We start from the raw sequence: 49,538 nt of genomic DNA, 5'->3' as shown, positions 1-49,538 counted from the left end.
CCCGCGCCCGGACGGCGCCGGCGCGCGCCTCCGCGCGGACCCCGCCGTCGCGGGCCGACGCCCGGGCGCCGCGGGCCCCGCCCGGCCGACCGGTCGGTCGACGGGCGGGACGCTGACCACCCGGTGTGCGGCGCTGCTGCATCGTCACACCCCTCCCCCGAGGCTTCGTGTGTCAGGCCGAACGGTAGCGCGGGAAGGCGCCGGCGCCGGCGTACCGCGCCGCGTCGGCCAGCTCCTCCTCGATGCGCAGGAGCTGGTTGTACTTCGCGACCCGGTCGGAGCGGGCCGGGGCGCCGGTCTTGATCTGGCCGCAGCCGGTGGCGACGGCCAGGTCGGCGATGGTGGTGTCCTCGGTCTCGCCGGAGCGGTGGCTCATCATGCACTTGAAGCCGGCCCGGTGGGCCAGGTCCACCGCGTCGAGGGTCTCGGTCAGCGAACCGATCTGGTTGACCTTGACCAGCACCGCGTTGGCGGCCTTCTCGGTGATGCCACGGGCGATCCGCTGCGGGTTGGTGACGAACAGGTCGTCGCCGACGATCTGGATCCGGTCACCGAGGGCCGCGGTGAGGGTGGCCCAGCCGCTCCAGTCGTCCTCCGACAGCGGGTCCTCGATGGAGACGATCGGGTAGTCGCCGACGAGCTTGGTGTAGTAGTTGCTCATCTCCTCGGCGGACTTGGCGCTGCCCTCGAAGGTGTAGGTGCCGTTGTCGAAGAACTCGGTCGCGGCCACGTCGAGGGCGAAGACGATGTCGCTGCCGAGCCGGTAGCCGGCCTTCTCCACCGCCTCGGCGATCAGGTCCAGCGCGGCGGCGTTGCTCGGCAGGTTCGGGGCGAAGCCGCCCTCGTCACCCAGGCCGGTCGAGAGGTCCTTCTTCTTCAGCACCGACTTGAGCGCGTGGTAGACCTCGGCGCCGGAGCGGAGCGCCTCGCGGAAGCTGGGCGCGCCGATCGGCGCGATCATGAACTCCTGGACGTCGACGTTGGAGTCGGCGTGTGCCCCACCGTTGAGGATGTTCATCATCGGCACCGGCAGCAGGTGCGCGTTCGGGCCACCCAGGTAGCGGAAGAGGCTCAGCTCGGCGCTGCCCGCAGCGGCCTTCGCCACCGCCAGGGAGACGCCCAGGATGGCGTTGGCGCCCAGCTCGGCCTTGTTGTCGGTGCCGTCGAGGTCCAGCATCTTCTGGTCGATCAGCCGCTGCTCACTGGCCTCGTAGCCGATGAGCTGGTCGACGATCTTGTCCTCGATGTTGGTGACCGCGTTCTCGACGCCCTTGCCCTGGTAGCGGTCGGAGTCACCGTCGCGCAGCTCGATCGCCTCGAAGGCGCCGGTGGAGGCGCCGGAGGGCACCGCGGCGCGGGCGATCGTGCCGTCGTCGAGCCCTACCTCGACCTCGACCGTCGGGTTGCCCCGCGAGTCGAGAATTTCCCGGGCGACGATTCCCTCGATGGTTGCCACTGAGTCGCTCCTCGTTCGTGTGTGCGAATCCGGTATGGGCCGCGACGGTGCGGCTGGGGCAGGTGTTGAACGCAGCGTATCGGGCGGCGCCCGGTCGCACGTCTCCACCCGGTCGGAGTCCCCGACGGAGCCGGACCCGGACCATTCACCCGACGTCGGGTGACACGGGTCATTCCTGGATTCTCGGGCGTCAACCGGCAACCGGTTTGCGCCCGGTGGACACGATCCACCACGCTGGTCGCCATGCCCGCCGTCTCGACCACCCTCCGCGTGCTCGCCGTGCCGGTCATCGTGTCGCTCACCGTCACCGGCTGTCAGACCCTCGACGACACCGCACGGGCCCTGGGCCGGGCCGACCTGGTGAACGACCTCGCCGCCCGGATGGACCGGGCGCTGACCGAGACCTGGTCCGCCGAGTACCAGCTCCCCGGCGGTCGTACCGCCACCATCGCCCAGACGCAGGAACCGCTCCGCTCGTCGTACACCTGGCCGGACGGCAAGATCACCGCGACCCAGGATTCGGTCACCCGGTGCGAGACCACCGGCGGGCGTACCGTGTGCACGGTGCTGCCCCCGCTGGCGACCACCGGCCGGCCGTCGGTGGTCGTCTACCCCGAGGCGGAGAAGCGCGGGCTGGTCACCCCGCCGGCCGTGATCAGGCTGCTGACCGACGCCGCCCTCGACCCGCAGGCGGTCATCAGCCAGAGCGACACCACGGTGGCCGGGCACCACGCCACCTGCGTCGACGTCCGGCGCTCGACCGGCGACTTCACCACGTGCGTCACCACCGAGGGGGTGCTCGGCAGCTTCACCGGCGAGCTCGGGGGCAGGCCGACGGAGCTGGCCCTGCGCCGCTACACCGACACCGTCGGCGCCGCCGCCTTCGACGTGCCGTCCGGCGCCGGCGTGGTCGACCGCCGCCCGACCACCTCGTGACCGGCTTCCCCGCCGGGCCCACCGGGTCGGGCGTTCCCGACCGCGCCGGGTTCCTGCCGGGGGCCGACGGCGCCACCCCGCCGGCCCCGGGCGACCTGGCCCTGCCGGTCGCCGGCCGCCGGGTGCTGACCGGCCCCGACGGGCGGTTCCCCGGCGTCGGCGAGCTGCCCGCGGTCACCGACTGGGTGCCGGTCGGCACCCTGGACGGCAAGCCGGCCTGGGCGGCCGACCTGGACGAGGCCGACGCCGAGCGGCTGTCCGGCCGCTGGCGGAGCTGGCCCTCGCTCGCCGCCGAGCTGCCCGAACCGCTGGCCACCCTGGCCGGACGGGCGCTGGGTGTGGTCACCTGGCGGCGTACCCACCGGTGGTGCGGCGCGTGCCGGACCGAGCTGGCCGACGTGCCGGGCGAGACGGCCCGGCGCTGCCCCGGCTGCGACCTCTACCTGCCGATGCGGCTCTCCGCCGCCGTGCTGGTGGCGATCACCCGACCCGGTCCCGCCGGACGCCCCGACGAGCTGCTCCTGGTCCGCCACTCGTACGGCCCGACCGAGCTGTGGGCGCTGGTCGCCGGGTTCGTGGAGGCGGGCGAGACGCTGGAGGCGGCCGTGCACCGCGAGGTCGGCGAGGAGGTCGGTTTGGCCCTCGACCGGGTGGCCTACTTCGGCAGCCAGCCGTGGGCGATGTCCGGGCCGGCGACGCTGCTGACCGGGTTCACCGCCACCGCCGCCGACCCGTCGGCCGAGCCGGTCGTGGACGAGCGGGAGCTGGCGCAGGCGCGCTGGTTCCCGGTGGACGCGCTGCCGGCGGAGCTGCCGCCGGCGTACTCGATCTCCCGCTGGCTGATCGACGCGACGGCGACCGCCGGACGGCGCTGAGACCCGCGTCAGACGCCCAGCAGGGTGCGCAGGTGGCGCGGGGGCGGGCAGTCGTGCGCGAGCATCGCGTCGTGCCACTCGCGGACCGACACCCCGTCCGGCCGGGACGCGGCAATGTCGGCCATCTCGCTGTAGCCGACGAAGTAGGTCGAGAGCTGGGTGGAGGTGAGCAGCGCCCGCCGCCACTTGCCGGCCGCCTCGCCCTCCTCCTGGAATCCGCGTTCGGTCATCAACGCCATCGCCTCGGACTCGGGCAGCTCCTCGCAGTGCACCAGCTGGTCGAGCAGCGCGTTGATGGTCATCCGTAGCTGCATCTTGAGCTGCTGGAGCCGCACTGGCAGGCCACCGAAGCCGAGGCCGGCCATCAGCTCCTCGGTGTAGACCGCCCAACCCTCGATGAAGACGCCGGACTCGGTCAGCGCGCGGACCCGGGTGGGACCGGCGTACCGGCGGGCGTGGGCGAGCTGGAGGAAGTGACCGGGCATCGCCTCGTGCACGGTCAGGTTGCGGATCATGTGGTCGTTGTATTCCCGGTAGAACGACTCGACCCGGTGCGCCGGCCAGTCCGCCGGGGTGGGCGCGATGCAGTAGAACGTGGGCAGCGGGGCCGCCTCCAGCGGGCCCGGCGAGTCGCAGTAGGCGACGGCCACGCCCCGGGCGAACTCCGGCATCTCCTGGATCACGCACGGGTCGTCGACGAGGCTGACCAGGTCGTGGGCGCGGACGAAGTCGCTCGCCTCGTCGAGGGTGACCGAGGCGAGGTCGACGATGGTGTGGTCGTCCGGGTGCTCGGCGGCGAGCAGGTCCAGCGCCCGGCGTACCGTCGCGTCGTCGGCCGGACCACCGACCAGCTCGACGGCGGCCGCCCGGATCTCCTCGGTGACCCGGTCCAGGTTGGCCCAGGCGCGGCGCTGCACCTCGGCGGCGCCCAGTTCGGTGTCCAGGGTGTGCCAGAGCCGCGCCTCCCAGCGGCGGCGGCCCAGCCGGGGGTCCCGCCCCGGCGCGGCGTCGGCGGCCAGGCCGATCCGCAGCCAGGCGACGAACTCCTCGATCGCGGCGATCGCCTCGGCGGCGGCCGGGGCCACCCGGTCGTGCAGCGCGGGCGCCTCGGCGAGCAGGACGGGCATCTCGTCGCGGATCAGCGCCGCCGTGCCGGTGAACTGCCCCACCGCCGTCTCGGCGTGGATCCGCGGCATGTCGCGCAGCGTCGCGCGCGCGGTCGCCAGGGCGTCGGGTACGGCCGACAGCCGCCCGGCGAGGCTGGCCAGGCGCACGTCCGCCGGGGCGAACGGGCGGGCCAGGAGGGCGTGCAGCTGCGGCCCGGGGTTGTGCCGCAGCGGGTCCCACTCGTGGGCCCGGATCTCGGTCAGCTCGAACAGCTCCCGGTCGACCAGGGCGCTGAGCAGGGCGTGGTCGACCTGCTCCTCCACGTCGAGCGAGTCCGGGTCGAGTTCGGAGAGCGCGTCGGCGGCCTCCTTGAGCATCCCCTGGTCGGCCGCGACCGCGTCCGCGGACAGGTCCCGCAGCCGGTCGTCGTACCGGTGGTCACCGGCGGAGGTCGCCATCCCGGGCCGACTCTCCAGCACGGCCTCGACGATCCGCTCAGCCAGCGGCACGAACTCTTCCATGCCCCGACCCTACCGACCGCCACCCGTCACCGCGCCAGGAGCGTTGATCATGAGTGGACCGCGTTTCCGGGCTTCCGTCAGCTTTCCGCGGGGCGTTCGGCGGCGCGGACGGCGTCGGCGTAGGCGAGGGCGGCGCGGCGCAGCGCCGCCTCCGGGTCGATGCCCGCCTCCCGGGCCGCCGCCACGGCGCCGAGCAGGCTGGCGCCGAGCCGGGCCTCCGGGTCGACCTGGGTGTCGGCCAGCGGAGGCGGCACCGCGAGACCGATCCGGCCGGCCCGGTCGAGGATCTTGGCGGCCAGGGCGAGGGCCGGCTGGCTCAGCGCGATGCCGTCCAGCACCGAGGCGCGGGCCTTCTCGGCCCGCTTGATCCGCTCCCAGCTGGCCTCGATCTCCTCGAGACTGCCCGCCTGCTCGCCGGCGAAGACGTGCGGGTTACGGCGGACCATCTTGTCGACCAGCACCCCGGCCACGTCGTCGACGTTCCACCGTTCGCCCTCGGGCAGATCCTCGGCGAGCCGGGCGTGCAGCAGCACCTGGAGCAGCACGTCGCCCAGCTCCTCGCGGAGCGCGTCGGTGTCGTCGGCGCTGATCGCGTCGTACGCCTCGTAGCACTCCTCCAGCAGGAAACCCGCCAGGCTGCGGTGGGTCTGCGCCCGCTTCCACGGGTCCCCGCCCGGCGAGGCCAGCCGGTCCATCACCTCGACCGCGTCGAGCAGCCGAGCCCCCGGCGGATCCCAGGAGCCGTACATCAGCTCCAGCTCGGCGAGGCCCGGCTGCCGGGCCAGCCGCAGGCCCAGCTCCCGGGCCAGCGCCTCGTCGCCGGCCGGGCCGGCCAGCCAGACCGCCGAGCCGTGCGCGGCCACCGCGTCGAGCAACGCCTGCGTCGCCCCGCCGGCCACCACCGTCACCTCGACGCCCGCCGCCCGCACGGCGGCGGTCAGCCCGCTCTCCGCGCCGGCCAGCACCGGCGCGGCGCGTACGACGTCCCACGCGGCGGCGGTCAGCAGCCCGGCCGGCAGGCGGGGCGACGTGACCAGCAGGACGATCCGGGCGGTCAGGGCTGCACCGGGGCGGTCGGCTCGGCCGGGGTGACGACCGGCTCCGGGGTGGAGATGTCGGTCACCGGGCCGGTCGACTCGACGTACGGCAGGGCGTAGAAGATGACCTCCTGGCCCTTGCTCACCCAGGACGGGACGCCCAGCCGGTCGTAGCGCGGGTTGACGGTGAGGTCGACCTCCTCGGCCTCGGCCTGGAGGGCGACGCTGATCGCCGTGCCGGCCCGGACGAAGTCGGCCTGCCCGAACAGCTGGCGCACCTGCTGGACGGAGGCGTTGGGCTGGATCTCGCCGGTCCGCTCGATGGCGCGGTAGACCTTCATCAGCGACTCGTCGCTCAGCTCGGCCGGCGGCAGCTTCTGACCCAGGGCCAGGGACAGGTCGGCCCACTCGCCCCAGAGCTGGGCGTACTCGGCCTGCGGCGGCATCTTCAGCGACTCGGCGATCTGCTCCGGGGTGATCTGGTCGGAGACCTGGATGCCCTGCTCGGCCGCGATCCGCTTGCCCAGTTCGATGCTGACCAGCAGGTCCACCACGTCCTGCCGGGTCACCGCCGAGCGGAGCTCCTCCGGCTCCGGGGTGACCCCGGCCTGGGCCGCGCCCTGGCGCATCACCTCCGCGTACCTCGCCTGGGCCTCGTCGTAGACCGCGTCCACCCGGTCCAGGGAGTAGGTGCGGTCACCGACGTACGCGGCCACGTCCGGCGAGGACTTGCCGCAGGCGGCGAGGGAGAGGACACCGAGAGCCGCGACGCTGGCGGCGGCGATGAGACGGCGTGCACGCATGCCGGTCACTCTCTCATGCCCCACCCGGTGGTGTGACGCCGCCCACCACGAGCGCACCGGGCTCACGACCGCGCCCCGGCCAGCGCGGCCGGCTCGCCGTGTCACCTTCCGCTCGCCACTGCGGGGCGGGCAGAACCGGCCCGCTCCTCGGGCTCGCCCAGCACGTCGCTGAGGAGCTGCGCGCACCACTCCAGCAACGCCTGGTCGCGCAGCGGCTCGCCACCGACCCGGCGGGTGCTCGGCCGGGGCACGCTGACCTGGTCGAGCGCGGACTTGTAGACCGAGTCCGGGTGGTACCGCTTGAGCCGCAGCTGCTTCGAGTCGGGCAGCGGCAGCGGGCCGAACCGGATGTGCTTGCCCTGCATGGAGACGTCGGTCAGGCCGTACCGGCGGGCCAGCAGGCGGAACCGGGCCACCGCGACCAGGTTCTGCACCGGGGCCGGCGGCTCGCCGTACCGGTCGGTCATCTCGGCGACCACCTCGCCCAGTCGCTCCGCGTCCCGGGCCTCGGCGAGCTTGCGGTACATCTCCAGGCGCAGCCGCTCCACGCCGACGTAGTCGTGCGGCAGGTGCGCGTCGATCGGAAGGTCGATCTTGACGTCGACCTCCTCCTCGGTGCGCTCGCCCTTGAACGCCGACACCGCCTCGCCGACCATTCGGACGTACAGGTCGAAGCCGACGCCCTCGATGTGCCCGGACTGCTCGCCGCCGAGCAGGTTGCCGGCGCCCCGGATCTCCAGGTCCTTCATCGCCACGTACATGCCGGCGCCCAGCTCGGTGTGCTGGGCGATGGTGGCCAGCCGCTCGTGGGCGTGCTCGGTCAGCGGCTTCTCCGGCGGGTAGAGGAAGTACGCGTACGCCCGCTCCCGGCCCCGGCCGACCCGGCCGCGGATCTGGTGCAGCTGGGCCAGGCCGAGCAGGTCGGCCCGCTCCACGATCAGCGTGTTGGCGTTCGGGATGTCGATGCCGGACTCCACGATCGTGGTGCAGACCAGCACGTCGAACTCCTTCTCCCAGAAGCCGACCATCACCTTCTCTAGGGCCTCCTCGCCCATCTGGCCGTGCGCCACCGCCACCCGCGCCTCGGGCACCAGCTCCCGAATCCGGCGGGCCGCCCGGTCGATCGACTCGACCCGGTTGTGCAGGTAGAAGACCTGCCCGTCGCGGAGCAGCTCGCGGTGGATGGAGGCGGCCACCTGCCGGTCGTCGTACGCCCCGACGAAGGTGAGCACCGGGTGCCGCTCCTCCGGCGGGGTGGCGATGGTCGACATCTCCCGGATCCCGGTGATCGCCATCTCCAGGGTCCGCGGGATCGGGGTGGCCGACATGCTCAGCACGTCGACCGAGGCGCGCAGGCTCTTCAGGTGCTCCTTGTGCTCGACGCCGAAGCGCTGCTCCTCGTCGACGATGACCAGGCCGAGTTGCTTGAACCGGGTGGCCGTCTGGAGCAGCCGGTGGGTGCCGATGACGATGTCCACCGTCCCGTCGGCCACCATCTCCAGGGTCCGCTCGGACTCCTTCGGCGTCTGGAACCGGGACAGCTGCCGGATCTGCACCGGGAACTGGCTCATCCGCTCGGCGAAGGTGTTGTAGTGCTGCTGCACCAGCAGCGTGGTCGGCACCAGCACCGCCACCTGCTTGCCGTCCTGCACCGCCTTGAACGCCGCCCGGACCGCGATCTCGGTCTTGCCGTAGCCGACGTCGCCGCAGATCAGCCGGTCCATCGGCACCGTCTGCTCCATGTCCCGCTTGACCTCTTCGATCGCGGCGAGCTGGTCCGGCGTCTCCTGCCAGGGGAAGGCGTCCTCCAGCTCCCGCTGCCACGGGGTGTCCGGTCCGAACGAGTGCCCCTTGGACGCCTTGCGGGCGGCGTAGAGCTGGATCAGCTGCGCGGCGATCTCCTTGACCGCCTTACGGGCCCGGGCCTTCGACTTCTGCCAGTCCGAGCCGCCCATCTTGTGCAGGGTCGGCTGCTCGCCACCGACGTAGCGGGAGAGCTGGTCGAGCTGGTCGGTGGGGACGAAGAGCCGGTCGCCGGGCTGGCCGCGCTTGCTCGCGGCGTACTCGATGACCAGGTACTCCCGGCTGGCGCCGTTGACGGTGCGCTGCACCAGCTCGATGTAGCGGCCGATGCCGTGCTGCTCGTGCACCACGTGGTCGCCGGCCTTGAGCTCCAGCGGGTCGATGGTGTTGCGCCGCCGGCTCGGCATCTTGCGCATGTCCCGGGTCGAGGTGCCCCGACCGCCGGTCACGTCGTTGCCGGTGAGCAGCACGAACCGGGACGCCTCGTCGACGAAACCGGCGGTGAGGCAGCCGCAGCTGACCAGCACCTCGCCGGGGACGGGCGCGGCCGGGACCTCCTCGGTGAGCCGGGCGCCGAGGCCGGCGTCGCGGAGCACCTCCACCGCCCGCTGGGCGGGGCCGTGACCCTCGAAGACCAGCGCGATCGACCAGCCCTCGCCGGCCCAGCGCTTCAGGTCGTCGACCACCCGCGCGGTCTCGCCGTGATAGAGCGGGGCCGGCTGCGCGGCCAGGGTCACCGCGATCGCGTCGTCGGGGGTGACGTCGACCTCGGTGGGCGCGTCCTCCCAGGGCTGCCGGGTCGGGGCCGCGTCCGCCTCGACCAGGCCGAACGGGGCGAGCGTCCACCAGGGCTGGCGCAGGGCGCGGGCGCGGGCGCGTACGTCGGCCAGGGTCTTGAAGGCGGCGGCGCCGAGGTCGACCGGGGCCTGGCCGCCGACGGCGGCCGCGGCCCAGCTGGCCTGGAGGAACTCCTCGGAGGTACGGACCAGGTCGTGCGCCCGGGTGCGGATCCGCTCCGGGTCGCAGAGCAGTACGTGGGTGCCGGCCGGCATGGTGTCCAGCAGCAGCTCCAGGCTCTCGTCGCCGAGCAGCGCCGGCACCAGCGACTCCATCCCCTCCACCGGGATGCCCTCGGCCAGCTTGTCGAGGATCTCGGCCAGCTCCGGGTGCTCCTGGGCCAGGGCGGCGGCCCGGCCGCGCACCGCCGGGGTGAGCAGCAGCTCCCGGCACGGCGGCGCCCACAGCTGCGGCACCGGCTCGATGGTCCGCTGGTCGGCCACGGCGAAGGTGCGGATCTCCTCCACCTCGTCGCCCCAGAACTCGACCCGGGACGGGTGCTCGTCGGTGGGCGGGAAGACGTCCAGGATGCCGCCGCGCACTGCGAACTCGCCCCGCTTGGTGACCAGGTCGACCCGGGCGTACGCCATGTCGGTGAGCCGGCGGGCCACCTCCTCCAGGTCGGCCTCCTCACCGGTGCCCAGCTGCACCGGCTCCAGGTCGCCGAGCCCCTTGAGCTGCGGTTGCAGCAGCGACCGGACCGGCGCGACGACGACCCGCAGCGGGCCGGTGCGGCCGTGCGCGTCGGCCGAGTCCGGGTGCGCCAGCCGGCGCAGCACGGCCAGCCGCCGGCCCACGGTGTCGGAGCGGGGTGAGAGCCGCTCGTGCGGCAGCGTCTCCCAGGACGGGAAGACCGCCACCTGCTCCGGCGGGAGCAGGCTGCCCAGCGCCGAGGCCAGGTCGTCGGCCTCGCGGGTGGTGGCCGTCACAGCCAGCACGGGCCGGCCCGCGCCGCCCGTCGGTTCGTCGGCGGCGACGGCGGCGACCGCGAACGGGCGCAGCGCCGCCGGGGCGGTCAGGTCGAGGCCGTCCACCTGGGCGGCACCGGAGCGCGCCAGGTCACGCGCCCGGGCGAGCCCGGGATCGGCCAGGGCGGCGGAGAACAGTCCGGTGAGCATGCGTGATCACTTCCCGCTGATGGCACGACGATCACCCCGCGTCCAGGGCTGGACGGGGGGTTTGTGACTCGACACTATCTCTCCTGGGAACGATCGGTCGCCGTGCCGGCGACGTGAGCCTGGGGAGAACGATGCCCGCTGAGGGAGTCGGCAGTGACCCGCGTCGCAGGACCACCCCGGCGCGGTGGCGGGTGCTGGGCCACCCGGACGGAATGCTGATCTACCAGGTGCGCTGCATCGTGGAGGACCACGGCTGGACGCAGCCCGTGGCGGAGGACACGCACAAGATCCTCCTTGGCCGCTCCGGGGCGTACCGGCGCTGGCTGAACGGCCGCACCGGCGTCTCCGACGCCACCTCCGTGCTGCTCACCCGACCCGGCGACGAGATGGCGGTGGCGCACCCGTTCGGCTGCGGTGACTCGTACACCTGCCTGGAGATCGACCCCGAGGTGCTGGCCGAGCGACCGGACGCGGCCCGCTGGGTGGACCGGGCCGGCTGGTCGGGCAGCTCCGACCCGGCGCTGGACCTGGCGCACCGGCTGCTGGTGGCCGAGTGCCGGCGCGGACTGGACGGGTTCGAGATGGCCGAGCGGCTGCACCGGTTCCTGGCCCGCCTGCTGTCGTACAGCGCCGACGCGGAGGACGCGGGCGCGGAGGTGGAGCGGGCCGTCCGGCGGCGACCGGCCACGCTGGCCGCCCACCGGCGGCTGGCGGACCGGGCCCGCGAGGTGCTCGCCAACTCCGGCTTCACGCTCGGCCTCGACGAGGTGGCCCGGGAGGTCGGCAGCTCGCCGCACCACCTCAGCCGGGTGTTCCAGCGGATGACCGGCAGCAGCTTGACCGCGTACCGGAACCGGCTGCGGGTACGCGCGGTGCTGGACACCCTCGCCGAGCCGGACGGCCCGCCGCTCGGCACGCTGGCCAGCGAGTACGGCTTCGCCGACCAGGCACACCTGACCCGGGTGGTCCGCGACCAGGTGGGTCACCCACCCGCGCGGCTGCGGCAACTCCTCACCGCGACCGATCCGGCCTGACCCCCGCGGAGCGCGGTCGCGGCGGTGTCGGCGCGGCGAGCGGCCGGCGGAGGTGCCGCACGGAAGCGTGCGACACCTCCGGGTGGCCCGGCTGGGGGACGGGCCGCCGCAGGCCCGGCGGGTGAGGCGTCGGACCTCCCCGAAAAGGTCCGCGTGCCCCGCTTCGACCGCCGTCCCGTGGCGGCCCCTCCGGCTGACGTGTTCCATCCTCCGGCGGACCGCCCCGGGAGGTCTTGAAGAAAATTGCTCGGATTCGCGGCCGGAGGCGGCGGGGCGGGACAGATCCCTCGCCGGCACCCCGCTGGACCGCCTCGCCGACCTGCCCGGCGTGCCCGGGCCGGGTCGGTGCCGCCCCGGTCAAGGTCCACTCCATTCACCGCGATGTGGCGGTATCCGAGACAACCGAACACCGCAATGTCGCGTAACTGGAGTTGATGTTGCGGCTTCGCGGCGCACTCAGGCGTCGGACTGCGCTCCGGCTCGTCAGTAGCGCACCGAGATGCGGCGCTCGACGCCGTCCACCCGGATCTCGCCGCCGTACGGGATGATCAGCTGCGGGTCGGTGTGGCCGAGGTCGACGTCGAAGACCACCACCGCGTCCGGCTGGTAGGGCGCGAGCGCCCGGGTGATCGCCTCCCGCTGCGCCTCGCCCCACGACAGCCGCTCCGGCACCGACAGCGGCCGGTCGAAGTCCCACGCCTTGGGTCGGCCGACGACGATCGCCGGGAAGGCGGCGAGCAGGCCCCGCTCCCCCATGTTGCGCACGATGCGGAACACCTCCCGCGCCGTGGGCAGCTCGTTGGAGGTCTCGACGACCAGCACCGACCCGGCCAGCTCGGCGGCGGAGGGGACCCGGTCGGTGGCCATCAGCCAGTGCAGGATCTCCAGGCAGCCGCCCCAGGTGCGCCCCCGCACGACGCGGGCCGGCCCCTGCCACCGCCAGCCGTAGCCGGGGAGCATCTCCGGTTCGCGCGCCAGCGACGCCGGGTCGCGCCAGTCCCCCGGCTCGTCGCCCCACTCCGGGGCCGGGGTGAGTTCGTACCAGCCGGAGGTGAAGAGGGCGGCCCGCAGCGAGTCGAAGGTCAGCGGGTGCGGCTTGCCGGGCCGGCCGAGGTGCACCAGCACCGACCCACCGTGGTACGCCACGATCCCCAGCCGGTACAGGTGGTTGAGGACGTTGGTGTTGTCCGAGTAGCCGAAGTACGGCTTCGGGTTGGCCCGCAGCACGTCGTCGTCGAGGTACGGGGTGACGGTGATCAGGTCGTCGCCGCCCACCGTGGCGAGCACCGCGGTGATCGTCGGGTCGGCGAAGGCCGAGGTCAGGTCCCGGGCCCGCTCCCGTGGACCGGCTCCCGTCGCCCGGGTGGTGGGGTACTCCACCGGCTCCAGGCCGAACTCCTCGCGCAGCCGGCGCAGGCCCAGCTCGTACACGTGGGGAAAGAGACCCGGCAGGCCGGCGGAGGGTGAGACGACCGCGACCCGGTCCCCCGGCTCGGGCTTGGCGGGAGAGCTCGGAGACGTCATGGTGGGACGCTAGCCGCCGCGACCAACGAATTTTCCGGCCGGCCTCGCCCAGGTGGCCGTTCTGGCGGTGGTGATCACAGGGGGTCCTCCTTACATCCGGGGCCGACGCCGATACGATCGAGGGAGTCGGACAGCGCTGTCCTTCGTACTCACGTAAGGAGCGCACCCGTGACCGACCAGCACGATCACGACGGCCCGGACGCCGCGCTGCGGGCCGACATCCGCCGCCTCGGCACCCTGCTCGGCCAGACCCTGGCTCGCCAGGAGGGCCGACCCCTGCTCGACCTGGTCGAGGAGATCCGCGCCCAGGTCCGCTCCGACGCCCCGGCCGCCGCGCAGCGGCTCGGTGGGCTCGACGTCACCACCGGCACCAAGCTGGCCCGCGCCTTCTCCACCTACTTCCACCTGGCCAACATCACCGAGCAGGTGCACCGGGCCCGGGACCTGCGACGGCGCCGGGCCACCCACGGCGGCTGGCTGGACCAGGCGGCCAAGATGATCGCCGAGCGCGGGGTGCCGGCCGAGGAGATCGCCGCCGCGGCGCGGCGGCTCGCGGTACGCCCCGTCTTCACCGCCCACCCCACCGAGGCGGCCCGCCGCTCGATCCTGTCCAAGCTCCGCGCGATCGCCGACGAGCTGGACACCGAGACGGCCAACGCCATCCTCTACGGCGCCAGCGACGAGGGGCCGGCCAACCGGCGCCTGGCCGAGCTGCTCGACCTGATGTGGCAGACCGACGAGCTGCGGCTGGACCGGCCGGACCCGACCGACGAGGCCCGCAACGCCATCTACTACCTGCGCGACCTGTACGCCGAGGCCGCGCCGCAGGTGCTCGACGACCTGGCCGACACGCTGCGCACCCTCGGCGTGGAGACCTCGCCGACGGCCCGTCCGCTGACCTTCGGCACCTGGATCGGCGGCGACCGGGACGGCAACCCGTTCGTCACCCCGACGGTCACCCGCGAGGTGCTCCAGATCCAGCACGAGCACGGCATCGCCGCGACCGAAGCGGCGATGGAACACCTGATCAACGAGGTGTCCGTCTCCCGCCGGCTGCGCGCCGTGTCGCTGGACCTCTCCGCCAGCCTCGCCGCCGACCTGGACGCGCTGCCCGAGGTGGCGCCCCGGTTCCGCCGGGTCAACGCCGAGGAGCCGTACCGGTTGAAGGCCCGGTGCGTGAAGGCGAAGCTGGCCAACACCCGGGAGCGGCTGCGCCGGGGCACCCCGCACGTGCCCGGCCGTGACTACCGCGGCTCCGCCGAGCTGATCGCCGACCTGGAGCTGCTGCGCGCCTCGCTGGCCCGCAACTCCGGGCAGCTCACCGCCGTCGGCCGGCTCGCCTCCACCATCCGTACGGTCTCCGCGTGCGGCCTGCACCTGGCCACGATGGACGTCCGGGAGCACGCCGAGAAGCACCACGAGGTGCTCGGCCAGCTCTACGCGGCCGTCGGCGAGGTGTCGGACTATCCGGCGCTGAGCCGGCTGGAGCGCACCAAGCTGCTCGCCGACGAGCTGACCGGCCGCCGCCCGCTCTCCACCGTGGACACCCCGCTGACCGAGGCCGCGCAGAAGACGTTCGACGTGTTCGGCGCGATCCGGGAGGCGCAGGACCGGTTCGGCGCCGAGGTGATCGAGTCGTACATCATCTCGATGACCCTCGGCGTGGACGACGTGCTCGCCGCGGTGGTGCTGGCCCGCGAGGCCGGCCTGATCGACGTGCACAGCGGCCGGGCGCGGATCGGCATCGTGCCGCTGCTGGAGACCCCGTCCGAGCTGAACGCCGGCGGCGAGCTGCTGGACGAGCTGCTGTCGCTGCCCGCGTACCGGGCGCTGGTGGCGGCCCGGGGCGACGTGCAGGAGGTGATGCTGGGCTACTCCGACTCCAACAAGGAGGCCGGCATCACCACCAGCCAGTGGTCGATCCACCGGGCGCAGCGCGCGCTGCGGGACGTGGCCGCCCGGCACGGGGTGCACCTGCGGCTCTTCCACGGCCGCGGCGGCACGGTCGGGCGGGGCGGCGGCCCCACCCACGAGGCCATCCTGGCCCAGCCGTACGGCACCCTCGACGGCGCGATCAAGGTGACCGAGCAGGGCGAGGTCATCTCCGACAAGTACACGCTGCCGGCGCTGGCCCGGGAGAACCTGGAGCTGACCGTCGCCGCGGTGCTCCAGGCGACGCTGCTGCACACCGCGCCCCGACAGCCGGCCGAGATGCTGGAGCGCTGGGACGCGGCGATGGACGTGGTCTCCGAGTCCGCGTTCCGGTCGTACCGCTCGCTGGTCGAGGACCCGGACCTGCCGGCGTACTTCTGGGCCTCCACCCCCACCGAGCTGCTCGGCGCGCTCAACATCGGCTCCCGGCCGGCGAAGCGTCCCAACACGGGGGCCGGGCTCGCCGGGCTGCGGGCCATCCCGTGGGTGTTCGGCTGGACCCAGACCCGGCAGATCGTGCCGGGCTGGTTCGGTGTCGGCTCCGGGCTGGCGGCGGCGCGGGCGGCCGGGCTGGAGGACGTGCTCGCCGAGATGAACCGGAACTGGCACTTCTTCCGCACGTTCCTGTCGAACGTCGAGATGATGCTCACCAAGACCGACCTGAGCATCGCCCGCCGTTACGTGGAGACCCTGGTCCCGGAGCAGCTGCACCCGATCTTCGCCAAGATCGAGCAGGAGTACGAGCTGACCAAGCAGGAGGTGCTGGCGGTGACCGCCACTCCGGCCCTGCTGGAGAACTCGCCGGTGCTCCAGCGCACCCTCGCGGTGCGGGACACCTACCTGGAGCCGCTGCACCACCTCCAGGTGGCGCTGCTGCGGCAGTACCGGGACTCCGGGGCCGCCGGGCGCGCGGTGGCGACCGCGCCGGGCGGCCGCCGCGCCCCGAACGACGGTACGGCCCTGGAGCGGGCCCTCCTCACCACGGTCAACGGCATCGCCGCCGGCATGCGCAACACCGGCTGACCCCGCCCGGGGCGGTCGGGCTGGGGGCGGTCAGATGTCGCCGCCACCGAAGTCCCCGCCGCCGAAGTCGCCGGCGCCGAAGTCGCCCGCCTGGTCGCCGGCGCCGAAGTCGCCCTGGTCCGCGCCCTGGGCGTCGTCGTAGCCCTCCTGGTAGCCGGCCTCGTAGCCGTAGCCCGGGTCGGCGAAGGCGGGCGAGAAGAGCGCGTCGGCGATCAGCATGCCGCCGATCACGCCGGCCCCCGCGCCCAGCGCGGTCTTCCACCACGGGGTGGAGTACCAGCCGGCCGGCACCGGCCGGCCCTGGAAACGCCCACCCGGGTGGTAGTAGGGCGTGTCCCGGCCCGGCTGCGGGCCGGCCTTGAACGTCTCCCCCTGCACCTGCACCTGGCGTTCCCTGGTCAACTCGCCGGCGCCCTGCGCGGCGGCCAGCGGCGGCAGCTCCGGCCCCGGGTCCAGGCCCAGCGCCACCCGCGCCGCGCGGGCGTAGGCCAGCCCCTCCAGCGCGGTCTCCCGGGCCAGCCGGTACTGCCGGACCGTCCCGGCCTGCTCCAACTGGCTGCCGGCGGCGTTGTAACGCTCCGCCGCGTCCACCAGCGCCTGGCGTACGGCGGGGTCGTCGCCGTGCAGGTTCATCACCTGGCCGCCGAGGCGCTCGTACCAGCGCTGGGCGTCGGCGCGGACGTCGGCGAGGCTGCGCGCCTCCCGGGCCGCCTGCTCCCGCCGCCACCAGACGAACCCGCCGACCAGGAGGGCCACGAGAATCGCCACGAGCAGAAGTTCCATGCCGCTGAACGTACCCGCAGGCGTGGGGTCGTACCCGTTTGGCAAGCTCTGGTGATGGACTTCTCGACGCTGGCCGTGGTGGTCGTCTGCCTCGTCGCGGGCGCCGCGCTGGGCTGGTACGCGGCCCGGGCCCGGTCGGCGACGGAGATCGCCCGGCTGGAGGCGACCCTGGCGGCCACCCGCGAGGGCGAGGGTCGGCTGGAGCAGTCGATGCGGGCGCTCAGCTACGAGGCGACCGCGCAGTCGCAGGAGGCGGTGGCCCGGGCGGTGGCCCCGCTGCACGACACCCTGCGCCGCTACGAGCAGCGGGTGGCCGAGCTGGAGCACCACCGGGTCGACGCCTACGCCGAGCTGCGGGAGCAGGTCCGCGCGATGAGCACCGTCTCCGGCGAGCTGCGCACCGAGACCAAGCAGCTGGTGGCGGCGCTGCGCGCGCCCCAGGTGCGGGGGCGGTGGGGCGAGCACCAGCTGCGCCGGATCGTCGAGGCCGCCGGCCTGCTGGAGCACTGCGACTTCAACGAGCAGGTCACCGCCGCCACCGACCACCAGGGGGTACGCCCGGACCTGGTGGTCCGGCTGCACGGCGGACGCACCGTGGTGGTCGACGCGAAGGCGCCGTTCGACGCCTACCTGACCGCGATGGAGGCGCGCGACGAGCGGGGCCGGGACAGCCACCTCGACCTGCACGCCAAGCACCTGCGCGGGCACGTGGACGCGCTGGCCGCGAAGACCTACTGGGCGGCCTTCGAGTCCACTCCCGAGTTCGTGGTGCTCTTCGTGCCGGCCGACCCGTTCCTGGACGTGGCGTTGCAGCGGGATCCGACGCTGCTGGAGCACGCGTTCGCCCGCAACGTGGTGCTGGCGACCCCGGCCACCCTGGTGGCGCTGCTGCGCACGGTGGCGTACTCGTGGCGGCAGGAGGCGTTGGCCCGCAACGCCGTCGCCGTCCACTCGCTGGCCCGCGAGCTGTACGGGCGACTGTCCACGCTGGGCGACCATGTCGGCAAGCTGGGCGCCTCGCTCGGTGGGGCGGTGACCGCGTACAACCGGGCGGTCGGTTCGTTGGAGGCGCGGGTGCTGGTCAGCGCGCGCAAGCTCGCCGAGCTGGGCGTCTCCGACCGGGAACTGGCCGCCCCGGCACAGGTCGAGGTGGCGCCTCGCCAGCCGCAGGCCCCTGAGCTGCTCGAGCCGGTGGACGGCGGCATGCCGTCGAGGGTGGATCGCGAGTCTCCGCTACCACCTCGGATGTGACAATGCGCGCCCGAGCATGTCACGAGAAGGTCACATAGAGCCTACGGGTAGTGACATCCACTGTCGATGTCCCGAAGGATGCGCTCACGCGTGCCCTGCATCTGAGGGCCCTGTTCTCTGGAGGAAAGAGAACGTGAGCAAACCTCGAAACCTGAGCCGGCGTACCAGCGCCGCGCTCTTCGCGTCGGTAGTGGCGGCCAGCGCCGTGACCGTCGCGGGCGGTGCCGCGACCGCGAGCGCCGCACCATCCGGACCCGGCACCGCACCGACCACCCCCGTGGAGGCGCTGGGATCGCACGACGCCAAGCTGCTGGCCGAGGCAGAGGCCAGCATGGCCCCGACCGTCACCCTGATCGTCGCAACCGAGCAGGGCGAGGCCAAGGACGTCGCCGACGACCTGAAGGGCCTCGGCGCCGCCGTCACCGCGCGGTACGACACCATCGGCTACGTCCTGGCCCAGGTGCCCACCGGCAAGGTGGTCAAGGCCGCCACGCTGCCCGGCGTCTCGGCCGTCGACCTGGACGAGAAGATCCAGCGGCCCGACCCGAAGCCGGAGGTCGCGCCCTCCGGGCGGACGGCGGCGAAGCAGGGCACGACCCTCCCCGGGCCGAGCGACGCCACCCGCGCCGCCAACCCCTACATGCCAACCAACGAGACCGGTGCCGTCCGCTTCGTCGAGCAGCACCCGGAGTGGGACGGCCGGGGCGTCACCATCGGCATCATGGACTCCGGTGTGGACCTGGACCACCCGGCACTCCAGCGGACCACCAGCGGCGAGCGCAAGATCGTCGACTGGGTCACCGCCACGAGCCCGTTCGAGGACGCCACCTGGCGTCCGATGGTCACCGAGGTGACCGGCCCGTCGTTCACCTCGGCCGGCGTCACCTGGACCGCTCCCGCGGGGACCTACCGCTTCAGCACGTTCCGCGAGTCGATCACGGCCGGCAGTGACCCGGGCGGGGACGTCAACCGGGACGGCGACACCACCGACGTGTGGGGTGTGCTCTACCAGCCCGCCACCAACGACGTCTGGGTCGACACCGACCTGGACCGGGACTTCACCGACGAGGCCCTGATGCGGCCCTACAAGGAGAAGTTCGACGTCGGGCACTTCGGCACCGACAACCCGGCGACCGAGGTCCGGGAGCAGTTGCCGTTCGTGGTCGAGTACCGCGAGGACGTCGACACCGCGCCGGTCGGCGGCCCGGGCCTGGTCGACTACGTCAACATCGGCATCGTCGAGGACGCGCACGGCAGCCACGTCGCCGGCATCACCGCCGCCAACGACATGCTGGGCAACGACGCCTTCGACGGGGCGGCGCCCGGCGCGAAGCTGGTTTCCTCCCGCGCCTGCACCTGGGGTGGCGGCTGCACCTACGCGGCGCTCACCACCGGCATGGCCGACCTGGTGATCAACCGGAAGGTCGACGTGGTCAACATGTCGATCGGCGGCCTGCCGGCGCTGAACGACGGCAACAACGCCCGCGCGGAGCTCTACAACAACCTGATCACCACCTACGGAGTGCAGCTGGTCATCTCGGCCGGCAACAGCGGTCCGGGCCTGAACACCGTCGGCGACCCTTCGGTGGCCGCCAACGTGATCAGCACCGCGGCCAGCATCAGCAAGGAGACCTGGCTGGCCAACTACGGCTCGGTGGTGCGGGCGAAGAACGCCCTGTTCAACTTCTCCTCGCGCGGCCCGCGCGAGGACGGCGGCTTCAAGCCGAACATCGCCGCCCCCGGCTCCGCCATCTCCACCATCCCCGTGTGGCAGCCCGGTGGACCCGTCGCCGAGGCCGGCTACGGCCTGCCCGCCGGCTACGGCATGTTCAACGGCACCTCGATGGCCTCCCCGCAGGCCGCCGGCGCCGCCGCGCTGCTGCTGTCGGCCGCCAAGGCGACCGACAAGGGCGTCACTCCGGCCGCGCTGCGCCGGGCCCTGTACAGCTCGGCCAAGCCGATCAAGGGCGTTCCGACGTACGGCCAGGGCTACGGCATGGTCAACGTGCCCGGCGCCTGGAAGCTGCTGCGCAAGGGCGTCGAGACCCGCTCCTACGACTCGCAGGCCCCGGTCTGCACGGTGCTGTCGGAGCAGCTGAGCACCCCGAACCGGGGCGCCGGCGTCTACAACCGCTGCGCGTCGGCCGAGGGCGGCCAGCGGGTCGGCCAGAGCAGGACCTACCGGGTCACGCTCACCCGCACCAGCGGTCCGGCCGGCACGGTCCAGCACAACCTCACGCTGCGGGGCAACGACGGCACCTTCACGGCGCCGAAGACCGTCTCGCTGCCGCTCAACAGGGCCGTCACCGTCACCGTCACCGCCAAGGCGAAGACGGCGGGCGCGCACGGCGCCCTGATGCTGGTCGACGACCCGAAGACCAACGCGGTCGACTTCGAGGTCTCCCTCGTGGTGGTCGCGTCCGTCGACACCCGCAAGCCGAACTACGCGTTCTCGGCCGAGGGCTCGGTGGACCGCAACGGCTTCACGTCGTACTTCGTGACCGTGCCGCCGGGTGCCGGGGCGCTGCAGGTGAACCTCTCCGGCATCGCCACCGGCTCGCAGACCCGCTTCATCGCCTTCAACCCGTACGGCGTGCCGGTGGAGAGCACCTCCAGCCTCGCCTGCTTCACCAACTTCTCGGACGCCAAAACCTGCAAGCCGCAGGAGCGGGACTACCAGAACCCGATCGCCGGGGTCTGGGAGATCGAGGTCGAGTCGCGGCGTACCTCGCCGGCGCTGAACAACCCGTTCCAGCTCACGGCCCGGATCCAGGGCGTCGCGGTCGAGCCGGCCGTGGTCGAGCTGCCGACCGTCGACGCCGGCGAGGCCACGCCGGTGACCTGGAACCTGACCAACACCTTCGGCCCGGTCACGGTGACCGGCCAGGGCGGCCCGCTCTCCAGCGTCCGGAACGACCGGCCGACCATCGCCGAGGGCGCGTCGCAGGAGTTCACCGTCGAGGTGCCGGCCGGTGCGACCAGCTTCACCGCCCGGATCGGCAACCCGGCCAACGCCGCCGCCGACCTCGACCTGTACGTCTTCCGGGGCACCACCCCCGTCGGACAGGCCGCCGACGGCGACTCGGAGGAGGCGGTGACCATCGCCAACCCGGCGGCGGGCACCTACCGGGTGGTCGTCGAGGGCTACGCGGTCGACGGGGCCGGCGGTAGCACCGCGTACGACTACCGGGACTCGTTCTCGGCGCCGGAGCTGGGGACCCTCTCGACCGCGGCCACGCCGCTCACCCTGGCCCACGGGGCGACCGGAACCCTCACCGGCACGGTGACGGCGCAGTCCACTCCGGCCGCCGGCCGGGCGCTCTACGGCGAGCTGGCCGTGGTCACCAGCGAGGGCGCGGTCGTCGGCCGCGGCGCCGTCTCCATCGGCGCCGTGAACTGACCCGACCCGCACGGAACACCGGAGCCCGTCCCCGCCAGGGGGCGGGCTCCCGTGTTGCCGGCCGACGGCGGCGGGCGCCGCCCCGTCCCAGGCCCCTGCGGCGCACCGCGCCCGGCCCCGGACGGCTCCCCCGCGGGCCCGGGGACGGAGCTGTTCCACCGCTCCGGGCCCGTGCACCCGGTCAGGAGCGGCGGGCGGACTCCACCATGAAGGGGATGCCCTCCTGGCAGGTGGTGACGGTGTCCGGCTGCGCGCGACCGCTGACGGTGACCCGGGCACCCGAGGCCAGCACATCGCGCGGCCCGCCGAGCAGCAGGTAGCCGTCGAGCAGCAGGCAGCCCGGCTCCACGCCGGAGGTCACCGTCCCGGTGAGCGTGGTGTCACCGGCGGGTGGCGGCAGGGTGGGGCCGCCACCGGGACGCTTCGGCCGGGTCGGCGGCGGCGGAGCGGTGCTGGCGTCGCCCGGGTCGGGGCTGGCCGACGGCGACGCGGTGGGCGGTCCGGTCACGGGCGAGGGCGCTCCCGTCGGATCGGGGGCGCCGACGCCGTCCCCGCCGCCGCAGGCGGTCAGGGCCGTGCAGACGACCAGGACGGAGAGGGTGAGACGAATGCTTCTCATACCGGATGGGACGCAGCGCGGGCCCGGACCGTTCCCGCTCAGCCCCGGGCCGCCGCGGCCTTCATGTCGCGCTTGAGCTCCTGCGGCAGCGAGAAGGTCAGCCGCTCGTTGGCGGTGACGATCTCCTCGACGTCGGTGAAGCCCCGCTCGGCCAGGTGGGCCAGCACCTCCTGGACCAGTTCGTCGGGCACGCTGGCGCCGGAGGTCACGCCGACCGTGCCGGCCCCGGCCAGCCAGGCGTCGTCGATCTCGTGCGCGAAGTCGACCAGGTGCCCGGCGCGGGCGCCGGCGTCCAGGGCCACCTCGACCAGCCGCACCGAGTTGGAGGAGTTCCGCGAGCCGACGACGATCACCACGTCGCACTCGGGGGCGAACTCCTTGACCACGTGCTGACGGTTGGAGGTGGCGTAGCAGATGTCGTCGCTGGGCGGCGACTGGAGCAGCGGCAGGCGCTGCTTGAGCCGGGCCACGGTTTCCAGCGTCTCGTCCACCGACAGGGTGGTCTGGGAGAGCCAGACGACCTTGCTCGGGTCCCGGACGGTGACCTTGTCGACGTCGTCGGGGCCGTCCACCAGCTGGATGTGGGCGGGGGCCTCACCGGCGGTGCCGACGACCTCCTCGTGCCCCTCGTGGCCGATCAGCAGGATGTCGTAGTCCTCGGCGGCGAATCGCTTCGCCTCGTGGTGCACCTTGGTGACCAGCGGGCAGGTCGCGTCGATCGCCTTGAGCGAGCGCTCCCGCGCCTGCTCGTAGACCTCCGGGGCGACGCCGTGCGCGGAGAAGATGACGGTCGAGCCCTCCGGCACCTCCTCGTTCTCCTCCACGAAGATCGCGCCCCGGGCCTCCAGGGTCTGCACCACGTGCTTGTTGTGCACGATCTGCTTACGCACGTAGATCGGGGCGCCGTAGAGCTTGAGCGCCTCCTCGACGGTCTGCACCGCCCGGTCCACGCCCGCGCAGTAGCCGCGGGGCTTGGCCAGGAGCACGCGCTTGCCGGTCCGGGGGGTGGTTCCAGCCTGGGTCACCCGCCCATCGTACGTGCCCGGTTTTCCGGCGGCAGCGGCTGCGACCCGTACCACAACACCGTCACGATCACGGAGCGGGGCCGCTGGTGCTCACCAGCCGCAGCGAGCAGGTCGCCCGGTCGGGGCTGCCGCAGGTCGTCGGGGGCTGACCGTAGGGTGGGCGGGTGACCGACGCCCCGCGCAGCACCCCGGAGGAGCCCTGGCCGGTCCGGGTGGTCAGCCAGAAGGTCGGCGCCTGGATCGCCCGGCTCGGCTGGGTCTGGGTGGACGGGCAGGTCGCGCAGATCAGCCGCCGTCCCGGCGCGAGCACGGTCTTCCTCACCCTGCGCGACCCGTCCGCCGACCTGAGCCTCACCGTCACCACCAACCGGGACGTCCTCGACTCCGGCGCCCCGGAGCTGCGCGAGGGCGCCCGGGTGGTGCTGCACGCCAAGCCCGAGTTCTACGCGGCCCGGGGCACGTTGAGCCTGCGCGCCGACGAGATCCGCCAGGTGGGGCTCGGCGAGCTGCTGGCCCGGCTGGAGAAGCTCAAGAAGCTGCTCGCCGCTGAGGGGCTCTTCGACCGGTCCCGCAAGCGCCGGCCCCCCTTCCTGCCGCAGCGCGTCGGCCTGATCACCGGCCGCGCCTCGGCGGCCGAGCGGGACGTGCTGACCAACGCCCGGCGGCGCTGGCCGGCGGTGGAGTTCCGCACGGTCAACGTGGCGGTGCAGGGGCCGTCGGCGGTGCCGCAGATCGTCGACGCGCTGAAGGTCCTCGACGCCGACCCGAGCATCGACGTGATCATCCTGGCCCGGGGCGGCGGCGGCATCGAGGACCTGCTCCCCTTCTCCGACGAGGCGCTCTGCCGGGCGGTCTTCGCCTGCCGTACGCCGGTGGTCAGCGCGATCGGCCACGAGACGGACGCGCCGCTGGTCGACTACGTCGCCGACGTCCGCGCGTCCACGCCCACCGACGCGGCCAAGCGGGTGGTGCCCGACCTCACCGAGGAGGTCCGGCTCATCGGCCAGGCCCGGTCCCGGCTGGAGCGCGCGGTCCGCAACCTGGTGGACCGGGAGTCGCACCGCCTCGACCTGCTCCGCTCCCGTCCGGTGCTGGCCCGACCGCAGGTGATGGTGGAGCAGCGGGCCGCCGAGGTCACCGCGCTGCGGGACCGGACGGGCCGCTGCCTGGACCACCGGCTCGGGGCCGCCGCGGACGACCTGCGGCACACCCTGGCCCGGCTGCGCGCCCTCTCCCCGGCGGCCACCCTCGACCGCGGGTACGCGATCGTGCAGCGCGCCGACGGGCACGTGGTCCGCGCGGCCGGCGAGGTCGCCAAGGGCGATCCGCTCCGGGTACGCCTCGCCGAGGGCGAGCTGGCCGCGACCGTCGACGGCTGAGGACTCTGCGCAAGGATGGACGCGATGACTGACGAGAAGAACGACGAGCGGCTCAGCTACGAGCAGGCCCGCGCCGAGCTGGCCTCGGTGGTGGAGCGGCTGGAGGCCGGCGGCACCTCGCTGGAGGAGTCGCTGGCGCTGTGGGAGCGCGGCGAGAAGCTCGCCGACATCTGCCAGCGCTGGCTCGACGGCGCCCGGGCCCGGATCGACACGGCGCGCCAGGGCGCGGAGAGCTGACGCGACGGCGGGGCGGCCGGAACCGCCCCGCCGTCCGGCATCAGTTGAACAGGTTGTAGAACTCCTTCGGCGCCTCGACGACCTGGTCGGCCGGGGGCTTCTGGGCGGCGGCGGCGCTGCCGTAGTCCGAGTAGGTGATCTTCACTTCCTGCGCGGCGTTCTGCCCGGCGGCCGGGATCTGGACCACCATCTCGCTGAGCCGGCCCTGCGGGTCCAGCTTGGCGGTGAACGGCACCGACTTGGCCTGCGCGCCGAGCGCGGTGATCACGCTCGGGTCCACGGAGCCGGCGTCGGCCGCCTTCGACACGTCGAGCGTGCCGGCGTAGCTGCCCTCGCCGGTCTGCCGGACCTCGGTGATGCCCTGCGTCAGCACCTCACTGCCGGCCGGGTCCACCTTGTCGAAGTCGAAGCCGAGCGACTTGTTGCCCTTGATCCGGGTCTGGTCGAGGTGCTGGTACTTACCGAGGGCGAGCTTGTTGGCGCCGGGGATGCTGCCGGCGGCCTGGCCGCTGAGCTCCAGCTTCACCCAGCTGTCCGGCTTGAAGTGGATCAGGTCGAGCTTCATCATCAGGTCCGACGACGGGTCACCGATGGCCACCCGCATCTCGGCGCTCTGGCTCGGCTCGTGCACCTGACCCTGGGCGGTCGAACCCGCACCGGACATGGTGAACCGGAAGTTGCCGTTGCTGATCTCCCGGGTGGAGTTCAGCAGAGCCTGCTTGGCGTCGCTCGGCGCGGCGCTGCCCGGAGCGGCGCTGCCGGAGACCGTGGGGGACGCGGAGGCCCCCGCCTCGCCGGTCCCGGTGCTGTTGCAGGCGGCCAGGCCCGGCGTGAGCAGCGTCGCGGCGAAGACCGCGGCGCTGAAGCGTCGAATGGTCACGTGACTCTCCAAGTGGGTCGTCCGGCCCATCGAGGGCGCCGGAGGCGTGGCGCCGCGGCCCTGACGCTGGCCCCGGCGCACGAGCCCCGTCCGGCTGGTATCGCCGGCGAGGTCGTGCCCCTTCTGTTCCCTGACGTCGCCTTCCGCAATCCCCGTGAGGTTCATCCGCCTACCCGGTGGGACGGCCTGCCGCCGCCCCACCGGGTACCGGGTCAGTTCTTGAACATCTCGTAGACCTGCGCGGACGCCTCGACGACCTTGTCCGCCGGCGGCTTCTGCACGGCGGTGGCGGTGCCGTAGTCGGCGTACGTGACGGTCACGTTCTGTGCCTTGGCGTCGCCGGCCGCGGGCAGCTGCACGGCGAACTCGGTCAGCCGGCCCTGGGCGTCCAGCTTGGCGGTGAACGGCAGGGCGGCGGCCTTGTCGCCGAGGCCCTTGACGACGTCGGCGTCGAGCACGTCGGAGTCGGTGGCCTTGGTGCCGTCGATCGTGCCGGAGTACGTGCCCTCACCGGTCTTCTTGACGTCGGTGACGGCCTTGGTCAGCGCCTCGCTGCCGGCCGGGTCGACGTCGGCGAAGTCGAACTCCAGCTCCTTGGCGTCCTTGACCTTGGAGCGGTCCAGGTGCTGGTACTTGCCCTTCATCTGCTTGGCGCCCGGGATGGCGTCGGCCATCGGGCCGCCGAACTCCATCTTGACCCAGCTGTCGGTGTCGATGAAGACGAGGTGCAGGTCCATCGAGAAGTCCTCGCCGCCCCCACCGCCCTTCATCTTCACCTCGGCGCTCTTGGACGGCATGTGCACCGTGCCGCCGCCGTCGAACTCGCCGCCGGTGATGGCGAAGGTGAAGTTGCCCTTGCCGATCTCCTTGGTGGAGGCGAGCAGGGCCTCCTTCGGGTCGGCGGGGATCGCCGGGGCGGCGGCGGCCTTGTCGGTGCCGGAGTCGGCTGCCTCGGAGTTGCAGGCGGCCAGACCGGGGACGAAGAGGGCGGCGGCGAGGACGCCGAGGCTCCACCGTCGAATGTTCACGTCGTTCTCTTTCCGAAAGTCCAGGGCCCGGCCACGTCAGGGTGTGCCGGGTGATGAGCCGGGGCAGCCTAACGGAAAGGAACGACAGACGGGGCCCGTCGACCTAGCGGAGGGCGGCGGCGAGCTGGCGCAGCTCGTTCTCCCGGGCGTCGCCCACCACGATCACCGTCCGGTCCGGCTCCAGCAGTACCAGCGCCTGTTCGTTGCCCCGGGCGGTGTACCGCTGCCAGTTCCGCCCGGCCAGGTCGGTCTGCCCCCGCGGCGTCCCCTGAGCGGTCAGCTCGGCCGGCAGCAGCCGCTCCGGCGGGACGCTGCTCTGCACCAGCTGGGCGCCGCGCCCCTCCGGCGTGAGGTAGCCGACGCGCAGGTTGGCGCCGTCGTCCACGGTGCGGAAGCTGGCGTTGACCGTACGCCAGCCGGAACCCAGGCCGGAGGGCTCGCTGACCGGGAAGGCGTTCGCCGACCGGGCCTGCTCGAAGGCGGGGGCCGGGTCGATCGTGGTGGGCTGCTCGCCGCCGAGGAAGCCCCGGTAGAAGGCGATCAGCAGGGCGATCGGGATCAGCAGCACCAGCAGCGACAGCGCCATGTCCTTCGGCGACCGCTCGGACCGGGACTTCTCGCCGCGGGCCGGCCGAGCGGGGGCGGCGGCCGGCCGGGCGGGCGCCGCCGGCGGCGGCACCTCGGTCGGCTCGGCGCCCGCCGGGTCGACCAGTGCCGGCTCGGGGTTCGCCGGGCCGGCCGGCGACTCCACCAGCGCCGCCTCCGGCTCGGCGCCGGCGGTCGTCGGGCCGGTCCCGGGCGTCGGCGCCCCGGCCCCGGCGGCCACGCCGGTCGGGCCGGTCGGGGTCACCGGCGGCTGGCCGTCCGGCGGGGTCCGATCGGCGGGTACGCGGTCAGCAGGCTGTGCGGGCTCCACGCAGCCATTCTCGCAGCACCGCCGGTGACCCGATCCGACCCTCCACCGCCCCGGCCCCGCACACGTACTGTCATCGTGTGAGGATCAGCGACAAAGCCGGCAGCGGCGACGGCCGCACCTGCCGGTCCACCCCGCAACGTCGCGAGGAGGAAGCCGCATGACGAACACCAGGACGCGGATCCCGCAGGATCTCGACCGTAACCTCGCCCTCGACCTGGTCCGGGTCACCGAGGCCGCGGCCATGGCCGCCGGCCGGTGGGTCGGCCGGGGCGACAAGGAGGGCGGCGACGGGGCAGCCGTCGACGCCATGCGCAAGCTGATCAACTCAATCCAGATGCGGGGCGTCGTGGTGATCGGCGAGGGCGAGAAGGACAACGCCCCGATGCTGTTCAACGGCGAGGAGGTCGGCGACGGCACCGGTCCCGAGGTGGACGTGGCGGTGGACCCGGTCGACGGCACCACGCTGATGAGCAAGGGCATGCCGAACGCCCTCGCGGTGCTCGCCGTCTCGGAGCGGGGCGCGATGTTCGACCCGAGCGCCGTCTTCTACATGGAGAAGCTCGCCGTCGGCCCGGCCTACGCCGACGTGATCGACATCAACGCCGGCCCGGCCGAGAACATCCGCCGGATCGCCAAGGTCAAGGGCACCGACGTCTCCGAGGTCACGGTCTGCATCCTGGACCGCTCCCGCCACGACGACCTGGTCAAGCAGATCCGGCGGACCGGGGCGGGGATCCGGTTCATCTCCGACGGCGACATCGCCGGGTCGATCGCCGCGGCGCGTGGCGAGTCCGACGTCGACGTGCTGATGGGCATCGGCGGCACGCCGGAGGGCATCATCTCCGCCTGCGCGCTCAAGTGCATGGGCGGGGCGATGCAGGCCAAGCTCTGGCCGCGCGACGCCGAGGAGCGGGAGAAGGCGCTGGCGGCCGGGCACGACCTGGACCGGGTGCTCACCACCGACGACCTGGTCACCGGCGACAACTGCTTCTTCGTGGCCACCGGGGTCACCTCCGGCGACCTGCTGCGCGGCGTGCGCTACAAGGCCGGCGGGGCGTACACCCAGTCGATCGTGATGCGCTCCAAGAGCGGCACCATCCGGGTGATCGACTCGTACCACCGGCTGGAGAAGCTCGCCCTCTACTCGGCCATCGACTTCGACGGCCGGCCCCTGGCCGAGCAGGAGTGAGCGGGACCGGGACCGCGGCCCGCCCGACGGTCCCGGTCCGGCGAGCCGTCGGGGTCGGGCTGGCGACCGCCTGCGGCGTCGCCGTGGCCGTGCAGTCCCGGATCAACGGCGAGCTGGGCGTACGCCTGGCCGACGGGATCGCCGCGGCGGTGGTCTCGTTCGGGGTGGGCCTGCTGGTGCTGCTGGTGCTGGTCCCCGCCACCCCCGGCGGTCGGCGGGCCCTGCACGCCCTGCGGGCGGCGCTGCGGGACGGCTCGCTGCGTCCCTGGCAGTGCCTCGGCGGGGTGTTCGGCGCGTTCCTCGTCGCCTCCCAGGGGCTCACCATCGGCACGCTGGGCGTCGCCGTCTTCACCGTGGCGGTGGTCGCCGGGCAGTCCGGGAGCAGCCTGGCGGTGGACCGGGCCGGGGTGGGCCCGGGCGGTCCCCAGCCGGTCACCGGCGCCCGGCTGGCCGGGGCGGTGCTCACGGTGCTGGCCGTCCTGCTGGCGGTCGGCGACCGGCTCGGCGACCCGGGAGCCCTGATGCTGGCCCTGCTGCCGCTGCTCGCCGGGGTCGGCATCGCCTGGCAGCAGGCGGTCAACGGCCGGGTCCGCGCCGCGGCCGGCAACGCGCTCGCCGCCACGCTGGTCAACTTCACCGTCGGCACGGTGGTGCTGCTCGCCATCCTCGCCGTGGAGGTGGTCGTCCGGGGCCGGCCGCCCGGCGGCTTCCCGAGCGAGCCGTGGCTCTACCTGGGCGGTCCGATCGGCATCGTGTTCATCGCGGTCGCCGCGGGCGTCGTCCGCTCCACCGGGGTGCTGCTGCTCGGGCTGGCCACCATCGCCGGCCAGATCGTCGGGGCCGTGCTGCTGGACCTGATCCTGCCGACCGAGGCGTCCCACCCCGGTCCGGCGACCCTGGCCGGCGCGGCGCTCACCCTCGTGGCGGTCGCCCTCGCGGCGAGGCGGTGAGGGCCGCCAGCACGGCCGGTTCCCGCGCCACGTCGGGCGAGCGGGACAGCCAGAGGTGCAGCGGGAGACCGGTCAACGCCAGAGTGGTCGCGAGGGCCAGCAGCACCTCCACCGTCCAGCGGACGGGCGGCCGCTGCGCCCAGAGCGCGGCGAGGGCGATCAGCACCATGATCCCGAGGACCGACCGGCTGGAGGAGCATCCGGAACAGGCTCAGCGGCAACTCCGCCGCGCCCCGGTCAACTCCGGCACCAGGGTCAGCGAGACCGACCCGGTCGGAGCGGCGGGCGCGCCGTCCCGGGTCGCTCCGGTCATCGCCTCACAGTGGCAGCGGCGGATATCGATCAGGCCACGGGTCGGGCATGATCGGGTGACGCCGGGTCAGCCGGCGTCGGAGGAGTGCCCGGGGAAGAGGTGCGCGGTCGGGTCGATGGCGACGGCCGCGTTGTTGACCGCGGTGGCCGCCTCGCCGAAGCCGGTGGCGATCAGCCGCACCTTGCCGGGGTACTCGGTGATGTCACCGGCGGCGAAGACCCGGGGCAGGTTGGTCGCCATCGTGCTGTCCACCACGATGTGCCGGCGGTCCAGCCGCAGCCCCCACTCCGCCAGCGGGCCCAGGTCGGCGGTGAAGCCCAGGGCCGCGACGACCGTGTCGACCGGCAGGGTCTCGGGGACTCCACCCCGCACGGTGATCTCGGCGGCGCTCACCGTCGCGTCGCCGTGCAGCCGGGTCACCTCGGCGTTGACCACCACCCGCACCGGCAGCGACAGCACCCGGGAGACCGTGCCGGCGTGCGCCCGGAACCGTTCCCGGCGGTGCACCAGGGTCACCGAGCGGGCCAGCGGTTGCAGGGTCGCCGCCCAGTCGAACGCCGAGTCGCCCCCGCCGACGATCAGCACGTCCTGGTCGGCGAGCGCGGCCGGCTCCGGCACGAAGTAGACGAGGCCACCGCCGACGAAGCTCTCCGCCACCGGCAGCGGGCGCGGGGTGAAGCTGCCCAGCCCGCCGGTCACCACCACCGCCCCGCAGTGCAGCTGCTCGCCGCCGGCGAGGCCGAGCACCGGCCGCCCGTCGAGCTCGGAGAGCTTCTCGGCCCGGGTGCCGAGCAGGTACTCGGGGTGGTAGGGCGCGGCCTGGGCGACCAGATTCGCGACGAGGTCCCGCCCCTTGACAGCGGGGAAGCCGGCGACGTCCAGGATCAGCTTCTCCGGGTACATCGCGGTGATCTGCCCGCCGGGCTCCGGCAACGCGTCGATCACCGCGACGGAGAGTCCGCGGAACCCCGCGTAGTACGCGGCGAAGAGGCCCGTGGGGCCGGCCCCGATCACCGCGACATCGACCTCGCGCATGGGCGTACCGTCGCTTTCCGCTGGCGGATCAACGCGTGCTGGTGCCGACGGTAGGCCCGCCGACCCGCCCGGGCAAGCATGTCCCGCGTGCTGCGACCACCGGCGGGTCGCGAGGCTCAGGGCCCGATCAGCGTCGACTCCGGACGGTGCGGCCCGTACGGCTCGGGCCGGCGGCGCCGGAACAGGATCGCCGCCACCACCCCGCCGAGCAGCCCGAACAGGTGCCCCTGCCAGGAGATCCGCTCGTCGGTCGGGAGGATGCCGAGCAGTTGCCAGCCGTAGAGCAGCCCGACCAGCAGCACCACCGCGAAGTTCCACCAGCTGCGTTCCACGATGCCCCGGGTCAGCAGGATGCCCAGGTAGCCGAAGATGACCCCGCTGGCACCGACCACCACCGAGTTGGACGCGCCGGTGAACCAGACGCCCAGCCCGCTGACCAGGATGATGATCAGGGTGGACCAGAGGAAGCGGCGGGTGCCGGCGGCGAGCACGAAGGTGCCGAGCAGGATCAGCGGGATGCTGTTGCTGTAGAGGTGGTCGAAGCCGTGGTGCAGGAACGGTGAGAAGAAGACCCCGTCGAGGCCCTGGATGCGGTGCGGGATGATGCCGGCCGCCACGTCGAGGCCGAAGTCGAGCCCCTGGTCCATCGCCTCGATGACGAAGAGGAACGGCACCACCGCGCACATGGCGACGAAGGCTCGGCCGAGCGAGGCGTAGAACGCCTCGGTGCCGAACCGGGTCGGGTCGCCGCCCATCGGGTGCAGGGTCACCCTGCAAGGGGTATCAGCTATCGCCCGCGACCGCCACCTGGCCGCGCGCCGGTCCGCCGTACGACGACGGCGGGGCGGGTGGTCGCCCACCCGCCCCGCCGTCGTTCGCGTCGATCAGTACCAGCCGACGTCCTGGCTGTGCGCCCACGCCCCGCAGGGGGTGTTGTACCGACCCTCGATGTAGCCGAGGCCCCACTTGATCTGGGTCGCCGGATTGGTCCGCCAGTCGTCGGCGACCGTGGCCATCTTGCTGCCCGGCAGGGCCTGCGGGATGCCGTACGCCCCGGAGGAGGGGTTGCTGGCCCGGTGGTTCCAGCCGCTCTCCTTGTTCCAGAGCTTGTCCAGGCACGGCATCTGGTCGATCTTGAAGCCGGCGTCGAGCAGCAGGGCGCATCCGATCTCACGGTTGCCGCTGAACTCGTTGCAGGAAGCCGGGATCGGCCCGGTGAAGGCCTTGGACTCCGACTCCTTCTCCGCCGCCTCCTCCTTCTCCGCCGCCTCGCGCGCCTTCTTCCGGGACGCCGCCGCGGCCTCGGCCGCCTTGGCCCGCTGGGCGGCCTCCTTGGCCGCCTCGGCGGCGCGCAGCTTCGCCTGGTACTCGGCGCTCCGCTGCTGGGCGGAGGAGCGCCGGTGCTCGGCCTGGAGCTCGCGCTGGTACTGGTACTCGGCCTGATCGACCTGGAAGCTGACCTGCGAGGTCAGACCCGCTTGCTGGGTTTCCCGGTCTTCGCCCAGGTAGAAACCGCCGGCAACGCCCACGGAGAGCAGTGCGACAGCGGCCGTGCGGGCACCGAACCGACTCCACAGCCGACTCACGAAGTGTCCCTTCGTCGGGGGCAAGGACGCGGCGCGGGGCCAGCCGTCTCCCGGCCCGGTCGTGCCGCGAGCGCCCCGACCGCAGCCGGTCGACACTGCCGAACCGGCCTCGCCGAGGCCCGTCCCGGGGGTGGGACGAACGATGCTCGACGATCCTGCCGAGGCGTGAGCGCTCGTTGGACACCATCGCGCACGGTGAGGCTGATGGGAAACCAACCGGACACTTTGTGATCTGCGCCACAATCCGAATGCGGACGATGAAGGACGTAGCCGGCGGCCGGAGAGGTCAACCCGGGATGTCCTCCAACAGATCCGTCACCATGGCGGCGATCGGGGACCGCTCCGAGCGGCTCAGCGTGACGTGCGCGAAGAGCGGGTGCCCCTTCAGCGTCTCGATCACCGCCGTCACGCCGTCGTGCCGCCCGACCCGGAGGTTGTCCCGCTGGGCCACGTCGTGGGTGAGCACCACCCGCGACCCCTGACCGATCCGGGACAGCACGGTGAGCAGGACACCACGCTCCAGGGACTGCGCCTCGTCCACGATGACGAAGGCGTCGTGCAGGCTGCGGCCCCGGATGTGGGTCAACGGGAGGACCTCCAGGATGCCCCGCGAGGTGACCTCCTCCAGGACGTTCTCGTGCACCACCGCGCCGAGGGTGTCGAAGACCGCCTGGGCCCAGGGCGACATCTTCTCCGACTCGGAGCCGGGCAGGTAACCCAGCTCCTGGCCGCCGACGGCGTAGAGCGGGCGGAACACGATCACCTTCTTGTGCCGGCGGCGCTCCATCACCGCCTCCAGGCCGGCGCAGAGCGCCAGGGCGGACTTTCCGGTGCCGGCCCGCCCACCCATCGAGACGATGCCGATCGACTCGTCCAGCAGCAGGTCCAGCGCGATCCGCTGCTCGGCCGAGCGGCCGTGCAGCCCGAACGCCTCCCGGTCGCCCCGGACCAGGCGGACCGTCTTGTCCGGCAGCACCCGCCCGAGCGCCGAGCCGCGGGTGGAGTGCAGCACCAGGCCGGTGTGACAGGGCAGGCCGGCGGCGTCGTCCAGGTCGAGGGTCTCCCCCGCGTACAGCTGGCCGATCTGCTCCTCACCCAGCTCCAGCTCGGCCATGCCGGTCCAGGTCGGATCGCTGGCCTGGCCGTGCCGGTACTCGTCGGCGCGCAGCCCGACCGAGGCGGCCTTTACCCGCAGCGGCATGTCCTTGCTGACCAGCGTCACCTCCCGCCCCTCGGCGGCGAGGTTGAGCGCCACGGAGAGGATCCGGGCGTCGTTGGACTCGTTGCGGAAGCCGGGGGGCAGCACGCCGTCGTCCGAGTGGTTGAGCTCCACCCGCAGCGTGCCGCCGGAGTCGTTGGCGGGCACCGGGTGGTCCAGCCGCCCGTGCCGCACCCGCAGCTCGTCCAGCATCCGCAGCGACTGCCGGGCGAACCAGCCCAGCTCCGGGTGGTGCCGCTTGCCCTCCAGCTCGGAGATGACCACGAGGGGCAGGACCACCTCGTGCTCGGCGAACCGGTGGAAGGCCGCCGGATCGGAGAGCAGCACCGAGGTGTCCAGGACGAACGCCTGGCCGGCTGGTCGGGGCTCCTCTGGCGCCGCCGGGGCGTCGGGGCGACGGCGGCTCCGGCTGGCTCGGCGGGTCGTGGCAGTCGCGGCCGGGGTCGGGTCGGCACCGGCGGTCGTACGGCGAGTGGTCACAGGCCTGCTCCGACGGATGGGCACCCGCCACCCGTGTTCCGCCTCCTCCGGTGCCCGGGGACACGGGGTCGGATGCGGAACCCCGTGCGAGGTCGCAGATCCGGGCGGACCGGCTGGCCCGGGTGGACCCCGTGCCATGCCTAGACGCTAGCGGCGCCGGGCTCCCTCGGCTAGAGGTCCGGGTGGATCTCCCCCGACCGGGACGTGAACGCGATGCGGCGGACCGGCCGGGATGCATGCCCCCTGCGCGCATCCCGGCCGGTGGGACCACCGTCACCGGTCTGACGTGGCCCCGGCGGTGCGCGTCCGCCGCGGACGGCGCACCGGGTCGGTGGTGGTGCCGGCCCGCCTCAGCCCTGCCGCCGGACCAGGGTCCCGGTGGGGTGCCGGGTGGCGACCGGCCGGACCGGGGAGGAGCCGGTGTACGTGGTGCCCTGCCGCACCGCCGGAGCGGGGAGCTTCCCGGTGACCACCGGAGCGTCGCCCACCGGCACGGACAGCGCGGTGGCGATCGCGGCCTGGGCGTCCCGACGGCGCCGGTTCCACGCCCCCCGGTCGCCGTCGAAGTAGCCCTGCCGGTAGCCGAACCGGTAGCCGATGCGGTAGCTGAGCTGGCCGTGCAGCCGGCCCGCCGCGTAGCTGGTCGCGCCGAGCAGGAGGACGAGGAAGACCGCGAGGAAGGGGCTCATCCGGCGGCTCCGACGCGCCGCCCCGGCCGGCTCACCGCTCCTCCGGCTCGACGCCGGTGGGATCGACGACCAGGAGCCGGTCGAGATCGTCCGTGCCGATCTCCTCGACCAGCTCGACGCTGATCCGGCAGCCGTCCAGGACCACCTCGGCGACCGAGGAGCGGCGGATCTCGCCGCCGGCGTCGTAGACCCGGACGCTCAGCTCCGGGCAGCCCAGGTGGGTACGCCAGGCGTCCCACTCGGCCCGGTCCCCGACGCTCAGTGACAGGTAGCGGCAACCCCGGGCGAGATACAGGCGCCAGGGTGCGCTCAGGCCGGCGGCAACCCCCTCCGCGATCAGGCCGAAGGCCTGCGCGCGGGTCGCGAGTTCGGTCACCACCCCTCCCTCACTGCGGAGGAGGCGTGACACATGTGAGCACTGATCGTCTCATGCACGAGACACACCGTAGATTGTCCCATGAGCGTGACAGTATCAGCTTTTCGTGCGGTTACCGCCGCACCTAAGTTCTTCTATTCTGCCCAGGTGACACCCCTCAGCAGTGGTTCTGGATCGTTTACCGGCGGGTCCACGCGCACGTCCCGTTCGCGTGACACAGGGCTGCCCGGGGCGCCCGTGAAGGCCCGCACGCCGTACCGTCACGAGGTGACCGAGACCGCCCCCGCACGGAAGATCGCCTTCGCCGCCTTCGTCCGCCGGGCCCTCGACGACGCCCGCGCGATGCGGGCGTGGACGGGCACCGAGGTCTCCCGCCGCACCGGCGTCTCCCGACAGACCATCAACCGTTGGGTCCGCGGCGACTGGGCCAGCGACCCGGAGGTGGAACGGGTGGTGGCGTTCTGCGAAGGGCTGGGCCTCAACCCGGCGCACGCCTTCGCCGCACTGGGCTGGGACCGGGCGGCGGCCCCCCGGAGCCCAGTGCCCACCCCGCCGATGGACCCGGACGTCGAGGCGCTGCTGCGCCGCCTGGTGGACCCGGCCGTGTCGGACGCGGAGAAGTTCCACATCCGGGAAACCATCCGTTACCTCGCCTATCGGCCAACTCTCCCGGCAACTGACCGAAAGCGAGAGGGTCAGGCCGGGTAGTTCCTTCAGATGGTGAAAGAACGCCTGGTCAGACCCGATCGTTTCGCTCCGGGGCCGGAACGGGCACGCTAGCGTCCGTATTCGTACTGCTTGGGCTCGTCGTCGGCGGGGGGACGGGACAAGGCCGAACCCAGCCCTGCGGGACAGAAGGAGGGGTCTGTCCATGACCCTGAAATGGTGGGCAATAGTGGTCGCGGCGGTGTCGGTGACATCGTGCGTGACCGCCAACGTGGTCATCGGCGCGGTCGAGGGCGAGCAGCTTCCCCTGGTCGTCAACCTCTTCGCGCTCATCACCGCCGGCACCGCGGTCGTCCTGGCCGTGGTCGCGGAACTGCACGACCGGCTCAACGACCGGGTCAGCGCGCTCACCGAGTTCCTGGTGGCGCGACTCAACGAGATCGAGGCGCACGCCGGCGACCGGAACAGCGGCTTCGTCGAGGGCTACCTGCTCAACCACGGTCAGGAAGCCGCCGTCGTGCCCTTCGGGCGCCGAGGACGGGGAGCCGCCGAACGCTGAAACGACGCCGAGCCGCCGCCGCGCCGGACACCGGGTCCGCCGTCACATCGCGGCCACGAATGAGTGCCCATCCCCGGGGTACGCTGACGCCCGTGTCGCCGTTGAATCTGGGCAACCAGCAGCCGAAAACCCCGTTGGACGCCGACCATGCCTGGCGGGCCACCGCCGCGCGGGCGGGCGACACCGTGCTCTTCTTCGACTTCGACGGCACGCTCGCGCCGGTCGACGACGACCCCACCGCGGTTCAGCCCGCGCCGAAGGTGCTGGCCGCGCTGGAGGCGCTCGCCCCGGTGGTGCAACGGGTGGCCATCGTCTCCGCCCGCCCGGTCGATTTCCTCCGCGACCACCTCGGCGGCCTCGCCGGCATCGACCTCTACGGCCTCTACGGGCTGGAGCACAGCCACTCCGGCGGCGAAACCGTGACCGAACCGGCCGCCCTGCCCTGGGTGCCGACGATGGCGGAGCTGGCCGACCAGGCCCGGGCCGAGCTGCCCGCCGGCACGCTGGTCGAGTTCAAGCGGCTGAGCGTGGCGCTGCACTGGCGTACCGCCCCGCAGCTCGGCGCGCAGGTGGAGCGGTGGGGCCGGGAGCAGGCCGAGCGGCTCGGGCTGAAGGTGCAGGCCGGCCGGATGGTGCTCGAGCTCAAGCCACCGGTCGACCGGGACAAGGGCCTGGTCATCGGCGAGGTGGTCCGGGACGCCGGTGGCGCCTGGTACTTCGGCGACGACGTCTCCGACATCAAGGCCTTCGCCGCGCTGCGGGCCCGCGCCGCCGCCGACCCGGACTTCCTCGGCGTCTGCGTGGCGGTGGCCAACCCGGAGACCGGTCAGGAGGTCGCGGAGGCCGCGGACCTCACCATCGACTCCCCGGCCGCCCTCGGCGACTTCCTCACCGCCGCCCTTCCGCACCTCACCGGAGAGAGTGTCGGGTAACCGGAGACGGACCGCCGGGAGCCGGGTAGGTGCTGCCCGGCCGCACAGCAGGCGACAGCCCGCCGCACCGGGGCGGCGGGTCAGGCGCCGAAGCGGCGTTGGCGGGTGGCGTAGGAGCGCAGCGCGCGGAGGAAGTCGACGCGGCGGAAGTCCGGCCAGTTGAGTTCGCAGAAATAGAACTCGGAGTGCGCCGACTGCCAGAGCATGAAACCGGAGAGGCGCTGCTCGCCGCTGGTCCGGATGATCAGATCCGGGTCGGGCAGGCCCCGGGTGTAGAGGTGCTCGGAGATGTGGTCCACGTCCAGCACCTCGGCCAGCTCCTCGATGCTGGTGCCGGCCTTCGCGTGCTCGTGCAGCAGCGAGCGGACCGCGTCGGCGATCTCCCGCCGACCGCCGTACCCGACGGCGATGTTGACCTGGGCGCCACCGGCCCGGTCCCGGGTCCGCTCCTCGGCGGCCTTGAGCGCCTGCGCGTGGTGCGCCGGCAGCACGTCCAGCGCGCCCACCATCCGCAGCCGCCAGGGGTTGCCCTCCTCGGCCAGCTCGGTGCTCAGGTCCTCGATGATCTGGAGCAGCGGATCGAGCTCCTCCGCCGGCCGGGAGAGGTTGTCGGTGGAGAGCAGCCAGAGCGTGACGTGCCCCACACCGGCGGCGTCGCACCAGCGCAGCAGCTCCTTGATCCGCTCGGCGCCCATCCGGTGCCCGTCGTTCGGGTCGACGTAGCCCATCTCCCGCGCCCACCTGCGGTTGCCGTCACACATCACGCCGACATGCCGGGGCACCGGCTTGCCCGCGAGCGACGCCGTCAGCCGGCGCTCATACACGGAGTAGAGGAGGTTCCGCAGTGTCATCACCTTGCAGGGTAGCGACCCGAGCGGCGGATCATCGCCTCGGTGGCCCATCCCGCGCCGGCAGACCAATACCGATCATGGCGAGGGTACGGGCGTCGAGCCGGCCGTCACCGAGGCCCAGCTCCACCACCGACGTGTAGACCCGGTCGTCCCGGCGGGCCGCCCGGACGGCGGCGTCGACCACCCGTCGGTGCCGGGCCAGCCAGGCCGCGGCCGAGCTGTGCCGCAGGTGGGTGCCGAGCCGCCGGCGCAGGTCGGCGGCGTACCGGTCGGCCGCCCGGGCCGGCGCCTGCGCGGCGGCGGCCCCGGCCAGCGCCCCGGAGAGCAGGGCGTAGAAGATCCCCTCGCCGGTGAACGGATTGATCAGCGAGAGCGCGTCGCCGGCCAGCACCACCCGGCCCCGGCCGGGCGCGGGACGGTGCGTCGACAGCGGCAGGTGGTGGGCCCGCAGCGCGGTGACCGTCGCCGGGTCGGTCCGCGGCAGCAGCGCGGCGAGCCGGTCGAGCAGGTGCGCCCGGCTGAGCGGCTCACCCCGCAGCACCTCCCCGTACCCGATGTTCGCCCGGCCGTCGCCGATCGGGAACGACCAGGCGTACGCCGGCCAGCGCGCCCCCGACGTGACGATGAGCTGCTCGGGTGGACCGGGCAGCGCCGGGGCGTACCCCCGGATGGCCAGGGCCAGGTGCCGGTCCGGGTTGGCCGGGTGGCCCAGCGTCCGCCGGACGAGCGACCCGGCCCCGTCCGCGCCGACCACCGCCCGCGCGGTCACCTCCCCGTCGAGCACCACGTGGCCGTCCCGCGGCTCGACCCGGCGGACGGTGTGCCGGCGCAGCACCGCGCCGGCCGCCACCGCCGCCGCCACCAGCCGGGCGTCGAAGACCTTCCGAGGCACCGTGTAGGCCGGCCGGGGCAGCGGCCGGGCCACCGCGCCCCCGCCCGGAGCGACCAGGCGCAGCGCGGGCAGCGGGGCGTACCCGGCGACGGCGTCGGTCACCCCCAGCTCGGCGAGGACGTCCAGCGCGTGCGGGGTGATCCCGTCGCCGCACGCCTTGTCGCGCGGGAAGTCGGCCCGGTCCAGCAGCAGCACCCGCGCGCCGGCCCGGCAGGCGGCGAGCGCCGCGGCCGACCCGGCCGGCCCGGCCCCGACCACGATCACGTCGAACTCGTCGCTCACCGCGTCCCCTCCCGCCCGCAGCCCGCTCCCCCTCATCCTCCCCCGCCGAGCCCACCACCCCGCGACGCCGCACCGACCGCGGAGCCGCCCCGGCCGGCGATCTCGCACTTCGGGGCCGCGCCCTGGCGGTGCTGCGGCTCCTGCCAGGATCGGCGGAGGGTCAGGGGGTCCGGGGTTCGGGGTCGGTGGCGCGGTGGAGGCCGTAGAGGGCGAGGGCGGCGGCGGCGACCAGTGGTCCGCCGTCGCGGATGAGACCGTCGACGCCGAGCAGCCACCAGCAGAGCGGCAGGTCGACGGCGAGCACCCCGAGGGTGACGAACACCAGCAGCCGGCGGGCCCAGGACCGGCCGCGCATCAGGAAGGCGGTGCAGAAGAGCACCAGGTAGCTGACCGCGATCCCGGCCAGGAACCAGAGGATCACCACCGGCACGGCGGCCAGCCGCCCGTCCAGCACGGCGCCCCCGGCGACCAGGGCGGGCACCAGCATCAACGGGCTGTACGTGAAGGCGGCCACCCGACTGGTGAGCAGCCAGGCGGTGACCGGGGGCCGTTTCGGGGCGACCTCCCGCCAGGAGATGGTGCCACCCGCCACGACCAGGGTCTTCCGGTGCCGGACCAGATGGGCGGCGACGGCGTCGGAGCGGTAGAGCAGCACGACGACGCCGACGCAGAGGGCGGTGAGCAGGGCGAATCCGAGCAGCCCGGGCAGCGGCGGCACCCCCTGCCGGGGCACCACCAGCCGGCCGACCGCGAAGACGGTGGTGACGGCGAGGATCAGCCCGAGCGGTCTGGCGACCGTACGACCCCGGTTGACGTGCCCGATCAACAGCAGGAAGCCCAGTGACCGGAGCATCGCCCAGCCGGTCCGCACGGCCAGACCGAACTCCTGCTCCGGGGCGTACCACCAGTTGAGCAGCTCGACCACGACGGTGGCCGCCGCGGTCGTGGCCAGCAGGACGGTCAGGGCCCGGACGGCGGACGGCCGCCGGACCTGGGTGGTCTCGGCGGCCGTCCTCATGGCATCCGTGGTGCCCGGTACGGGCAACCGTCACACCTACCGCTGCGGCTGCTCCGCGTCGAGCCGGGCGCGCAGCGCGTCCAGCTCGGCCCAGAGGACGCCCGGCAGCTTGTCGCCGAACTTCTCGAACCACTCGGTGACCAGCGGCAGCTCCTGGCGCCACTCCTCCGGGTCGACCTTGAGGGCGATCCGGACGTCCTCCGGGGTCATGTCCAGACCCTCGACGTCCAGCGCGTCCTGGGCCGGGACCATGCCGATCGGGGTCTCGACGGCGTCGGCGCGGCCCTCGAGCCGCTCGACGACCCACTTGAGCACGCGGGAGTTCTCGCCGAAGCCGGGCCAGAGGAAGTTGCCCTCGGGGTCCTTGCGGAACCAGTTCACGTAGTAGATCTTGGGCAGCTTGGCCTCGTCGCCGTTGGCGCCCTTGCCCATCTCGATCCAGTGCCGGAAGTAGTCGCCGGCGTGGTAGCCGATGAACGGCAGCATCGCCATCGGGTCGCGACGGACGACGCCGACCTCACCGGAGGCGGCGGCGGTGGTCTCCGAGGAGAGCGTGGCGCCCATGTAGACGCCGTGCACCCAGTCGCGGGCCTCGGTCACCAGCGGGATGGTGTCCCGGCGGCGGCCACCGAAGAGGATCGCGTCGATCGGCACGCCGTTCGGGTCGAAGTAGTCGTCGGCGAGGATCGGGCACTGGGTGATCGGGGTGCAGAACCGGCTGTTCGCGTGCGAGGAGAGGCGGTCGCTCTCCGGCGTCCAGTCGTTGCCCTTCCAGTCGATCAGGTGCGACGGCGGCTCGCCCATGCCCTCCCACCAGATGTCGCCGTCGTCGGTGAGGGCCACGTTGGTGAAGATGGAGTTGCCGCGGTCCAGCGTCCGCATGGCGTTGGCGTTGGTCTTCCAGTCGGTGCCCGGCGCCACGCCGAAGAGGCCGTACTCCGGGTTCACCGCGTAGAGGCGGCCGTCGGGGCCGAAGCGCATCCAGGCGATGTCGTCGCCGATGGTCTCGACCTTCCAGCCCGGGATGGTGGGCTCCAGCATGGCCAGGTTGGTCTTGCCGCAGGCGGACGGGAAGGCGCCGGCGACGTGGTAGACCCGGCCCTCCGGCGAGGTGATCTTGAGGATCAGCATGTGCTCGGCGAGCCAGCCCTCGTCGCGCCCCATCACGCTGGCGATGCGCAGCGAGTAGCACTTCTTGCCGAGCAGCGAGTTGCCGCCGTAGCCCGAGCCGAAGGACCAGATCTCCCGCGTCTCCGGGAAGTGCGAGATGTACTTGGTCTCATTGCACGGCCAGGCCACGTCCTGCTGGCCGGGGGCGAGCGGGGCGCCGATGGAGTGCAGCGCGTGCACGAAGTCGGCGTCGTCGCCCATGGCCTCGAGCACCTTCGCGCCCATCCGCGTCATGATCCGCATCGAGGCGACCACGTACGGGCTGTCGGTGATCTCGACGCCGAACATCGGGCTCTCGGCCTCGACGGGACCCATGCAGAAGGGGATGACGTACATCGTCCGGCCGCGCATCGAACCGCGGTAGAGCTCCGTCATCGTCTGCTTCATCTCGGCCGGCGCCATCCAGTTGTTGGTGGGGCCGGCGTCCGCCTCGTCCACGGAGCAGATGTAGGTGCGCTCCTCGACCCGGGCGACGTCCGTCGGGTCGGTCCGCGCGTAGAACGAGTTGGGCTTCTTCTCCGGGTTGAGCCGGATCAGGGTGCCGGCCTCGACCAGCTCGTCGGTGAGGCGCCGCCACTCCTCATCGGACCCGTCCACCCAGACGACCCGGTCCGGGGTGGTCAGTTCCGCGACTTCTCTGACCCAGGCGAGCAGCTTGGGGTGGGACGTCGGGGCCTGATCGATACCCCGCACAGCAGCCGGAGCAACCATGACACATCTCCTTGTGGTCGACGCTGACCGTTCTATGGGATGCACGAGTTCTGGCGGGCGCGAGCCGCGTCGCCTTCGTGGAAACCTGGGATTGCGCTCAGCGTAAACCGGGCGGACCCGCGAGTCAGTGGGACTGGTTGTGAACAACTGCACAAGGTGCGGCCCGGCTGCGGCATCACGAGCTGATACCCGCTTTCACGCGCAGTTTCACGCAAATCCTGCGGGGAACTGTCGCCGGCCGCGGAACGGGGGCCGGCGAAGCGAGGAAACCGGACGCCCGGCGCCGGGCCGACGATTCGGCGGACCGGGCGGCCGACGCTCCACAACGGGGTTACGCTCTGTTCACCACGGACGCCCAGCGGGCAGCCCGCCCACTCGGACGCGCCCGGACCTGGCCGGCTTGACATTGCTACCCGTCCGGCGTGCCCCCAACCGGTACGCTCGGCGGGTGGCCGCGACGATGACCGGGGGTCAACCGGACTCCCCGCCGACCCGCCCGGGTCTGGTCCACTCGCTGCTGGACCGTTTCGGTCACCTCGTCCGCGAGTTGGGCAAGTTCGCGACCGTGGGCGGCTTCGCCTTCCTGGTCGACTTCACCATCTTCAACTACCTCGCGAACGTGCGCGGGGTGGAGCAGGTGACCGCCAAGACGATCTCCACCGTCATCGCGGCGACCTTCGCCTTCCTCGGCAACCGGTTCTGGACCTGGCGGCACCGCAAGGGTTCCCACCCGGCCCGGGAGTACGGGCTGTTCTTCTTCTTCAACGCGGTGGGCCTGGGGATCACGGTCGCCGTCCTGGCGATCAGCCGGTACGGCCTGGGCAGTGTCTGGCCGGACGTGTTCCAGACCGCGCTGGCCGACAACATCGCCAGCTACCTCGTCGGCACGGGCCTGGCGACGCTGTTCCGATTCTGGTCGTACCGACGGTTCGTCTTCGTGGCAGCGGGAAACCGCCCCGTTCCGGAGGCGGCACCCGAACGCCCGCCCGGGGCGTGACCTGCCGCCCATCCCGTCCTGCCGGATCGAGCCGGCCCCGTCCACTGCCCTAAGGTGTTCCGCATGCGTCTTGTCCGTCTGCTGCCCGAGCGCTGGCAGAAGTTCATCCACGAGGCGCTCAAATTCGGCATCGTCGGTGGGGTCAACACCGTCATCAATTACGCGGTGTTCAATCTCCTTGCACTCACCGTTTTTGTCAACGGTCAGCTGAAGGCGACCGTCATCGCGACCATCGTCGCGACCATCACGTCGTATCTGATGAATCGGCACTGGACGTACCGGGATCGCCCGAAATCAGCGTTGCGGCGCGAATACACCCTGTTCTTCCTGTTCAACGGGGCCGGCCTGCTCATCGAGCTGGGCGTGCTCGCCGCGGCCAAGTACGGCCTCGGGGTGAACAGCCTGATCGCGCTCAACGTCGCCAAGACCGGCGGTGTCCTGCTGGCCACCCTCTTCCGCTTCTGGTCCTACCGGACGTTCGTCTTCCAGCCGGTCCCCAAGCACGCCGAGGAGACCTGGCACACCATCGAGCGGGACGAGTGGGACACCATGGCCGAGCTGGACCCGGTGGCCGAGCTGGCCGAGTCGGTCAGCGAGCTGGAGGAGGCGCAGGAGCGGGCCGAGCAGCGCCGAGGCGCCGGTGAGACGATCTTCAAGCAGGCCTCGTCCCGCCCCGCCCCGCTGGACGCGGCCCTGGGCCGGTCGGTCGGCGACGACCTCGACGCCGAACTCGACGCGGAACTGGCCGCCGAACTCCACGCCGCCAGCCGGCGCTCGCCCCGCCCCTGACCGGCGGGCGCGGGGCCGGAGGCGACCCCGCGCGCACCCCGGCTTCAGACGCCCGGATCCCGCAGCGGCTTGCCGTCCCGCATGTCGGCGAGGATCTCCCGCATCTCCCCGTCACCGAGCGAGTGCTTGTCATGGTGGGCCTCGACCAGCTCGTACAGCTTGGTCTGGACGGTGGCGACGCCGGGCACGTCCCGCAGCACGGACTGGCCGCGCTCACCGGCCGACTCGATGGTCAGCGTGCCGCAGCCGAGCAGCCGTTCGATGAAGCGCTGGTTCATCGCGTGGTCGTTGATCCGGGTCAGCGGGATGTCCCGCCGGTCCCGGGAGAGCACACCCTGCTGGAGCAGCACCCGCTCGTTGGTGAACAGGTAGTGGGTGGTGCGCCAGACCAGGAACGGCCAGAGCGCCAGCCAGAGCACCAGGACCAGGACCAGCGCGGCGATCACGTAGAGCGCGATGGTGCCGCCGTCACCGTCGGGCAGCAGCATCCAACCCACCACCAGCGCGGCGACGCCGAGGGCCAGGACCAGGAGCGGCCGCAGCAGCGCCTTCCAGTGCGGGTGCAGGTGCAGGACGACGTGCTCGTCCTCGGTGAGCACGTCTTCGGGAAACGCCACAGGAACCTCCATCGCCTCAATCGGACGCGCAGACCGTAACCGGTCGTCACGCCCGGACGGATCAGCCGCACGGGGCGATCACCCACCCCCCGTCGATCCAGGGGTTGGTGTCGCTCTCGGAGATCGAGTGACCGCACCTTCCCCCGGTTCGGCCGGGGCCGGTCAGCGGAGGTGGAGGATGTCGCCGGCGGCGACGGGGCGCTCGCCGGTGGGAGTGTCGACCAGCAGGCGGCCGTCGGGGTCCACGCCGGTGGCGAGGCCGGTCAGCTCGCCGCCGTCGGGGAGCAGCACCCGCACCTGCCGGCCCACGGTGACGCAGCCGGCCAGGTAGGCGTCGCGCAGGCCGCTGGCGACCGCGTCACCGCCGGCGGTGCGCCAGCGGTCGTACCAGTCGGCGAGGGAACGGAGCAGGGCGCGCAGCAGCGGATCCCGGTCGGTGGCCGCGGCCCCGGCCAGTTGCAGGCTGGTGGCGGGCAGGCCGGTCGGGTTCTCCGGCAGTTCGTGGGCGCGGAGGGTGACGTTGAGGCCGACGCCGAGGACGATCGCGGGCGGCTGCGCCGGGGACGCGCCGGGCACCGCCTCGGCCAGGATGCCGGCGCACTTGGCGTCGCCGACCAGCAGATCGTTGGGCCACTTCAGCCCGGCGTCCAGCTCGGCCAGCCGGGTCACCGCCTCGACCAGCGCGACCCCGGCGAGCAGCGGCAGCCAGCCGTACCCGGTCGGTGGGGCCGGCTGCCAGCGGCGCTCGGCGACCGCCTCGCCGGGCCGCAGCAGGACGCTGGTCGCGATGCCCGCGCGGGCTGGCGACTGCCAGACCCGGCCGCGCCGGCCGCGCCCGGCGGTCTGCCGCTCGGCGACCACCACCAGGCCCTCCGGCTCACCGGCGCGGGCCGCGGCGGCGGCGTCGGCGTTTGTCGAGCCGGTCTCGACCCGCAGGTCCAGCCGCCGCCACGGCCCGTCCGGCCCGGTCAGCGCGCGGGACAGCCGCGCCGCCGACAGCGGCGGTCGGTCCAGATCGGTGTACGGCGAGCCCGGCATCCCGCCAGCCTACGGGCGGCGACGGAGGGTACTGAGGCGTACTGCACAGCGGCGTCGTCCTGAACCATCGTTATATTCCCTGGGTGACTACCGAGACCGGGATCAACATCCACAGCACCGCGGGCAAGCTGGCGGACCTGGAGCGACGGGTCGACGAGGCCGTGCACGCCGGGTCGGCGCGCGCGGTGGAGAAGCAGCACGCGCGGGGCAAGAAGACCGCCCGGGAGCGGATCGAGCTGCTGCTCGACGAGGGCTCCTTCGTCGAACTCGACGAGCTGGCCCGGCACCGGTCGACGGCCTTCGGGCTGGAGAAGAACCGCCCGTACGGCGACGGTGTGGTGACCGGCTACGGCACCGTGGACGGCCGGCAGGTGTGCGTCTTCGCGCAGGACTTCACCGTCTTCGGCGGCTCCCTCGGCGAGGTCTTCGGCGAGAAGATCGTCAAGGTGATGGACCTGGCCATGAAGATCGGCTGCCCGGTGATCGGCATCAACGACTCCGGCGGCGCCCGGATCCAGGAGGGCGTCGCCTCGCTCGGCCTCTACGGCGAGATCTTCTTCCGCAACGTCCGGGCCAGCGGGGTCATCCCGCAGATCTCGCTGATCATGGGCCCGTGCGCGGGCGGCGCGGTCTACTCCCCGGCGGTCACCGACTTCACCGTCATGGTCGACCAGACCTCGCACATGTTCATCACCGGCCCGGACGTCATCAAGACGGTCACCGGCGAGGACGTGGCGATGGAGGAGCTGGGCGGCGCCCGCACCCACAACTCGCGCAGCGGCAACGCGCACTACCTCGCCACGGACGAGGAGGACGCGATCGAGTACGTCAAGGCGCTGCTGTCGTACCTGCCGTCGAACAACCTCGACGAGCCGGTCGTGTACGAGGCCCCGGCCGACCTCGACATCTCCGAGTCCGACCGGGAGCTGGACACGCTGATCCCCGACTCGGCCAACCAGCCGTACGACATGCACCGGGTGATCGAGCACGTCCTCGACGACGGCGAGTTCCTCGAGGTGCAGCCGCTCTACGCGCAGAACCTGCTGATCGGCTACGGCCGGGTCGAGGGCCGGCCGGTGGGTGTGGTCGCCAACCAGCCGATGCACTTCGCCGGCACCCTGGACATCGCCGCCAGCGAGAAGGCGGCCCGCTTCGTGCGGACCTGCGACGCGTTCAACATCCCGGTGCTGACCTTCGTGGACGTTCCCGGCTTCCTCCCCGGCACCGGGCAGGAGTGGGACGGCATCATCCGCCGCGGCGCGAAGCTGATCTACGCGTACGCGGAGGCGACCGTCCCGAAGGTCACCGTCATCACCCGCAAGGCCTACGGCGGCGCGTACGACGTGATGGGCTCCAAGCACCTCGGCGCGGACCTCAACTTCGCCTGGCCGACCGCGCAGATCGCGGTGATGGGCGCCCAGGGCGCGGTGAACATCCTCTACCGCTCCGACCTGGCCAACGCCGAGGACCCGGCCGCCGTCCGGGCCGAGAAGATCGCCGAGTACGAGGACACCCTGGCCAACCCGTACATCGCCGCCGAGCGGGGCTACGTCGACTCGGTGATCCCGCCGCACGAGACCCGGGCCCAGATCGTCCGGGCGCTGCGGGTGCTGCGTACGAAGCGGGAGACCCTGCCGCCGAAGAAGCACGGCAACATCCCGCTGTAGCGGCCCGGCAGGGAGCCCCCGGCCCTGACCGGGGGCTCCTCGCCGACGCCTCCTCCGCCGTAGCGGAGCCGACGAGCCGACGGGGCAGCCGTCAGCAGGACGGGTTGGCGGCGGCGCACATGCGGCGCGCGGCGGTCTCGGCGAGGTCGCGAAGCTCGGCATCGGTGCCACCACGGGCGGGCGTGAGGACCGTGACCAGGTCGCCGGAGCGGACGACGGCCCGGTTGACCGGCTTCGTCACCTTCTCCTCCGGCACCGCCGAGGTCTTCACCTCCCGGGGCGGCGTCACGGTGTGCCGCAGCAGCACCGCCTGGTCGCCGGCGAAGTCCCGCGCCACCACCGTCCAACGGTGGGTCGACGTGTGCAGCGCGTCCCGCCCACCCCACTTCGCCAGCCCGGTGCTCTGCCACTGCCCGCAGCGGGCCACGAGCCGGTCGAGCTCGTCGAAGACCTCACCGGCCGCCTCCGGCCGGACGCGGTAGAGCTCCTGACGCAGCAGCGGCTCCCCCGTCGGGTCGCCCACCTGCCGGCTGCGCGGCACCGTCTGTGAGCGGGAGTACCGGGAGGTCGCCCACTCGGCGGCGATCCCCTTCTCCTTCAGGCACACCATCAGCATGTCGTCGACGCGGACCGGTTCACCGATCCCCGACTGGGTGAGCGGCGGGTCGGCCCGCTCGGGCAGGTCGGCCACGGACACCAGGGCCTCCAGCGGTATCTCCACCCGGCTCGGGCTGGCCGCCGGCCGCGCGCCGGCGGCCACCGGCGCCACCGGCTTTCCGGTCCGGCCGGCCGCCACGGCGGTGGAGCCCGAGACCACGACCAGCACGACCGCCGCCGCCAGCGCCGCCGTACGCCGACTGCGCCGGCGGGCCCGGGCGCGCAGCTCGGCCGGTTCGGCCCAGCGGACCCCGCTCAGCTCCCGGTGCAGCTGGTCGAAGCTCAGGTGGTCGGACATCAGGCCTCCTCCAGATCAGAGACGGCGAGCAGCCCGGCGAGCGCGGTGCGCCCCCGGGAGAGTCGGGCCTTGACCGTGCCGACAGGCGCCTCGGTCTCCCGGGCCACCTCCGCCACCGGCATGCCGAGCAGGTAGTACAGGGCGAGCGCGACGCGCTGCTCCTCGGGCAGCCGGCGCAGTGCGGCGACCACCTCGACGGTGTCGGTGCCGGGACCGGGCACGCTCGATTCCGCCCCGTGCCGCAGGTACGCCTTCGCCCGGCTGCGCAGGCTGCGCCAGCGGCTGACCGCGATCCGGCCGGCCACCACCCGGACCCACGCCTCCGGGTCGTCGTACCCGCCGACGGTCGACCAGCGCTGCCAGGCCCGAATGTACGCCTCCTGCACGGCGTCCTGCGCCTCGGCGAGGTCACCGGTCAGCACGTAGACGAAGCCGAGCAGCCGTTGTCGGCTGCTCCGGTAGAAATCGTCGAACCCGTCGACGTCCGGCACCCGCTACCTCCCCCGTGGTGGTCGCAGGTGACACGCGCGCCACGGGACGCCCGGTTGCCGGCTCAGCCGACCATTTTCGTCAACTCGTCCGCCGGGAACGCGCCGGCCGGGATCCGTTCCCGCACCGCCCGCCGGACGGCCCGCTGCACGGCGGAGTTGACCGGGGTCGGCACGCCGTGACGCCGGCCGAGCAGGGCGATCTCGCCGTTGAGGTGGTCGGCCTCGGTGGAGCCGGCGCCCCGGGCCAGGCTCTGCCAGGTGGAGCTGCCGCTGCGCGGCTGACCGTCGACGGGGCGGCTGCCCACCCGGTCGCCCCGCTCGGTCGCCTCCTCCTCCCGGGTGGTGTGCGCGATCCCGGCGGTGGCGAGCGCGTGCTCACCCTCAGCCCGGACCCGCCTCGCCAGCTCGTCGGGGACGTGCGCGCCGAGCAGGGCCTGGAGGCCGTTGCCGAGGTTGGCCAGGAGCTTGCCGTACTTCCACCGCATGACGTCGTGCCGGACCGGGGCGACGAAGCCGGCGCCGGTGAGGTCGGCGGCCACCGC

44 protein-coding genes and 1 pseudogene (1 of these 45 running past the window's edge) are annotated in these 49,538 nt (G+C 73.1%); 16 read left to right on the top strand and 29 right to left on the bottom strand.

The window, feature by feature from the left end; all coding sequences use genetic code 11:
* Positions 1–142 (bottom strand): annotated as a pseudogene (locus tag V6U79_RS17560) (septum formation initiator family protein); the annotation flags it as partial.
* Between the two features lie 30 nt (positions 143–172).
* A complete protein-coding gene (gene eno, locus V6U79_RS17555; RefSeq protein WP_334533569.1) occupies positions 173–1,456 on the bottom strand; it encodes a phosphopyruvate hydratase in 1,284 nt (427 codons plus the stop codon).
* A 243-nt stretch (positions 1,457–1,699) separates the two neighbouring features.
* Between eno and V6U79_RS17550 the strand changes: the two genes are divergently transcribed.
* Positions 1,700–2,392: a hypothetical protein gene (locus V6U79_RS17550; RefSeq protein WP_334533572.1), complete on the top strand. Its 693-nt coding sequence runs from the start codon at positions 1,700–1,702 to the stop codon at positions 2,390–2,392.
* Complete coding sequence (nudC, locus tag V6U79_RS17545; protein ID WP_334615205.1) at positions 2,389–3,267, top strand: NAD(+) diphosphatase; 879 nt, start codon at positions 2,389–2,391, stop codon at positions 3,265–3,267. Before V6U79_RS17550 ends, nudC begins: the two co-directional genes overlap by 4 nt.
* Before the next feature lie 8 nt (positions 3,268–3,275).
* Here nudC and V6U79_RS17540 read toward each other — a convergent pair whose 3' ends face one another.
* The 4 genes from V6U79_RS17540 to mfd all read right to left on the bottom strand — a co-directional run bounded on the left by V6U79_RS17540 (position 3,276) and on the right by mfd (position 10,493).
* Positions 3,276–4,895, bottom strand: coding sequence for a DUF885 domain-containing protein (locus V6U79_RS17540; protein WP_334615204.1), 1,620 nt, complete (start codon positions 4,893–4,895; stop codon positions 3,276–3,278).
* A gap of 77 nt (positions 4,896–4,972) precedes the next feature.
* A complete protein-coding gene (locus V6U79_RS17535) occupies positions 4,973–5,953 on the bottom strand; it encodes a nucleoside triphosphate pyrophosphohydrolase (protein WP_334533618.1) in 981 nt (326 codons plus the stop codon).
* On the bottom strand, positions 5,950–6,735 hold the full coding sequence (locus V6U79_RS17530; RefSeq protein WP_334533581.1) for a SurA N-terminal domain-containing protein: 786 nt from the start codon (positions 6,733–6,735) through the stop codon (positions 5,950–5,952). Before V6U79_RS17530 ends, V6U79_RS17535 begins: the two co-directional genes overlap by 4 nt.
* Positions 6,736–6,836: 101 nt before the next feature.
* Positions 6,837–10,493, bottom strand: coding sequence for a transcription-repair coupling factor (gene mfd / locus V6U79_RS17525; RefSeq protein ID WP_334615203.1), 3,657 nt, complete (start codon positions 10,491–10,493; stop codon positions 6,837–6,839).
* Between the two features lie 131 nt (positions 10,494–10,624).
* Here mfd and V6U79_RS17520 point away from each other — a divergent pair, with 131 nt between their 5' ends.
* Positions 10,625–11,527: a helix-turn-helix domain-containing protein gene (locus V6U79_RS17520; RefSeq protein ID WP_334615202.1), complete on the top strand. Its 903-nt coding sequence runs from the start codon at positions 10,625–10,627 to the stop codon at positions 11,525–11,527.
* Between the two features lie 483 nt (positions 11,528–12,010).
* Here the strand turns inward: V6U79_RS17520 and V6U79_RS17515 are convergent, their stop codons facing one another.
* Entirely contained in the window at positions 12,011–13,051 is a 1,041-nt protein-coding gene (locus V6U79_RS17515) for a S66 family peptidase (RefSeq protein ID WP_334615201.1), read from the bottom strand.
* 168 nt (positions 13,052–13,219) lie between these two features.
* Here V6U79_RS17515 and ppc point away from each other — a divergent pair, with 168 nt between their 5' ends.
* Entirely contained in the window at positions 13,220–16,006 is a 2,787-nt protein-coding gene (gene ppc / locus V6U79_RS17510; protein ID WP_334615200.1) for a phosphoenolpyruvate carboxylase, read from the top strand.
* Between the two features lie 30 nt (positions 16,007–16,036).
* On the opposite strand, the gene V6U79_RS17505 is transcribed toward ppc, so the two are convergent.
* Positions 16,037–16,789, bottom strand: coding sequence for a hypothetical protein (locus tag V6U79_RS17505; RefSeq protein WP_334615199.1), 753 nt, complete (start codon positions 16,787–16,789; stop codon positions 16,037–16,039).
* 54 nt (positions 16,790–16,843) lie between these two features.
* Between V6U79_RS17505 and V6U79_RS17500 the strand changes: the two genes are divergently transcribed.
* The gene (locus V6U79_RS17500; protein WP_334615198.1) at positions 16,844–18,040 is read left to right on the top strand and encodes a DNA recombination protein RmuC; all 1,197 of its coding nucleotides are present in this window, start codon (positions 16,844–16,846) and stop codon (positions 18,038–18,040) included.
* Positions 18,041–18,173: 133 nt separating this feature from the next.
* Positions 18,174–21,440, top strand: coding sequence for a S8 family serine peptidase (locus tag V6U79_RS17495; protein WP_334615197.1), 3,267 nt, complete (start codon positions 18,174–18,176; stop codon positions 21,438–21,440).
* A 181-nt stretch (positions 21,441–21,621) separates the two neighbouring features.
* Here the strand turns inward: V6U79_RS17495 and V6U79_RS17490 are convergent, their stop codons facing one another.
* Positions 21,622–22,059 (bottom strand): hypothetical protein, encoded by a 438-nt coding sequence (locus V6U79_RS17490; RefSeq protein WP_334615196.1) that lies wholly within the window; start codon positions 22,057–22,059, stop codon positions 21,622–21,624.
* A gap of 38 nt (positions 22,060–22,097) precedes the next feature.
* Positions 22,098–23,084 carry a 4-hydroxy-3-methylbut-2-enyl diphosphate reductase gene (locus V6U79_RS17485; protein WP_334615195.1) on the bottom strand — a complete coding sequence of 329 codons (987 nt, stop codon included), beginning with the start codon at positions 23,082–23,084 and terminating at the stop codon, positions 22,098–22,100.
* A 164-nt stretch (positions 23,085–23,248) separates the two neighbouring features.
* Between V6U79_RS17485 and xseA the strand changes: the two genes are divergently transcribed.
* Positions 23,249–24,463 carry an exodeoxyribonuclease VII large subunit gene (xseA, locus tag V6U79_RS17480; protein WP_334533606.1) on the top strand — a complete coding sequence of 405 codons (1,215 nt, stop codon included), beginning with the start codon at positions 23,249–23,251 and terminating at the stop codon, positions 24,461–24,463.
* 24 nt (positions 24,464–24,487) lie between these two features.
* Entirely contained in the window at positions 24,488–24,700 is a 213-nt protein-coding gene (locus V6U79_RS17475) for an exodeoxyribonuclease VII small subunit (RefSeq protein ID WP_334533608.1), read from the top strand.
* 40 nt (positions 24,701–24,740) lie between these two features.
* On the opposite strand, the gene V6U79_RS17470 is transcribed toward V6U79_RS17475, so the two are convergent.
* The 3 genes from V6U79_RS17470 to V6U79_RS17460 all read right to left on the bottom strand — a co-directional run bounded on the left by V6U79_RS17470 (position 24,741) and on the right by V6U79_RS17460 (position 27,524).
* Positions 24,741–25,580: a hypothetical protein gene (locus V6U79_RS17470; RefSeq protein ID WP_334533610.1), complete on the bottom strand. Its 840-nt coding sequence runs from the start codon at positions 25,578–25,580 to the stop codon at positions 24,741–24,743.
* A gap of 212 nt (positions 25,581–25,792) precedes the next feature.
* Positions 25,793–26,608, bottom strand: a complete 816-nt coding sequence (locus V6U79_RS17465; RefSeq protein ID WP_334533612.1) for a hypothetical protein — start codon at positions 26,606–26,608, stop codon at positions 25,793–25,795.
* Between the two features lie 103 nt (positions 26,609–26,711).
* Positions 26,712–27,524 carry a DUF4245 domain-containing protein gene (locus tag V6U79_RS17460; protein ID WP_334615194.1) on the bottom strand — a complete coding sequence of 271 codons (813 nt, stop codon included), beginning with the start codon at positions 27,522–27,524 and terminating at the stop codon, positions 26,712–26,714.
* A gap of 157 nt (positions 27,525–27,681) precedes the next feature.
* Here V6U79_RS17460 and glpX point away from each other — a divergent pair, with 157 nt between their 5' ends.
* The gene (gene glpX, locus V6U79_RS17455) at positions 27,682–28,713 is read left to right on the top strand and encodes a class II fructose-bisphosphatase (RefSeq protein ID WP_334523592.1); all 1,032 of its coding nucleotides are present in this window, start codon (positions 27,682–27,684) and stop codon (positions 28,711–28,713) included.
* Positions 28,710–29,663 carry a DMT family transporter gene (locus V6U79_RS17450; protein WP_334523590.1) on the top strand — a complete coding sequence of 318 codons (954 nt, stop codon included), beginning with the start codon at positions 28,710–28,712 and terminating at the stop codon, positions 29,661–29,663. The genes glpX and V6U79_RS17450 overlap by 4 nt, the downstream gene beginning before the upstream one ends.
* Here the strand turns inward: V6U79_RS17450 and V6U79_RS17445 are convergent.
* The 7 genes from V6U79_RS17445 to V6U79_RS17415 all read right to left on the bottom strand — a co-directional run bounded on the left by V6U79_RS17445 (position 29,626) and on the right by V6U79_RS17415 (position 35,361).
* Complete coding sequence (locus V6U79_RS17445; protein ID WP_334523588.1) at positions 29,626–29,832, bottom strand: hypothetical protein; 207 nt, start codon at positions 29,830–29,832, stop codon at positions 29,626–29,628. The two genes, V6U79_RS17450 and V6U79_RS17445, sit on opposite strands and share 38 nt — an antisense overlap.
* A gap of 210 nt (positions 29,833–30,042) precedes the next feature.
* Entirely contained in the window at positions 30,043–31,011 is a 969-nt protein-coding gene (locus V6U79_RS17440) for an NAD(P)/FAD-dependent oxidoreductase (RefSeq protein ID WP_334523585.1), read from the bottom strand.
* A gap of 116 nt (positions 31,012–31,127) precedes the next feature.
* A complete protein-coding gene (locus V6U79_RS17435) occupies positions 31,128–31,781 on the bottom strand; it encodes a rhomboid family intramembrane serine protease (protein ID WP_334523583.1) in 654 nt (217 codons plus the stop codon).
* 114 nt (positions 31,782–31,895) lie between these two features.
* Positions 31,896–32,597: an aggregation-promoting factor C-terminal-like domain-containing protein gene (locus V6U79_RS17430; RefSeq protein WP_334523580.1), complete on the bottom strand. Its 702-nt coding sequence runs from the start codon at positions 32,595–32,597 to the stop codon at positions 31,896–31,898.
* A gap of 286 nt (positions 32,598–32,883) precedes the next feature.
* Positions 32,884–34,296 carry an RNA 5'-3' helicase PhoH2 gene (gene phoH2, locus V6U79_RS17425; RefSeq protein ID WP_334523577.1) on the bottom strand — a complete coding sequence of 471 codons (1,413 nt, stop codon included), beginning with the start codon at positions 34,294–34,296 and terminating at the stop codon, positions 32,884–32,886.
* A gap of 350 nt (positions 34,297–34,646) precedes the next feature.
* Positions 34,647–34,985, bottom strand: a complete 339-nt coding sequence (locus V6U79_RS17420) for a hypothetical protein (RefSeq protein WP_334523574.1) — start codon at positions 34,983–34,985, stop codon at positions 34,647–34,649.
* A gap of 31 nt (positions 34,986–35,016) precedes the next feature.
* On the bottom strand, positions 35,017–35,361 hold the full coding sequence (locus tag V6U79_RS17415) for a hypothetical protein (RefSeq protein ID WP_334523571.1): 345 nt from the start codon (positions 35,359–35,361) through the stop codon (positions 35,017–35,019).
* A 267-nt stretch (positions 35,362–35,628) separates the two neighbouring features.
* Here V6U79_RS17415 and V6U79_RS17410 point away from each other — a divergent pair, with 267 nt between their 5' ends.
* From V6U79_RS17410 to otsB, 3 genes are all read left to right on the top strand, one after another.
* Entirely contained in the window at positions 35,629–36,069 is a 441-nt protein-coding gene (locus tag V6U79_RS17410) for an XRE family transcriptional regulator (RefSeq protein WP_334523568.1), read from the top strand.
* Between the two features lie 163 nt (positions 36,070–36,232).
* A complete protein-coding gene (locus V6U79_RS17405) occupies positions 36,233–36,586 on the top strand; it encodes a hypothetical protein (RefSeq protein WP_334523565.1) in 354 nt (117 codons plus the stop codon).
* Between the two features lie 92 nt (positions 36,587–36,678).
* On the top strand, positions 36,679–37,518 hold the full coding sequence (gene otsB / locus V6U79_RS17400; protein WP_334523562.1) for a trehalose-phosphatase: 840 nt from the start codon (positions 36,679–36,681) through the stop codon (positions 37,516–37,518).
* Positions 37,519–37,598: 80 nt separating this feature from the next.
* Here the strand turns inward: otsB and V6U79_RS17395 are convergent, their stop codons facing one another.
* From V6U79_RS17395 to V6U79_RS17380, 4 genes are all read right to left on the bottom strand, one after another.
* A complete protein-coding gene (locus tag V6U79_RS17395) occupies positions 37,599–38,369 on the bottom strand; it encodes an isoprenyl transferase (protein WP_334523559.1) in 771 nt (256 codons plus the stop codon).
* Between the two features lie 31 nt (positions 38,370–38,400).
* On the bottom strand, positions 38,401–39,579 hold the full coding sequence (locus tag V6U79_RS17390) for a geranylgeranyl reductase family protein (RefSeq protein WP_334523556.1): 1,179 nt from the start codon (positions 39,577–39,579) through the stop codon (positions 38,401–38,403).
* Between the two features lie 124 nt (positions 39,580–39,703).
* Positions 39,704–40,561: a hypothetical protein gene (locus V6U79_RS17385; RefSeq protein WP_334523553.1), complete on the bottom strand. Its 858-nt coding sequence runs from the start codon at positions 40,559–40,561 to the stop codon at positions 39,704–39,706.
* 36 nt (positions 40,562–40,597) lie between these two features.
* Positions 40,598–42,442, bottom strand: coding sequence for a phosphoenolpyruvate carboxykinase (GTP) (locus tag V6U79_RS17380; RefSeq protein ID WP_334523550.1), 1,845 nt, complete (start codon positions 42,440–42,442; stop codon positions 40,598–40,600).
* A 139-nt stretch (positions 42,443–42,581) separates the two neighbouring features.
* Between V6U79_RS17380 and V6U79_RS29830 the strand changes: the two genes are divergently transcribed.
* Together V6U79_RS29830 and V6U79_RS17370 are read left to right on the top strand one after the other, a co-directional pair.
* Positions 42,582–43,439, top strand: coding sequence for a GtrA family protein (locus V6U79_RS29830; RefSeq protein ID WP_442933299.1), 858 nt, complete (start codon positions 42,582–42,584; stop codon positions 43,437–43,439).
* 63 nt (positions 43,440–43,502) lie between these two features.
* On the top strand, positions 43,503–44,228 hold the full coding sequence (locus tag V6U79_RS17370; RefSeq protein ID WP_334523547.1) for a GtrA family protein: 726 nt from the start codon (positions 43,503–43,505) through the stop codon (positions 44,226–44,228).
* A 44-nt stretch (positions 44,229–44,272) separates the two neighbouring features.
* Here the strand turns inward: V6U79_RS17370 and V6U79_RS17365 are convergent, their stop codons facing one another.
* The gene (locus V6U79_RS17365) at positions 44,273–44,845 is read right to left on the bottom strand and encodes a PH domain-containing protein (protein ID WP_334615193.1); all 573 of its coding nucleotides are present in this window, start codon (positions 44,843–44,845) and stop codon (positions 44,273–44,275) included.
* Positions 44,846–45,007: 162 nt separating this feature from the next.
* Positions 45,008–45,883 (bottom strand): biotin--[acetyl-CoA-carboxylase] ligase, encoded by an 876-nt coding sequence (locus V6U79_RS17360; protein ID WP_334523541.1) that lies wholly within the window; start codon positions 45,881–45,883, stop codon positions 45,008–45,010.
* Between the two features lie 83 nt (positions 45,884–45,966).
* On the opposite strand from V6U79_RS17360, the gene V6U79_RS17355 reads away from it, so the two are divergent.
* Entirely contained in the window at positions 45,967–47,550 is a 1,584-nt protein-coding gene (locus V6U79_RS17355) for an acyl-CoA carboxylase subunit beta (RefSeq protein WP_334523538.1), read from the top strand.
* Between the two features lie 91 nt (positions 47,551–47,641).
* Here V6U79_RS17355 and V6U79_RS17350 read toward each other — a convergent pair whose 3' ends face one another.
* From V6U79_RS17350 to V6U79_RS17340, 3 genes are all read right to left on the bottom strand, one after another.
* Complete coding sequence (locus V6U79_RS17350) at positions 47,642–48,505, bottom strand: hypothetical protein (protein ID WP_334523536.1); 864 nt, start codon at positions 48,503–48,505, stop codon at positions 47,642–47,644.
* Positions 48,505–48,996: a SigE family RNA polymerase sigma factor gene (locus V6U79_RS17345; protein WP_334523534.1), complete on the bottom strand. Its 492-nt coding sequence runs from the start codon at positions 48,994–48,996 to the stop codon at positions 48,505–48,507. Before V6U79_RS17345 ends, V6U79_RS17350 begins: the two co-directional genes overlap by 1 nt.
* A gap of 62 nt (positions 48,997–49,058) precedes the next feature.
* Positions 49,059–49,538: the end of a ketopantoate reductase family protein gene (locus V6U79_RS17340; protein WP_334523532.1), read on the bottom strand. Its footprint extends 504 nt past the window's final position; only the last 480 of its 984 coding nucleotides appear in the window; its start codon lies beyond the right edge, outside the window; it ends in the stop codon at positions 49,059–49,061.

The sequence above is a fragment of the Micromonospora psammae genome (genome assembly GCF_036902725.1).
Lineage (GTDB): Bacteria > Actinomycetota > Actinomycetes > Mycobacteriales > Micromonosporaceae > Micromonospora.
Note: the sequence above shows the minus strand (reverse complement) of the source record. Positions and strands in the feature narration are given on the sequence as shown.

Coding starts and splice junctions, on each gene's coding strand:
- V6U79_RS17550 (WP_334533572.1), top strand. CDS start 1,700: ATGCCCGCCGTCTCGACCACCCTCCGCGTGCTCGCCGTGCCGGTCATC.
- V6U79_RS17540 (WP_334615204.1), bottom strand. CDS start 4,895: ATGGAAGAGTTCGTGCCGCTGGCTGAGCGGATCGTCGAGGCCGTGCTG.
- V6U79_RS17530 (WP_334533581.1), bottom strand. CDS start 6,735: ATGCGTGCACGCCGTCTCATCGCCGCCGCCAGCGTCGCGGCTCTCGGT.
- mfd (WP_334615203.1), bottom strand. CDS start 10,493: ATGCTCACCGGACTGTTCTCCGCCGCCCTGGCCGATCCCGGGCTCGCC.
- V6U79_RS17520 (WP_334615202.1), top strand. CDS start 10,625: ATGCCCGCTGAGGGAGTCGGCAGTGACCCGCGTCGCAGGACCACCCCG.
- V6U79_RS17515 (WP_334615201.1), bottom strand. CDS start 13,051: ATGACGTCTCCGAGCTCTCCCGCCAAGCCCGAGCCGGGGGACCGGGTC.
- V6U79_RS17505 (WP_334615199.1), bottom strand. CDS start 16,789: ATGGAACTTCTGCTCGTGGCGATTCTCGTGGCCCTCCTGGTCGGCGGG.
- V6U79_RS17500 (WP_334615198.1), top strand. CDS start 16,844: ATGGACTTCTCGACGCTGGCCGTGGTGGTCGTCTGCCTCGTCGCGGGC.
- V6U79_RS17490 (WP_334615196.1), bottom strand. CDS start 22,059: ATGAGAAGCATTCGTCTCACCCTCTCCGTCCTGGTCGTCTGCACGGCC.
- V6U79_RS17475 (WP_334533608.1), top strand. CDS start 24,488: ATGACTGACGAGAAGAACGACGAGCGGCTCAGCTACGAGCAGGCCCGC.
- glpX (WP_334523592.1), top strand. CDS start 27,682: ATGACGAACACCAGGACGCGGATCCCGCAGGATCTCGACCGTAACCTC.
- V6U79_RS17445 (WP_334523588.1), bottom strand. CDS start 29,832: ATGGTGCTGATCGCCCTCGCCGCGCTCTGGGCGCAGCGGCCGCCCGTC.
- V6U79_RS17440 (WP_334523585.1), bottom strand. CDS start 31,011: ATGCGCGAGGTCGATGTCGCGGTGATCGGGGCCGGCCCCACGGGCCTC.
- V6U79_RS17420 (WP_334523574.1), bottom strand. CDS start 34,985: ATGAGCCCCTTCCTCGCGGTCTTCCTCGTCCTCCTGCTCGGCGCGACC.
- V6U79_RS17405 (WP_334523565.1), top strand. CDS start 36,233: ATGACCCTGAAATGGTGGGCAATAGTGGTCGCGGCGGTGTCGGTGACA.
- V6U79_RS17395 (WP_334523559.1), bottom strand. CDS start 38,369: ATGACACTGCGGAACCTCCTCTACTCCGTGTATGAGCGCCGGCTGACG.
- V6U79_RS17390 (WP_334523556.1), bottom strand. CDS start 39,579: ATGAGGGGGAGCGGGCTGCGGGCGGGAGGGGACGCGGTGAGCGACGAG.
- V6U79_RS17385 (WP_334523553.1), bottom strand. CDS start 40,561: ATGAGGACGGCCGCCGAGACCACCCAGGTCCGGCGGCCGTCCGCCGTC.
- V6U79_RS17380 (WP_334523550.1), bottom strand. CDS start 42,442: ATGGTTGCTCCGGCTGCTGTGCGGGGTATCGATCAGGCCCCGACGTCC.
- V6U79_RS17370 (WP_334523547.1), top strand. CDS start 43,503: ATGCGTCTTGTCCGTCTGCTGCCCGAGCGCTGGCAGAAGTTCATCCAC.
- V6U79_RS17360 (WP_334523541.1), bottom strand. CDS start 45,883: ATGCCGGGCTCGCCGTACACCGATCTGGACCGACCGCCGCTGTCGGCG.
- V6U79_RS17350 (WP_334523536.1), bottom strand. CDS start 48,505: ATGTCCGACCACCTGAGCTTCGACCAGCTGCACCGGGAGCTGAGCGGG.